Raw genomic sequence first — 42,164 nt, forward strand, 5'->3', positions numbered from 1 at the left:
GCAAGGCTTGCAAAGCCTGGGCAGCAACCTGTATCTGCAGACGGCAGCCTCCGGCGATCCGCAGGACGGCAATCCGCAGACCGACAGCCGCGGCTCCATCCAGTCGGGCTTTCTGGAGTCGTCCAACGTCAATGTGACGGAGGAGCTGGTCAATATGATCACCGCTCAGCGCTCGTTTGAGATGAACTCGCGCGCGGTGACTACTGCCGACCAGATGCTGCAGAAACTGAGCAATATGTAATCAGCGTTGGCGGCAGCCTGCCGCCATGGCGATGGGAGCGACGGCAATGAAAACCAATCTGGCGATTCTGGCCATCCTGACGGCGCTGACCGGCTGCGCGGTGCAGGAGCCGCCGCTGGTGACGCTGCCAACCACGGCGCGGCCGCAGCCGCGGCCGGTGGGTATCCCCAGCAATGGCGCGATCTTCCAGGCGGCCAGCTACCGGCCGCTGTTTCAGGACGGCATGCCGGTGCAGGTGGGCGACACCTTGCAGGTGATGATCCAGGAGAACTCGTCGACATCGGCGTCGGAACAGACCACCGATACCCGGACTTCTGCGCTGACCTCCAACATCACCGCCGGCGTCAAGATTCCTTTCCTGCCCAGCGGCCTGGCGGGCGGCCTGGGCGGCACCAACTTCAACAGTTCCGGTTCGTCCAACAATACCGGCAAGGGCAACAACCAGGTGGCTACCAGCTTTGTCAGTTCCATCACCGTTACGGTGATAAACGTGCTGGCCAACGGCAATCTGGAAGTCAGCGGCGAGAAGCAGGTGCGCATCAACAGCGACACCGAATCCATCCGCCTGTCCGGCGTGGTGAATCCGCGCGATGTCACGCCGGACCGCACGGTGTCTTCTCTGAAGATCGCCGATGCCCGGGTGGAGCAGCAGACCAAGGGCAACAACCGCCTCTACAATGAGCCGGGTTGGTTGTCGAAGATTTTCATGTCGTTTTTGCCGATCTGATCGGCGGGCGGCATAGAGGTGGAATGATGAAAAAGTGGATTTTGCTGCTTGGCCTGCTGCTGGCGTCCTTGCCGGCGCTGTCGGCGCAGCGCTTGAAGGATATCGCCAATATCGGCGGCGTGCGTCCCAACCAGCTGATAGGTTACGGCCTGGTGGTCGGTCTGGATGGCAGCGGCGACAAGGTCACCTCTTCGCCGTTCACCGGCCAGGCGATGATCAATATGCTCAATCAGCTTGGCGTGCAGGTGCCTCCCGGCACCAAGATCGATCCGAAGAATGTCGCCGCGGTGTCGCTGACCGCCACTTTGCCGGCTTTCGCCAAGCGGGGGCAGGCGATAGATGTGACGGCGTCGTCGATAGGCGACGCCAAGAGCCTGCGTGGCGGCACCTTGCTGCTGTCGCCGCTGAAAGGCGCCGACGGCCAGATCTACGCGATGGCGCAGGGCAATGTGGTGGTGGGCGGCGCGGGCGCGTCGGCCGGCGGCAGCTCCACCCAGATCAATCAGTTGAGCGTCGGACGCATTCCGTCGGGGGCTACGGTGGAGCGGGAGGTGCAGACCGCGCTGGGTGACGGCGAGTTCATCCATCTGGAGTTGCAGGAGGCGGACTTCACCACCGCCAATCGCGCGGTGCAGGCGATCAACAAGATCTTCGGCGCCGATACCGCCAGGGCGGTCGACGGACGCTTGATCGAAGTGAGGGCGCCGTTCGATAGCAACCAGCGGGTGCAGTTCCTGTCGCGGATGGAAAATATTGCCGTCGACCCGGCAGATGTTTCCCCCCTGGTCATCATCAACGCCCGCACCGGCTCCATCGTGATGAACCAGGCGGTCACGCTGTCCTCCTGCGCGGTGTCGCATGGCAACCTGTCGGTCACCGTCACCAATACGCCGCAGGTCAGCCAGCCCAATCCGCTGTCCGGCGGCAAGACCACCGTCACCAATCAGGCGGATATCGTGATCAACAGCACTGGCGGCAAGGTGGTGGGGCTGAAGGGCGGCGCCAATCTGTCGCAGGTGGTCAACGCGCTCAACGCGCTGGGCGCGACGCCGCAGGATCTGATTTCCATCCTGCAGGCGATGAAGTCGGCCGGCTCGTTGAAGGCTGACTTGCAGATCATCTGATTCTCTGGGTTCGGAAGTTGGCATGATTATTGCTGTTCAATTGGCAAGGAGTGATACATGACTGCCAAATTCCAACCCACCATGCCGCAGGATGCGCTCAGCCGCCAGCTGGCCATCGACCCGAGCCATATGCGCAGCCTGAAAGCCAAGGCCAATAGCGACCCCAAGGCCGCTGCGCGCGAAACGGCATCGCAGTTCGAGGCTTTGCTGATGAACACCATGCTGAAGACCATGCGTGAAACCAAGTTCGACGACTCGGAAGAGTCGAACGGCATGGATACCTATCGCAGCATGGCGGACCAGCAGCTGGTGCAGGCGATGAGCGCCAACGGCGGCTTGGGTTTGGGCGACATGATCTACCGGCAGATCGCCAAGCAGTCCGGCTTCAGTCCGGATGAGGCGAAAATGCATGCCCTGAGCAGTTCCGGCCCGTCTCTGGCGGCGCAGCCGGTTGGGCAGCGCATGTTGCAGGCCTACCGCAACGCGCAAGTCGCGCCGGGAGCCGCCGCCGCGGCAACCGAGCCTCAGGCGGCCACCCTGCCGATGGGAACCGGGCGGGCCTTTGCCAGCAGCTTGTTGCCGCATGCCCGCGCCGCCGCGCAGCAGCTGGGCGTGGCGCCGGAGTGCGTGGTGGCGCATGCGGCGTTGGAGAGCGGCTGGGGCAAGCGGGCGATTCGCAATTCCGACGGCTCGGACAGCCACAACCTGTTCGGCATCAAGGCCGGATCGGACTGGCAGGGCAAGACCGCCACGGTGATGACCACCGAGTACAGCGGCGGCGTGGCGCAGAAAAGAATGGAAACCTTCCGCTCCTACGATTCCTATGCCGATGCGTTTTCGGATTACGCCAAGGTGCTCAAGGGGTCGTCGCGCTACAAGAACGTGCTGAACCAGGGGCAGAACATGTATGGCTTCGCCCAGGGTCTGCAGGCTGGTGGCTACGCCACCGATCCGCGCTATGCGCGCAAATTGGTTGATGTCGCCGCCAGCCTGGCGCAGCAAGTGGCCAAGGCTTGATCAAGTTCCGGCTGAGTCTGCCGATAGAGATAGAGAATGTAGAGGGAAATCATGGCAATCGTCGGAGCTGATATTTTCGGTATAGGCCTGAGCGGCTTGAATGCTGCGCAGAACGCGTTGTCGGTGACCAGCAATAATATCTCCAACGCGTCCACTCCCGGCTATAACGCCGAATACATCACGCAGGCAGGCCGCCAGCCGCAAAATGCCGGCTTCGGCTTCCTGGGGCAGGGCGTCGACGTGACCAATGTGTTGCGCACCTACAGCCAGTTTTTGTCGAACCAGGTGCAAAGCGCCCAGAACAACAGCAGCTACTACAGCACCCAACTGCAGCAGTTGAACCAGATCAACAACACCATCGCCAACTCCACGCAGAGTCCGAGCCCGTCGATCCAGTCGTTCTTCGGCGCGATGCAGACCTTGTCGCAGCAGCCGTCATCGCTGCCCAGCCGCCAGAACGTGTTGAGCATGGCGCAGGCTATGTCTAGCTCGATCACTTCGCTTAATACGCAACTGGTGCAGCTCCAGCAAGGCGTGAATGGCCAGATTGGCACCACGGTGCAAGGCATCAATGCCTTGGCCCAGCAAATCGCCAAACTAAACCAGCAAATCGGCGCCGCCACCGGCGGCAATCCCCAGGCGCCGCAACCGAACACCTTGCTGGATCAGCGCGATCAGGCCATGCTGCAGCTCAATCAGATGGTAGGCGCGACCGCCTCGGTCCAGAGCGACGGCAGCTATACCGTGTCCATTGGCAGCGGCCAGACGCTGGTGACCGGCGGCACGGTGAATCAACTGGCGACGCAGGCCAATCCGGCCGACCCCACCAATCTGCAGGTGGGTTTCACTAATGCGAACAATACCCTGACCATTCTGCCGGACTCTATTCTCAATAGCGGCCAGTTGGGCGGTTTGCTGAATTTCCGCGACGGCGCGCTGCTGCAGACCCAGACGCAGTTGGGGACGATGGCGATCAACTTCGCCGCGGCGATGAACTATCAGAATTCGCTGGGAATGGACTACAACGGCCAGCCTGGCGGGCCCATCTTCAAAGATCTGTCCCCTATGCCAGCCAACCGCAGTATGCCGCCGGGCAGTTCCAGACGATAATGGGTGATCCCAAACTGCTGGCCACGGCCTCCAATCTGGTGCCCGCCGGCACGTCCGGCGGCACCAGCGGCGTGACGATGAGCGCGGTGTGGTCCAGCTTGCCGGGCACCTACGCCGGAAGCATCAATAGTTCGCCGCCGGTTTTTCCGGCCATCACCAGCCACCCGTCCAGTGGGCTCACCAATATGACCATCACCGCATCGGCCGCGCCGGTGTCGATGACGGCCACCATTGCCGGGACCAACGGCGGCGGGCCGTATAATGTGGTGCCCGTCACTGGCCAGCCCAATGCCTACAAGTTGCAGACCACGGCCACTCCGCCGGTGGACGTGGGGATCGGCTTCCAACTGTCAGGCTCGCCAGATCCGGGGCAGACATTCTCGGTCGGGCCCGCAGTGGCGGGATCCGCAAGTCTGAAAGCATCGGGTGACAACAGCAATCTGTTGCAATTGACCGCACAACAGAACATCGCGCTGGTCAACGGGCAGTCGTACCAGACTTATTACGCCTCCACGGTGGCCTCGGTGGGCAACCAGACTTACTCCGTGGGTTTGCAAAACACTGCGGCGCAGAACACGCTGCAGCAGGCGACCACGACCAATTCGAATCTGACTGGCGTGAACCTGGATCAGGAGGCGGCCAACCTGATCAAATACCAGCAGTCCTATCAGGCTTGCAGCAAGGTGATACAGATTGCCCAGAGCACGTTCACCAGCATCATCAACATAATGTCCTGAATATCATCTCGAGGAGAGCGGAGATGCGCATCAGTTCATCTACCCTGTATCAGTCCGGTGTGAACAATATGTCGAATCTGCAGGCTCAGCTGGTGCAGCTGAATATGCAGATCGACAATCAGAAGCGGGTGGTGACGCCGGCGGACGACCCCGTGGCGGCGGCGCGCATTCAGTTGCTCAACACTTCCAGCGGTCAGAACGACCAGTACAAGACCAACACCCAGTCGGTGCAGTCCTGGTTGTCCTTGTCCGATACCACGCTGAACAGCGCCGTGAATCTGATGAACGCGATGAAGAGCCAGGCGATTCATGCCGGCGACGGCTCGTTGTCGACCACTCAGTTGCAGGCGATTCAGCAGACGGTGAAGGAGGGCATTTCCGAACTGACCGGCTATGCCAACGCCACCGATGGCAATGGCAGCTATCTGTTCAGCGGTAATCAGGTGAGCACTGCGCCGTTTTCTGTCAATCTAGGCTCGGCGACGCCGGTGACCTACAACGGCGACAATGGCCAGCGCAGCGTGCAGATCAGCGCGTCGCGGGTCATGACCATCTCGGACCCGGGCAATGCGGTTTTCGGCACCCCGGGCGGCAGCGGCACCGGCGCGTTTGATTCGTTGATCAATCTGTACAACCTGCTGGGGCAAAATCCCAAGCCCGCCAACTATACGGCCCAACTGAGCAGCATCACCAACCAGATTACGGATGCCTCCCAGCAGATGACCACCAGCCTGGCGTCGATCGGCGCGCGCGAACAGGAAAACGCCAATCTGCAGAGCATGAGCACCAGTCTCAATCTGCAGTACAACACCAGTATCGGCGATTTGCAGAATCTGGATATGGCGCAGGCGATTTCCAACTTCACCATGACCCAGACTTCGCTGCAGTACACCCAGAAGACTTACGCCCAGGTGTCGCAGCTATCCCTGTTCAATTACATATCGGGCTGACTGGGAGACGGGGGTCGCCAAAAGGGCCGCGGACGCGGCCCTTTTGTTTTTCCCGCTCAGTCCAGGCGGGCGGGTTCCACCACGATGCCGGCGCGCAGCCCGGGCTTGACCGAGGGATTGGGGAACAGGATGCGTTCTTCGCCGCCGGCGGCAAGGTAGCGGGTGTCGCCGTCCTCGGCGATCAGCATGCCGTCCGGCAGCAGTGTGAAGTTTTCGACGCTGTCCGCCAGATGCAGCACGAAGGCCTCGCTGTGCTTGACCAGATCGTACTTGGCGCGGAACAGCGGCATGGCATCCGGCTGATAGCCGAGGGCCGGCGCTTCCGGCGCGGACAACAGTCGGCGCAGCGCCTGGTCTATGCCGGCAAAGCGCGTCAGGTCGTTCTGGCCGAACGGCCGCGCTTTGCCCAGCTCCAGCGTGAAGGCGTCGGCCTGGCAGCGCTGGCTGGTGAAGTAGCTGAAAGTGTTGGCTGGCTGGCTGTGCAGCAGCGTCGCCTCTATGCCGCACTGCTGCAGCCAGGCTAGCTGCTGCCGGTTGTGGGGACGCTGGTGAAGATAGGGGTAGATGGCGAACTTCTCAAACACCGAACCCCGGATGGCGGTGTGCAGGTCGTAGTGCAAGCGACGCGCGCGCGCCTGGGAGAAGAAGCCGCTGGCCAGGGCTTCCAGTTCTGCGGCGCGGCGGGCTTCGGCCAGTTCGGCGTATTTGCCGTGGGCGCCGTTGAACAGCCGGTTCATATCGTAGTCGCGGTAGCGTACACCATCACGCATGGCTGCAAGATTGGCGAACATCACCAGCAGGCGGCAGTTCAGGGGCAGTTTGCCATCGGCGATGTCGGCCAGGATGGCGTCAACCACTTCAATGGGGGCCGTTTCGTTGCCGTGAACGCCGCAAGACAGCAACACGGAGTCGGCCTCCGGCCTGGCGGTGCCGATTTCCACGCAGCCGGCGGCAAGCCAGCGCGAGGCAAGGCCGGAGGGCGGGCTCCAGCTGTCGTTTGCATCATTGACGGAGTGGAGGGCGTGTTGCAGGAAACGGCTGGCTTGGGTCATGGCGGCGCTGGCGGCAGTGGCGGATGGCTGATTGTAATCTTTTGCTCAGCGGGGCGTCATGTCCGGGCCGCGCGCGGCTCCCTTTCCGATGTTGCGTATATGATGAAGCGCGGCGGTTTTTGTTGAAAATCTTGCACAGCGGGAAGGGCGTAGGCAGGTGCCGGATGTCATGCGCGGCGGGATGTCAGGCATGCAATTCATTGTTTTGTTTGCCTGGAATTTTCATCATGCAAATCATGGCTGCGGCAGGGCTTCGTGAATTAAATTGGACGTGTTGGAACGGGTGCATTTTTTTACTTGTCAATCAGCGAGATGTTGTTACAATCCGCGCTCGTTTGCGCTTTGCAACATCTACAATTCACTCTGTTTCGCTCCGACATCCCAGGCCCACATAAAAGCTGTAGAGCCCGAAAGCCGTGCACTAAGGAGCGGGGTTATCCATCATAAGTTCTGAGAGGAAAACTCATGGCTTGGTCTGTGGCTGATAGCCGGAGCCTGTACGGCATCCGGCATTGGGGGGCTGGTTATTTCGACGTCGGGGACAATGGCAATATCGTCGTGCGCCCCAATGTCCGCCAGCAAAAGGAAATCGATCTGCACCGCCTGGTGCACGAGCTGGGCGCCAAGGGGCTGGATCTGCCGCTCTTGGTACGCTTCCCCGACATTCTGCAAGACCGCGTCAGCCGACTGTGCGGCGCATTCAACAAGGCCATCGCCGAGCAAGGCTATGGCAACCGCTATACCGCCATCTACCCGATCAAGGTCAACCAGCAAGAAGCGGTGGTCAAGAGCATCATCGCCACGCCGGAAGTCTCCATCGGTCTGGAGGCTGGTTCCAAGCCGGAACTGATGGCGGTGCTGGCGCTGGCGCCCAAGGGCTGCACCATCGTTTGCAACGGCTACAAGGACCGCGAATTCATCCGCCTCGCGCTGATAGGCGAGCGCCTGGGCCACCAGGTGTTCATCGTCATCGAGAAGGAGTCCGAAGTCGAGCTGGTGATCGAAGAGTCGAAGAAGCTCGGTGTGCGTCCCAATCTGGGCCTGCGCGTGCGCCTGTCGTCCCTGGCTTCCAGCAAGTGGTCGGACACCGGCGGAGAGAAAGGCAAGTTCGGCCTGTCCGCCGGCCAACTGATCTCGGCGGTGGACAAGCTGACCGCCGCCGGCATGGCCGACTGCGTGCGCCTGATGCATTTCCACATGGGTTCGCAGATTGCCAATATCGCCGACTACCGTTTGGGCTTCCGCGAGGCGATCCGTTATTTCGCGGAGCTGCGCGCGCTGGGCCTGCCGGTTGACCACGTAGACGTGGGCGGCGGCCTGGGTGTGGACTATGACGGCACCCACTCGCGCAATGACAGTTCGATCAACTACGACATGGACGAGTACGCCCATGTGATCGTCTCCATGTTGTCCGAGTTCTGCGCCGAGAATGGCATTCCGCATCCGCGCATCCTGTCCGAATCCGGCCGCGCGATGACCGCGCACCACGCGGTGCTGCTGATGAACGTCACCGATGTCGAGCGCCTGCCGGACAGCGTCGGCAAGATCGACGATGTCGATTCGTTGTCGCTGCCGCTGCGCAAGCTGCTGGAGCTGGCCAGCCTCAACGACGAGGAGCTGGTCACCGAAATCTACTACCGCGCCAGCCATTGCGTGTCGGAAGTGAGCGATATGTACGCCGAAGGCCGGCTGTCGCTGAAGGAAAAGGCGCTGGCCGAAGAAGTGCACGCCACCTTGTGCCGCCGCCTGCACACCCAGCTGCAAGCCAGTCAGCGTTCGCAGCGCCAGGTGTACGACGAGCTGACCGACCGTCTGGCCGACAAGTACTTCTGCAACTTCTCGGTGTTCCAGAGCCTGCCGGACACCTGGGCCATCGACCAGGTGCTGCCCATCATGCCGGTGCACCGTCTGGCCGAACAGCCGACGCGCCGCGCGGTGCTGCAGGATCTGACCTGCGACTCGGACGGCAAGCTCAAGCACTACGTCGACCAGCAGAGCATCGAGAACAGCATGTCGGTGCACGAGGTGAGGCAGGGCGACGAGTACCTGATCGCGGTGTTCCTGGTCGGCGCCTACCAGGAAATCCTGGGCGACATGCACAATCTGTTCGGCGACACCGACTCGGTCAACGTCTATGTCCGCCAGGGGGGCGAGCTGGAGTTCTCAGGGGTGGAGGAGCACGACACCATCGAAGACATGCTGCGCTACGTGCACCTGTCGCCGGAAGATCTGCTCAACCGCTATGAGGCCAAGACCCGCGAATGCGATCTGAGTCCAGAGGAGCGCAGCCAGTTCTTCGCCGAATTCTGCCGCGGGCTGAAGCAGTCGTCGTATCTGTCGGTATAGGTTTTACATCCGTTTGCAGATCAAAACCGGGCCTTGCGCCCGGTTTTTTGCATTTAATTCATTAAAAATCAAATGGATAGTGTCGGTTCTACCCGGTCGGTTGCGAGACTGCGTTGCGCGCGGCGTTCAGGCAAGATTCTATCGGTTAGCTTCCCCCGTTTGGAGCGGGCTCAACGTTTGCGGTGTGTGGCCAGCGCTGGACGGGGCGTGCTAATCAGGGAGTCGTCATGAAAAAAACAGCATTCAAGCAACAGATCGTGCCGCTGGCGGTATCGCTGGCCATGGCGTTGGGCCTGGCTGCTTGCGGCGGCGTGTCTTCCGGTTCGTCATCATCGTTATTACGCCGCCGGCGCTTAGCGCTGAGGTGCCGCCGTTATCAACCTGCCTGTTCACCGCCTATGACAGCAGCGCTTCGGTGTTGGGCAGCTGCTCCGTGGTAAATCCTACGCCGGTGGTGCTGGCCGGCGCAGGAACCCGTACGCAATGGAATATGCTGGCCACCAGTGTGGTCGGCAGTTTCCTGGCACCGGGAGGCAGTCTTGCGGCTTCGCAAAACAGCGTGCCGATCAGCTGGAGTGTCAATCCTCTGGCTTTTCCCATCGATGTTGTCGAGGTGTACACGTCTGCGATGAGCGTAAATATCTTTAGCTTAGTGGGGGGCGTCCGCGCCGCGCCCAGCTGCAGTCCACTCCCGGTGCTGGGCGCATCCGGCAATGCCCGTGAAGTGCACTTGCGCGGCACTCAGCCCGATGGTTTGACCCTGTTTGATGTGATGCCTGCCGAAACTGAACGACCTGACGGCGATAAGCGCTGCCTTTGGGAGCGCTTATTCTTTCTCCGCACTGGTTTTGGCGGGGATGTAGTACAGGCTGGGGCCGTTGATGCCGGGCAGCTCCAGCGTGCGGTCGTACTGCAGGCCCAGTTTTTCCAGCACGCGGATCGAGCCAAGATTGTGCGGCGAGGTGATGCCCACCACGTAGTCTATGCTCAAGCGGGCGCTGGCATGTTCCAGACAGGCCGCGCCGGCCTCGCAGGCGTAGCCCTGTCCCCAGTGACGCTGCAGAAAGGCATAGCCTATGTCCGGATGCGGCAGGCTGTCGCGCTTGACCAGGCCGCAGATGCCGACCGGGGAGGAGTCCTCCTGCAGTTCCACCAGCAGCAGGCCGTGGCCATGCTGGCGGTAGCTGGCCTGCGGGCCTTTCTCGATGTAGTTGCGGGCGCCAGCCAGGTCGTGGACGTCTTTGTCGCCGATATTGGCGATAAAGGCGGGCTCGTTCAGCAACTCGAGAATGAAGGCGTCGTCGTGTTCTTGCAGCGGCCGCAGACGCAGACGGGCAGTTTCGATTTCAAGTAACGGCACGGATAGGGCTCTGATGGCTTGGGATACTGCTACCAGTGTGCCAGTTGGACGGCAAGCATGCCAGCAAGAAAACAGGCGGTCGTGACAATTCACGGCCGCCTGTTTCTAATGGCGCGGGATCAGCATTCGACGATGTTGACCGGCACCTCGATCACGTTGATCGCCAGGCCGCCGCGCGCGGTTTCCTTGTACTTGGTGCTCATGTCCATGCCGGTGTCGCGCATGGTCTTGATCACGCGGTCCAGCGACACGAAATGCTGGCCGTCGCCGCGCAGCGCCATGCGCGAGGCGTTGATCGCCTTGACCGACGCCATCGCGTTGCGCTCGATGCACGGCACTTGCACCAGGCCTCCCACCGGGTCGCAGGTCAGGCCCAGATTGTGCTCCATGCCTATCTCCGCTGCGTTTTCCACCTGTTCCGGCGTGCCGCCGGTCACTTCGCACAACGCGCCCGCAGCCATCGAGCAGGCAGAGCCCACCTCGCCCTGGCAGCCGACCTCCGCGCCGGAGATGGAGGCGTTGAGCTTGAACAGGATGCCGATGGCGCCGGCGGTCAGCAGGAAGCGCACGATGCCGTCGTCGTTGGCGCCGGGGATGAAGCGGGCGTAGTAGTGCATCACCGCCGGGATGATGCCGGCCGCGCCGTTGGTGGGCGCAGTCACTACGCGTCCTCCGGCGGCGTTTTCTTCATTTACCGCCAGCGCGTACAGATTGACCCAGTCCATCACGGTCAGCGGATCGCGCATCGCGGCTTCCGGCGAAGCCAGCAGCTTCTTGTGCATGTCGGCGGCGCGGCGCTTCACTTTCATGCCGCCGGGCAGAATGCCTTCGCGCTCGCAGCCGCGCTTGACGCAGGCCTGCATCACGTTCCAGATATTGAGCAGGCCGGCGCGCACTTCCTCTTCGGTGCGCCAGGACAGCTCGTTCTCCAGCATGATCTGGCTGATGCTCTTGCCGTGGCGCTGGCACAGCGCCAGGAGCTCGGCGCCGCTCTTGAACGGGTGCTTGAGTTCGGTGACGCCCGGCGGCGCGAAGCCGGCGTCGATCGCCGCCTCGTCCACCACGAAGCCGCCGCCCACCGAGTAGTAGGCGCGCTTGGACAGGCTTTGGCCCGCCGCGTCGAAGGCTTCGAAGATCATGCCGTTGGGGTGGTAGGGCAGGGTTTTCTTCTTGTGCAGCACCAGGTGCTCGGCCTCGACGAAGTCGATTTCGCGTTTGCCCAGCAGTTTCAGTTTGCGCTGTGCGCGGATGGCGGCCAGCATGCCGTCCACGGCATCGGTATCGACCAGATCCGGCAGCTCGCCCTGCAGGCCCAAGAGCACCGCCACATCGGTGCCGTGGCCTTTGCCGGTGGCGCCCAGCGAGCCGAACATCTCGGACTGGACACGGGAGGTGGCCTCAAGCAGGCCGTCCTTTTCCAGGCGGGCGATGAATTGACGGGCGGCGCGCATCGGTCCCACGGTATGGGAGCTGGAGGGGCCGATGCCGATCTTGAACAGGTCGAAAACACTGATTGCCATGGTAATGCTTCTCTAAGGGAAAGTCCCGGATCGGGTCCGGGTTGTTGTCGGGCACCGCGAGGTGTCGCTTATCTCTGATCTTTATTGTAACGGCCGCCGGGCGAGGGTGTGCAAGGCGCTTGAGCGCCAGCGGCATCGCCGTCAATGGCGACCTCAGTTTGGATCGGCTGCCGGATGCTAGGGTAACGCAGAGCCGGCGGCTATGCCACCCTGTGATGCATGGGGTTTTATTTGGAATATCAATGGCCTGCATGCTGTTTGAATGGTTGGCGCGGTCCCGTTTGCGCATATGGCGGGAGCCTAGCCGGTTGCCGCTTCCATCCGCGTCGTCCGCAACTCAGGCAGAAGTCCCGCGACGATCTCGCAAGAGCGCATGCGCTCCGTGAAGTCGTGGCAGTCGGTGGACAGCATGATTTCGTTGACGCCGGTCTCATCCAGCAGTTTCTGCAGCCCGGCTTTCACCGTTTCCGCTCCGCCGAAGACGGCGGCGCCCAGCCAGTCGTGGCGCACCGAGAACTCCTCGCGCGGGTTCCACAGGCCGTCCATGCTGTCCACCGGCGGCGGCAGCGGTTGGCGGTCGCCGCGGATCAGGTTGAGGAATTTCTGATAGAGGGTGGTGGCCAGGCGCAGGGCCTTTTCGTCGCTGTCCGCCGCCAGCACCGGGATGCAGGCCATCGCGTAGGGTTCGCTCAGGCAGGCGGAGGGCTGGAACAGGCGGCGGTACATTGCCAGCGCCTCGTGCAGTTGGGCCGGGGCGAAGTGGGCGGCAAACGCGAAGGGCAGGCCCTGCTGCGCCGCCAACTGCGCGCCGAACAAGCTGGAGCCCAGGATCCACACCGGCACATTGGTGCCGCCGCCGGGGATGGCGCGCACTTGTTGGCCGGCGTGCTCCGGCCCCAGATAGCCGCGCAGTTCCGCCACCTGCTGCGGGAAGTCGTCGCCGCCGCCCAGGCGGTCGCGGCGCAGCGCGCGCGCGGTGAGCGGGTCGGTGCCGGGGGCGCGGCCCAGGCCCAGGTCTATGCGGCCTGGGAACATCGTGGCCAGGGTGCCGAACTGTTCCGCCACTACCAGCGGGGCGTGGTTGGGCAGCATGATGCCGCCGGAGCCCACCCGTATGCTGCGGGTGTGGGCAGCGATCTGGCCCAGCAGCACTGCGGTGGCGGAGCTGGCCACGCCGGCCATATTGTGGTGCTCGGCCACCCAGAAGCGGGTGTAGCCCAGTTGTTCGACATATTGCGCCAGTTGCACGCTGTTTTGCAGCGCTTGGGCCGCGCTGCCGCCGGCGACGATGGGAGCCAGCTCCAGCATGGAGAGGCGGGGGGCTGAGGAGGAGGTCATGGGTTTTCGAGCCTGTCTGGAGACCGCGCGCGTCAAGGCGCGCGCAATGCGGCTAGTATACGGCTGATGCGGCGCGCCGGCAGAGATGGCATTGAATATGGATATGCCGATTCAGGCGCCCGCCGCGGGAGAGGGCATGCCGGGGCGGGCAGGGCTTGAATTGGCCGGTCTTTGGCTATATTTGACAACAATTCTTGTTTTCCCGAAGGAAGCCTCATGACCCCACGCAGCAATCTGGACATCGTCCGCGCCACTTACGAAGGCGATTCCGAGGACAACGGCCGCAATCTGCTGGCGGCGCTGGCGCCGGACGCGGAGTGGACCGAGGCGGCCGGTTTCCCCTATGCCGGCACCTATGTCGGGGCACAGAGCATAGTCGAGAACGTGTTCAAGCGTTTGGGCGGCGAATGGGATGGCTACCGCGCCGCGGTGGACAGCTATTACGACGCCGGCGACAACATCATCGCCCAGGGCTTCTACCACGGCACCTACCGCGCCACCGGCAAGAGTTTCAGCGCGTCATTCGCCCATGTCTACACCTTGAAGGACGGCAAGATCGTCAAGTTCGTGCAGATCGTCGACAGCGCCAAGGTGCTGGAGGCGATGCGACCGTAAGCCACCCGCTCCCCGGCATGGAAAACGGCCAGTCCTGCAGGGCTGGCCGTTTTCGCATCCGCATCGGGCAATCAGGCGGGCTGCGCTTGCTCGGCCGCGCCGTTTCGCAGCAGGCGCTTGAGTATCATCTTCAGCGCCACGCCGTATATCGGCAGGAAGAAGGCCAGGCAGATCAGGATCTTGAAGCTGTAGTCCACCAGCGCGATTTCCACCCAGTTGGCGGCCATGAAGGGGTCGCTGCTCTTGTAGAAGGCGATGAAGAAGAACGACAGGGTGTCGCTGACATTGCCCAGCAGCATGGCCGACGCCGGGGCCACCCACCAGGCCTTGAGCTGGCGCAGGCGGTTGAACACCTGCACGTCCAGGATCTGGCCCAGCGCGTAGGCGGCGAAGCTGGCCACCGCGATGCGGGCGACGAACAGGTTGAAGTGCTGCAGCGCCTGCGCGCCTTGCCAGCTGCCCTGATAGAACAGCGTGGATACCAGATAGGAGATGGCCAGCGCCGGCACCATCGCCGCCAAGATGATGCGGCGGGCCAGCGGCGCGCCGAAGATGCGCACGGTCAGGTCGGTGGCCAGGAAGATGAACGGAAAGGTGAACGCGCCCCAGGTGGTGCGGAAGCCGAAGACAGTGATGGGCAATTGCACCAGGTAATTGCTGGACGCGATGATGGCGATATGGAACAGCGACAGCCAAAGCAGCGCGGCCAGGCGCTGGTGGCGGGTAAAGGAAAACATCGATTTCTAGCCTTTTTGCTGAATGGGGTGAGGGAACCCAGATCATGTCCGCCCGCGGCCTGATTTTGGCCGGCGGGCCCGAAAGCGCCGAATTCTACTGTCTTTGCGGCGGCGGGAAAAGGTTTGCATTGGAAAATCAGCGGGGTATGGGAGCGGGCGAATCCTGGCCTGGCAAAATACTTTTGCATTTTATGCAAGCGAGTTTGTTGTTTGTCGGGAGATGGGGTCTATAAATATCCTAAGTAAATTCTCGTACCCCGCATCGGGGATATGGGCTGGAAGAGTGAGGGCTGACATGACGATTACCAAGAGATTGCTGTTGACTACCGTATTGGCTCTAATCGCCATGCTGCTGCTCGGTTTTCAGGGCGTCTGGCAACTAAAGCAAGCGAATGAGCGTTTTGACTATATGAAGGTCAATACCTTTCCTAGTATTCATACTCTGGATGATGCCAAGGAGGCGCTGGCCGAGGTGAGGCTGACGCTGGCTCGCAGCGTGGCCTTGTCCGATCCGGCCGCGAAGTCCGCTCAGATGGCATCGCTGGTGGATATCGACAAGCGCTTCGACGCGGCCTTGAACAAGTATGAAAAAGACCTGATTTCCAACGACGATGACCGCAAGCTTTTGCAGGTGGACCGCGACGACATGAAGCTGTACCGGCAGCAGCGCGAAAAATATTTGCAGCTGGCGCAGGCCAACGATGTGGCCGGCGCGGACAAGCTGATGACCGGCGACATGGCGGCGGAAGCCAAGGCCTTGAATCAGGCTCTGATCGACCATATCGAGTTCAACTACACATTGGCGGAAGGCTTGAGCAAGGATAACGACACGGCCTACCAGGGCGCAATCTGGCAGTCCACCGCGCTCATCGCGGCGGCTATCCTAGTTTGCGGCCTGTTGAGCGCCCAGCTCTATTTCAATATCCGCAGCAGCCTGGCGCAGATATTGGGCACCATGCAGTCGGTGCGCACCTCGCTGGACTTCCGGCTGCGGGCGCCGGTGCAGAGGATGGACGAGATCGGCAAGATGGCCACCGCCTTCAACGAGTTGATGAGCCGCTTGCAGCAGAGCTTCCAGGAAATACGCCATAGCGTCAGCACCATGGAAAGCGCCATTGTCCATATGGCGGATTCGTCGGGCCATATCGCCCATAGCTCGGTGCAGCAGAGCGAGTCGGCGTCGGCGATGGCGGCGGCGGTGGAGCAGGTGACGGTGAGCATCAACCATGTGGCCGACCGCGCGCGCGAGGCCAATCTGCAGGCGCGCGAGGCCGGCGAGATAGCCGACCGCGGCAGCCGGGTGGTGATGGGCACGGTGGACGGCATCAGCGCGGTGGCGGAGTCTATCCACGGCGCCGCCGAGCGCATAGGCCGGCTGCGGGAAGACAGCGACACCATCGCCACGGTGCTGGGGGTGATCAAGGACATTGCCGACCAGACTAATTTACTGGCGCTGAACGCGGCGATCGAGGCGGCGCGGGCCGGCGAGATGGGCCGCGGCTTCGCGGTGGTGGCGGACGAGGTGCGCAAGCTGGCCGAGCGCACCGCCAGCTCCACCACCGAGATATCCGGCGTGATAGACAAGATGCAGCAGGGCACGCAGGCGGCGGTGAACGGCATGCAGCAGGTGGTGGAGCGGGTGAACATGGAGGCGGAGAAGGCGCGCGGCGCCAGCGAGGCCATCCAGCAGATCAAGACCAACTCCGCGCAGGGCGTGCAGCTGGTGGCGGAGATATCTGACAGCATCGTCGAGCAGGGCAGCGCCAGCAACACCATCGCGCAGAAAGTGGAGCAGATCGCCCAGATGGCCGAGGCCAACTCCAAGGCCTCGTCCGACTCGGCCAGTTCCGCGCAGCAGTTGAAGGAGCAGGCCGGCCACATCCAGAAGACGGTGGCGCAATACCAGGTGTGAGACACAAGAGGGTCGGGGAAGACCGGACAGGGCCGCATGGCCCTGTTTTCATTTTGGCGTCCGGTTTTTCTGCAAGAACCTGATAAGCAAACCAGGATTAATTGCTTAGCTTCATCGATGGTGCTTGTTAGATTGGTTTGGCGTTTGCAACCTTACCAGTGGATACCATCATGGCAAAACCGCGCTTGCTTTCCCGTCTGTTTCTTTCCGCCGCCCTGCTGCTGGCCGGCGCGGCGTCGGCCGCTGATATCGTCACCATCGGCTACCAGACCGGCATCGACCCAACCAAGATTCCGCAGGCCGACGGCGCCTATGAAAAAGCCACCGGTAGCCGGATTCATTGGCGCAAGTTTGAAAGCGGGGCGGAACTGATCGCCGCGCTGGCCTCAGGCGACGTGGCCATCGGCAATATCGGTTCCAGCCCGCTGGCCGCCGCCGCCAGCCGCGGCTTGGCTATCCAGACCTTTCTGGTGGCGGACGAGATCGGCAGCGCCGAGGCGCTGGTGGCGCGCTCAGGCAGCGGGATCGCCAAGCCGCAGGATCTGGTGGGCAAGAAGGTGGCGGTGCCCTTCGTCTCCACCACCCATTACAGTCTGCTGGCCGCGCTCAAGCACTGGAATATCGACGCCGCCAAGGTGAACGTGCTCAATCTGCGTCCAGGCGAGATCACCGCCGCCTGGCAACGCGGCGACATCGACGCCGCCTATGTTTGGGACCCGGCGCTGGGCAAGCTGAAGGCCGGCGGCAAGGTGTTGGCCACTTCGCGCCAGGTGGCTGAGTGGGGCGCGCCGACTTACGATATCTGGGTGGTGCGCCAGGACTTCGCCGCCAAGCATCCGGAATTCGTCTCTCGCTTCGCCAAGGTGTCGCTGGACGCCATCGGCCAGTACCTGGCCAATCCCCAGGCCTTCATCGCCAATGCCGACAATATCGCCAAGATTGGCCGGCTGACCGGCGCGGCGGTGCCGGACGTGGTGGCCGGCCTGCGCGGCAACCGCTTCCTGAGCCGCGACGAGCAGGCCGCGCTGCTGCAGTCGCCGTTTGTGCAGGCGGTGGGCAAGACCGCGGCCTTCCTCAAGGCGCAGGGCAAGGTGGATGCGCTGCAGGCCGATTATGGTCCGTACGTGACCAACCGTTTCGTCAAGACCGCGAGGTAAGCGATGAGCCTGTCGGTCCACAGGGTGTCGGTGCGTTATCCGGGCCAGGCGCAGCCGGCGCTGTCCGAGGTGACGCTGGATATCGGCCCGGACGATCTGACGGTGGCGCTGGGGCCGTCCGGCTGCGGTAAGACCACCTTACTCAATCTGTTCGCCGGCTTCGTCCAGCCCAGCGGCGGCGCGGTCAGCTTCGACGGCAAGCCCGTCCGCCGGCCCGGCGCCGACCGCGCGGTGGTGTTCCAGCATGATGCGCTGCTGCCCTGGTTGAACGTGCGCGACAACGTGGCTTTCGGCCTGCGTCTGCAGGGCGCGGCCAAGCCGGACAGGCGGGCGCGCGCCGACGAGGTGCTGCGGCAGGTGGACCTGGCCGAAGCGGGTGATCGCCAGGTTTGGCAATTGTCCGGCGGCCAGAAGCAGCGGGTGGGCATTGCCCGGGCGCTGGCCAGCCCATCGCGGGCGCTGCTGCTGGACGAGCCTTTCGGCGCGCTGGACGCCTTCACCCGCGAGCAGATGCAGGAGCTGCTGCTCAAGGTATGGCGGCAGTCCGGCCGCCGCATCTTCCTGATTACCCACGATATCGAAGAGGCATTGTTCCTTGCTACCGAGTTGGTGCTGATGTCGCCGGGCCCCGGCCGCATCGTCGAGCGGCTGCGGCTGCCGTTCAGCCGGCGTTACCGCGACGGCGAGCCGGCCAGGTCCATCAAGTCCGATCCGGTTTTCATCGAATTGCGCGAGCAGTTGCTGGCGGCTTTGTTCGCGCAGCGCCTGCCAGAGGGGAGCGCGGCATGAATGGCATTGAAACCGCGGCCGAGCGGGAACTGTTGACCATGGCGTCCCGGCCCGATGCCAGGCCGGCCGCACGCGGCGGATTGCCGGCACGGGCCTGGCTCAGCGCGGGCAGCTTCCTGCTGCTGCTGGGCGGCTGGTGGCTGCTGGCGCACAGTGGCTGGATCGCGCCCTTGTTCCTGCCCGCGCCGGAGGCGGTGCTGCTCAAGCTGCGGCTGGTGGCTGGACAGGGCTTCATGGATGCCACCTTGTGGCAGCATCTGGCGGCCAGCCTGCAGCGAATCGTGCTGGCCTTGCTGGCGGCGGCGGCGCTGGGAATACCGTTGGGCGCGCTGATGGGCATCAGCCCTCTGGCACGCGGCTTGCTTGATCCTGTCATAGAAGCCTACCGGCCGGTGCCGCCGCTGGCCTACTTGCCGCTGATCGTGATCTGGTTCGGCATCGGTGAACTGTCCAAGGTGCTGCTGATCTTCCTGGCCATCCTGGCCCCGGTGGTGATCGCCACCTGCCACGGCGTGGCCCAGGTCAGCCGCAACCGGCTGCGCGCCGCCCAAAGCCTGGGAGCCGGGCGCGGCCAGTTGCTGCGGCTGGTGGTGCTGCCGGAAGCCTTGCCGGAGATCCTCACCGGCATCCGCATCGGCCTGGGCGCCGGCTGGTCCACCCTGGTGGCGGCGGAGCTGGTGGCGGCTACCCGCGGGCTGGGCTTCATGGTGCAGTCGGCCGCGCAGTTCCTGGTTACCGACGTGGTGGTGCTGGGCATCCTGGTGATCGCCGTCGTCGCCTTCGTGTTGGAATTGGGTCTGCGCGCCATCCAGCGCCGTCTGGCGCCTTGGCATGGCCATAACAATTAAAAGGAGTGAGAAATGAGTTTGCAGTTGACCCGCCTCAGCCCGGCGCTGGGCGCCATCGTGGAGGGCGTGGACCTGGCCCGGCCTCTGAGCGACAGTCTGCACCGCGAGATCCGCGACGCCTTGCTGCGGCACCAGGTATTGTTTTTCCGCGGCCAGGACATCACGCCGTTGCAGCAGCGCAATTTCGCCGTCCGTTTCGGCGATCTGCACACCCATCCTATATATCCGCAGCATCCGGACGCGCGCCAGATCATGGTGCTGGACACCGAGGCGGTGGATTTGCAAGACAACGCCATCTGGCATACCGACGTCACTTTCATCGAAACCCCGCCGCTGGGCGCGGTGCTGGCGGCGCGGCAGTTGCCGGAGTTCGGCGGCGACACCCTTTGGGCCAGCGGCACCGCCGCCTGGGAGGCCTTGTCGGAGCGGATGCGGGCGTTGCTTGACGGGCTGACCGCCACGCATGACTTCACCCGCTCCTTCCCGCTCAAGCGCTACGGCCAAAGCCCGGCCGACCGCCAGCGCTGGGAGGAGGCGCGGCGGCAGCACCCGCCGCTCAGCCACCCGGTGGCGCGCATCCACCCGGAAAGCGGCCGCAAGGCGCTGTTCGTCAACGAGGGCTTCACCAGCGAGATCAACGAGTTGCCGGAGGCCGAGAGCCGGGCGCTGCTGCAATTCCTGTTCGCTCACCAGGCGCGGCCTGAGTTCAGCGTGCGCTGGCGCTGGCAGGAGGGCGACGTGGCCTTCTGGGACAACCGCTGCACCACCCACTACGCGATGGACGACTATCGCCCGGCGAGGCGGGTGATGCATCGGGCGACGATACTGGGGGATAAGCCGTTCTGAGATGCGGCGACGCAAAAAAGGCCATCCGGGAGCGGGTGGCCTTTTTGACGCCGGGGAGGGCTGGGATCAGCCGATCAAACGCATCTTGAACTGCTTGCCCTTGATCTTGCCTTGCGACAGCTTGGCCATCGCCGCCTCGGCGATGCTGCGCTCCAGCGCGACGAAGCTGGCGAATTCGAAGATATTGATCTTGCCGATCTGGCTGCCGGTGAAACCGGCTTCGCCGGTGAGGGCGCCCAAGAGATCGCCCGGGCGCAGTTTCTCGCGCTTGCCGCCGGCGATTTCCAGCGTCACCATCGGCGGCAGCAGCGGGCCGCCCGGGGCCGGGGTCAGCTCTTCCACGTCGGCCCAGGTCAGGTCGGCCTGCTGGTAGTTTTCGATCTGCACCAGGCGCTTGGCCTCGCTGTCGGTGGCCAGCGTCAGCGCCAGGCCGTGCTGATCGCCGCGGCCGGTGCGGCCGATGCGGTGGATGTGGATTTCCGGATCGTGGGTGACGTCGACGTTGATCACCACGTCCAGTTCCTTGATGTCCAGGCCGCGCGCCGCCACGTCGGTGGCCACCAGCACGGTGGCGCTCTTGTTGGCGAAGCGCAGCAGGATCTGGTCGCGCTCGCGCTGCTCCAGATCGCCGTGCAGGGTCAGCGCGTTGAAGCCCTGTTCCTGCAGTTCCCGCACCAGTTCCTTGCAACGCTCGCGGGTGTTGCAGAAGGCTAGCGCCGAAGTGGGGCGCAGGTGCTTGAGGATGCGGCTGACCGTCTCCAGCCGGGTTTCCGGCTTCACCTTGTAGAACCACTGCTCAATGTGGTCGGCCTTGTGCAGCGACTCCACCTTCACTTCCACTGGGTTTTTCAGGAATTGCGCGCTGGCCTTGCGGATGTCTTCCGGATAGGTGGCGGAGAACAGCATGGTCTGGCGGGTTTTCGGGCAGGCGCGGACGATGCCGACGATTTCCTCGATGAAACCCATGTCTATCATGCGGTCGGCCTCGTCCAGCACCAGCGTCTTCACGCCGGCGAGGTTCAGCGTTTCGCGGAACAGGTGGTCCTGCAGCCGGCCCGGCGTGCCCACCACGATGTGGGCACCGTGTTCCAGCGAGCCTATCTGCGGGCCCATCGGCGAGCCGCCGGTCAGCGTCACTACCTTGATGTTGTCGATGGCGCGCGCCAGGCGGCGGATTTCCTGCGCCACCTGGTCGGCCAGTTCGCGCGTCGGGCACATCACCAGCGCCTGCACGCCGAACCAGCGCGGATTGAGGCTGGCCAGCAGGCCAAGTCCAAACGCAGCCGTCTTGCCGCTGCCGGTCTTGGCCTGAGCAATCAGGTCGCGGCCTTCCAGAATGGCGGGCAGGCTGGCGGCCTGGATGGCGGTCATCTGGTGGTAGCCCAGGCTGTCCAGGTTGGACAACAGGGGGGCGGGCAGGGGCAGGGTGGAAAAAGCAGCTGGTTTCACAATGACTTGGCGCGGTTGGCTAAAGGCTGGGCAGTGTAACAGCAGTGAGGCTTGCGGCCAAATGCCCGGCGCATTTTGTGTGAAAAAAGCCCGGCGGAGCCGGGCGCTGGGGACTTTCTATCTAGTTTTATCAGATGCCGCCGTTTTTGCCGGCCTATCCTCTCACACCCTGAAGCGGGAGACCGAATCGGTCAGCCGCTTGGCCAGCGTTTCCAGCTCTTCGGCCGCACCCACCGTCTGCTGGATGTCGGCGTCGTTGGTGCGCGCCATGCCGGCGATGGCGTCGATGTTCTCGTTCACCATCTGGCTGGTGCGGCGCTGCTGTTCGGTGACCTCGACGATCTGTTTCAGCCCGCCGCGCACGGCGGCGACAGACTGGTTGGCGGCGGCCAGCACGCTGGCCACGCTGTCGGCGGACTGGCGGCTGGCGTCCAGCGATTGCAGGCTGGCGGCCACCGCCTGGCGCACCGCGTGGGTCTTGCCGTTCAGCGAGCTGGTGACGGTGTCGATTTCGCTGGCGGATTTGGCCGATTTCTCCGCCAGCTTGCGCACCTCGTCCGCCACCACGGCGAAGCCGCGGCCCTGCTCGCCGGCGCGCGCCGCCTCGATGGCGGCGTTGAGTGCCAGCAGATTGGTCTGCTCGGCAATTTCGCGCACCTCGCGGGTCATGCTGGTGATGATGGCGGTGGAGTTGGCGAGGTCGCTTTCGGCCTGCGCCATCAATTGCACCGCGTCCTGCACTTGTCCCACTTCCTGCTGCAGTTGCTGCAGGCTCAGCCGGCCCTGTTCCGATCTCTGCAGGCTTTCCTCGGCGCCATCGCTGACATGCTCCGCCTTGCCGGCGATCTCGCCGATGTGCGAGGCCAGTTGCTCCACCGCCTCCGCGGCGGCTTGTGACTGGCTGTTCTGCCGGTGCGAGCTGGCCGCCAACTGGTTGGCGCCGCTAGACAGCCGGCGCGATGACTGCGCCACCGCGTTGGCGGAGTCGCTCACTTGGCGCACCAGGTCGGCCACGGTGCCGAGCATGCGGTTGAAGTGGCTGGCGGTGATGCCGATTTCGTCCTTATGCGCGGCTGGCAGGCGGCGGGTGAGGTCGCCTTCTCCCTTGGCCAGTTCCGACAGCCCGGCCGACATTTCCTGCAACGGCCGGGTGACGAAGCGGCGGATGAACAGATACACCACCGCCAGCATGGGCAAGGAGGCGAACAGCGCGAACAGGATGCTTTGGGTGCGGAAGCTGTCCACCGCGGCATAGGGTTTTTCCAATGATATGCGCATGCTGACCACGCCCAGCGGGGTCTTGTCCGCCACCTGGTGACAGGACAGGCAGTTCTTGCCCAGGTAGTTGCCGGAGGCGATGGCGGGGTAGACCACGCGCAGGTGCTCGCCCAACTGCGGCGTGGATTCGATCTGAATGTGCGGCTTGCCGTCCCGCAGCGCGGCGCGCTCCACGTCATCGCCGGGCTTGGCCTTGTCGCCGGCGTTGCCGGGACCGAACTGCTTGCTGACGGCGTCGCCGCGTATCACCCGCAGGTCGCGCACGGCGGACAGTTCGCGGATCTGGTCGAGAAACACGTCGCGCTGGCCGACGGTGCCGGTGATCATCATGCCGGTCAGGCCGGCCAGCGTCATTTCGTTCATGCTGTGGGCCAGATCCTTGGCCTGCTCCACGGCTATCTGGCGGCTGGCCTGGGTTTCCCAGGCGATCAGTCCGCCCCATGCCACGATCAGGCAGCTCCAGATGGCGCCTGTCAGCCGCAGCCAGATCGGCCAGTCGGAAAATTTTCTCATGGTCTTGCTCGGGGCGGCGCGCCGCCCCTCTCCTTTGTCTATTGTTGCCGCCGCCGCAATGCGGACGGGGCTATGCCGTAGGAATTCTAGTGGGGCGGCCGAATCGGGCATCTGGCTTGGATCAAACAATGCGCGGATAAGTCTTGCCAACATCCGGGAATATCGCGCCGGCGGGACGGAACGCTTGGGTTTGGCGGGAATTTCTGCAACAATCGCGCCCTCGCGGCCGGTTGCGGCGGCGAGGTCTATTGTGAAAACGAAACAGATTCAGCGGCTTGGGGAATGGACATGAGCGAAAAGGCAGGGCGCGGCGTCGCCATTATCGGCGGCGGGCCGGCGGGACTGATGGCGGCCGAGGCCTTGGCCGGGCGCGGCATCCAGGTGGATGTGTACGACGCCATGCCTTCCCTGGGCCGCAAGTTCCTGTTGGCCGGCATCGGCGGCCTCAACCTCACCCATTCCGAACCCTATCCGGCATTTGTCGGCCGTTATGGCGGGCGCCAGGCCGAGATGGAGCGCTTGCTGGCCGGATTCGACGCCGACGCCTTGCGCGGCTGGGCGCACGGCCTGGGGGTGGAAACCTTCGTCGGCAGCTCCGGCCGGGTGTTTCCGCGCGAGATGAAGGCCGCGCCGCTATTGCGCGCCTGGTTGTCGCGGCTGCGCGAGGCCGGCGTGCGTTTCCATGTCCGCCACCGTTGGCAAGGCTGGCTGGCGGACGGCAGTTTGAGCTTCGCGACGCCGGACGGCGAACTGGCGGTCAAGGCCGACGCGCTGCTATTGGCGCTGGGCGGCGGCAGCTGGAAGAAGCTGGGCTCGGACGGCCGCTGGCTGCCGTGGCTGGCGGAAAAGGGCGTGGCCACCGCGCCGTTGCTGCCGTCCAATTGCGGTTTCGATGTGGACTGGAGTGCGCATTTCGCGGAGAAGTTCGCCGGCGAGCCGGTGAAGGCGGTAGGCCTGTCCTTCAGCGACGATGAAGGCCGGGTGTTCCAGCGCGTGGGCGAGTGCGTGGTGACCGAGAGCGGCATCGAAGGCAGTCTGATCTACGCCTGCTCGGCGCTGCTGCGCGACGAAATCGGCCGCAATGGCCGCGCCACCTGTCATCTGGACCTGATCCCGGCTTGGGACGAGGCCAGGGTCTTGGCGGAGGTGACCCATCCGCGCGGTTCGCGCTCCTTGTCCAGCCATCTGCAAAGCCGGCTGAATCTCAAGGGCGTGCGCGCAGGCCTGTTGCGCGAATGCCTGGACAAGGACGGCTTCCAGCACCTGCCGACGCTGGCGGCGGCGATCAAGCGCCTGCCGTTGACGCTGACGGCGGCGCGGCCAATGGACGAGGCGATCAGCACCGCCGGCGGGGTGAGCTTTGCCGCGCTGGACGGCAATCAGATGCTGACCGCGCTGCCAGGCGTGTTCTGCGCCGGCGAAATGCTGGACTGGGAAGCGCCCACCGGCGGTTATCTGCTGACGGCCTGTTTCGCCAGCGGCCGGGCGGCCGGACTGGGCGCCGCGCAGTGGCTGGAGAGCCTGGGCCAGACCGTGTCCGGGGCATCAAAATAGTTTTACTTGAGGCGTGTTCGCCGCTCTGACAGAATACCCGGATCGCATTTTTGCCCTTGGCGATGGGGCGTGATCCAACTGTTTTTCTTGCTTGCCATGAGTGAAAAAAGCAATTCCTGTCAGTCTTGCGGCGCCTGCTGCGCCCATTTCCGCGTCTCCTTCTATTGGGCCGAAGCCGATGACGGCGGCGGCCTGGTTCCCAGCCATCTCACCGAAAAAGTCAACGACTGGACCCGCTGCATGCGCGGTACCTGGTCGCATGCGCCGCGCTGCGCCGCCTTGCGGGGCGAGCTGGGGCGGGAGGTGTCGTGCGGCATTTACCCGCTGCGCCCCGGCGCCTGCCGGCAGGTGGAGGAGGGGTCGGAGCAATGCCGGAAGGCGCGGGCCGCCCATGGCCTGCCGGAGCCGGCGTAGCCAGGCTGCGCCGGTTGCCAAGCGCTTGGCAAGAGCCGATGCTAGGGCTGGTTCAGCTCATCTCGCAGGATATACAGCTCGTGGTCGGCCTTCAGCCCCAGCTTTCTCATCGCAGTCTGTTTTTGCCCGCTGATGGTCTTGATGCTGCGGGCGAACTTCTCGGCAATCTGGCTGACCGTCATGCCCTCCATGAAGCAGCGGATCACCTCCTGCTCCTTCGGCGACAGCTCCGACAGGCGGATCATGGCCCCGATCGCGGCGGACGCGTGCCGGCTGCCTGGGGCCGGCACGCTCTCGGCCTGCATGGCGCTGGCCAGCTCCGTCGCCATGGCCGGATTGAGGTAGACCTGCCCCTGGGCCAGCGTCCGGATGGCCGTCACCAACTCGTCCAGATCCTGCTGCTTGCCGACAAAGCCGCGTGCCCCGCCGCGCAGAGCCAGCGCCACGGTGGCGGTGTTGTAGTGCGCTGACATGATGAGAACGGCGGTTTGCGGAAAACGGGTGGTCAGCGCGCGGATCAGGTTGAGCCCATCGATATCTTCCGGCTGCAAGGAGTAGTCCAGCACAATGACATCCGTTGTTTGTTTCCGTAGCGCCGACAGCAGCGATTTGCTGCTGGCATGCGCGCCGACAATGGCGAAGTCGGGCTCTTGCGACAGCCGATAACTCAAGCCTTGCAGCACAACCGCATGATCGTCCAGCAGCATCAGGCGCAGGGGGGGCTTCAGGAGGGTCATTGGAGATCACGACGCTGCATGGAGGGGCTGTTTCTTTATATGTCTGTTGCCGGGCCACGGCAATGCGGCTCCCGCGGCTGCATCCATCGATGGCCATTGCCGGCCTACAGCGCGCTTTCAAACAGTAGATTGATCACGCCGTGATAGACGCCTGGCTGATAGCCGCCGGCGGGATGGCTGGGAATGATTTCCAGACTGACCCGCCGGTTTGAAGCCGCCTCGGCGGCGTTCAGCACCAGGCAGTCGGCCGAGGCGCCGCCATCATGGCGAAACACTTCGCAGCGTCGCTGACCGCTGTCCAGCTTAATGTGCAGCGGGATCTTTTGTTCGCCGTCGGCCAAGACCGTCTCGCCGTCAACCTTGACGGTAATCGAACCCATGGTGCTTCTCATTTCCAGCCATTGCTGCAATGGCTGCAAGCGGCGACCGGCCCTATCCCACTGCAGCAGCTGGGCCGCGCCGGTCCAGCCGCCGACAGCCGTGACATAGAACACTTCATTTGGCACTTGCACTTCCACGCTGACCCTGTGTTCAACCGGTTCGGCGTGAGCGCTTCCCGCCAGCGCGGCCAATAGCGCGCAGAACGGCAGCATCGTCCGCTTCATCATCATCCGGCGCTCCTACAGGCTGGCGTCGAAAACGACGGTGACATCGCCGCGATAGCGCGCGCCGGGTTGCCGGACAATGGCGGCCATGTCCGAGCGTTGCATTTCGAAATGCAATTGCGCCGCGCTGGTCGAGACCTGGCCCGAGGGTTGGAATTCTCTGCGAGACATGCCGAGCGGATACCGGCTTGCCGGCGCTCCTCCCTGGCTCGAATGCACGCCAGGCATGCTGACCGCAACCTGTATCGGCACCTCGCCGCCACCATTGTCCCGGCGCAATGCGCAGCCACCGCCGCTGTAGTATTGGCAAAACAAATGCATGCTGAACCGGGCCGAGCTGGACAGGCTGAATCCCAGATCCCGGCTGAGTTTGGCGGGCACGCTGCCTTGTTGTAACCAACTTTGCCAGCCGCCTGCCGGCTCCAGCGCTGCGCGCTCCGAACCGGCAGGAAATCTGACCTGAAACTCGTTCTTTACCGTGGCCGCTATCTTGATGGTCAAGGAGCGGTTGCCGCCATAATCAGCATGGCCGAGATCCACTTGCTGTCCATCGCCAACGGTATAAGTCACTTCGCCATAATAAGTGCCATTGTCGAGTCCGGTTGGGTTCAGCGCAATCAGTTCATATTTGAAGTGTGACGAAGAAATATTGATATAATGGTTGTTTGTGGCAACTCTTTTGTAACAAACACTTTTTTGTCCCTGCGGATGGCTCCATTCAAATTGATAGTTTGCCGTGGTGTTGTACCCTTGCACTTGTTGACAGCTGCCAATCATATTGCCAAAATTTAATTCTTCATACAAAGAACCGCCATAGTGATTCTTCTGGTAGTTTTCTGAAAACGCAGTGATTCTGAATTTGACGACTGCCTCGTTTGGACCGGAATAAAGTTTTATCTCTTTATACGTTGTATCGATTGCCTGATAGATATGGTGTTTAGGGTCTGAGCTGCTCCGGTTGATCTGCTTTTTTATGGTTCCCAGATTGGCCTCTACGCCATAATAAGAGGTGCTGCAGCCGCTGCCCGGCCGTGAACAGCCTCCCGGAGGCAATGGAACTTTGTTGCCGAATTGGTTCTGGCCCGGCTTGAACAAGGATGCATTCAGTTCTGCATATACCGTGGCTTCCGCCGCCGCCGCCGGCTGGCTAAGCGGGAGACAGAGCAGGATGGCTAGCCATAAGCGGCGCAAATAAGCCGCAGCGCGAGGCGGGTCGGGTCTCAGCTTCATTATCATCTCGGTTTATCCTTTCAGATTGCCGTCTGGCCGTGTTGGGCCAAAGGCATATTGTTGCGCGGGCAAATGCCCGCGCTCCATCAGACCATTCTCAAACTTGCTCACCTTCGAAGGGGCCGCTGGGGCGAGGCTCAGCGGCAACGCAACTCGCCAGCCAGCAATGTGTCGCTCTCCCGGCGCGGCTGTCCGGGATCAAGCCGGAACTGGCAAGCCGTGGCCGCCTGGTGGCGGATTTCCAGCGTCGGCGCGCTCTCGCTCATCTCGATGCTGAAGAAGCCGTCGGCCTCGCTGAGAGTGCGGCCGGCGTGATTGATCACCTGGGCGCCGCGCAGCGGCTGGCCTGCAGCGTTGAGCAAGCGACCCAGTACGGTGACTGTCTTCAGCACCCGAACCTGCAGGTAGGCCACGCCGCCCTTGTTCAGGTGATAGTTGTGGCTGGCGGGCTGGATCGCCACCGCTGGCGCGCTGCTTCCGGCAAAGTCGAACTGCACGCTGCCGGCCTTGTACGCGGTGACCGGAATGAAGTTGCGTCCAGGATGCAGCCGCACGCTCCCTCCCTGGCTGTCGTCGGCCCGCAGCGCCACCGCGGGCAGGTCGGATTCGACATCGACGATCAGCCCGGTATCGGAGCCAAAGGCGGCCGCATCGCCGCTGGCCGCGACGCCGCCGCCGCCGATGGCCACGGTGTTTTCTAGATTGAGGCCGCCGCTGAGCCGGCCGTTCAGCGAGGAACGCTGCAGATAGGCGTCGCCGCGCAGCAAGGGGTGTTGGAACTGGGCGTTGCCGCTCAGGCCCAGGCCATAGCCGTCGGCGCTGGCCGTGGCGGCGACTCCGCTCAACCAGCTGTTGTCCAGGCTTTGCTGCACCGAAACGCTGGCGTAATGGTCGCGCCCGCCCTGGCTGCCGCTGCGGCTGCCCACGCTGGCGTTGTAGCTGCGGTTTTCCCGGCCCAGGCTCATGTTCAGCGACAATTCCACGCCCCGATTGCGTGGGCTGCCGGCGGTAGCGCGGTCGAAGGCGGATACGCGCCAGGTGGCTTCGTTGCCAAACAGCTTGTGCCGGCGATCCAGGCCAAGGTCCAGGCTTAGGCCGCCATTGGCGCTGTGCGACAGCCGGGCGGTCAGGCTGCTGTTGTCGCTCAGGCGGTGGCTGATGGCGAGCGCGCTGCGACTGGCCATCAGCCAGAACGCGCCGCTGCCGTCACTGCCGCCTGTGCTCAGTTGGCTGCGGCTGTGGCTGAGCACGACGCTGCCCTGGCTATAGCTCCACATCGACTGGACATCGAAGCCGCTGCCATAGCCGGTGGTGTGGAACAGGTTGGCGTACAGCTTGACGCTGTCGCCGAGGTCCCAATCCAGCGCGGCGCCGAACTGGCGCTGTCCGCCGATTTGCTGCGCCGACAGGCCCAGCACCGCCCGCGGGTGCAGCAGGTAGTTGAGGCTGCCGCCGATGGCCAGGCTGCCGTCGGCGGATTGAGCATCGTCGCCAAACAGGCCGCGCTGCTGGCCGGCAAACGCGCTGTAGCGCCAGCGTTGCTCCGGATTGCTCCATTGGCTGGGCTTGTAGATCAGTTCTTCGCTGCGCGACACCTGGACGCCGTCCTCCAGCAAACGCACCTCTACCGGATAAATGCCGGCAGGCAGGTTGAGGGTGTTCAGCAACTGCAGCCCCGGGGATACCAGCTGGCTATTGATCAACACGCCGTTGCGGTAGATTTCCACCGTGGCTTCGCGGTTGGCGGTGACGTACACCGGATACAGGCTGGGGTGCATGCTGTCCGCCAGCAAAGCGTCCGAGCTGCCCGCCATTACCCCGATCGTGGCATCGGCGCGCTTGCCCTGGGTGCCGAGTTGGCGCAGCAGCCCCTGACCGTCGGGGTTGAACAGGCCCACGCGGATGAAATGGCCGTCCAGTTCGCACTGGGCATACAGTTGCGACAGGCTTTGGCGCAGTTGGCCATCGCCGCCGCGTTCCAGTTGCAGACTGCCCAATGCGCTCCAGTAGCCCAAGCTGCCTTGCAGATCCATCGCGTAGCGGCCGGACAGATTTTGCCCGCCGCCGCCGGCGAGATTGAGGTGGTTGCCGAGAATCAGCCCCTGGCTGCCGCCAGGCGGCAGCGCGTGATAACGCGCGGCAGCCTGTTGCCGACTGGCGGCGTTGGTTAGCAGCGACAGTTGCGAGTTTTCCAGGCTGTAATGGATGGCCAGCAGTCCGAGCGGACAGTTGCTCTGGCAGTCGCCCAGCGCAAGGGGGCGGCTGAGCGCCTCGGCCCACTTTTGCCGCTCGGCGGCGGGCTGCTGGCTGTCGCCGGCATCGGTGAAGCTCAGCAGTTGCACGGTGCCCTCGCGTGTGAGCAGCACCATCGCGTCGCCCAGCGCTTGCCCGTCTTTTTCCACGCGGGCGGCCAGCGGTACCTCGAAGAAATGGTCGCGGAATTCGGCCGGCAGGCTGGCCGCCTGCGCCAGCAACGGCAATTGGCCGTTGATGGCCGGCGCCGGGGCGCCGGCCAGGCAATAGGCGCAACGGAATAAGGCGGCCAAGGCCGCGACACGACGGGCAAGGGAGAACATGGGACTGACCAGAAAAAGAAAGAGGGGCGTATCCACGCCCCTGTTGAGTGGCAGAGCGAGCTACATGGCGATCAGTTGCCCTGGGTGGGCGCAACGCTCTCGAACATCAGGTTGACGCTGCCGGAGTAGCGGCCAGGCTTGAAGCCCGCTTCCGGTTTGGGCGCGGAGATGTTCAGGTTGACGCGGCTGATGTCTTTGGCCTGGGTGGCCGTCAGGATCTGCGCTTTCTTGGCGACGCCGACTTTCATCGGCTGGTCATTGATTTCGACGACCATGGGAATCTTGTCGCTGCCGCTGCCATACAGTTCGGCCGGGGCTTCCAGATAGCCCTGGATCGCGCCTATCGTGCTTTTCATGTCCAGCATGTTGTTGACTGGTTTCAGGACTTCGCGGCGGGGGTCCCAGGACAGGGTTTGGTCCTTCAAATGCCAGTCCGCCAGCGGCTGCACGTAAAAACTGTCGGTCGGGATGTTGGCCGTGACGCTGATCTGCAGCGGCTGCTGCTCCGCCATGGCGGCGTAGGACAGCATGGCTGCCGAGAGCGCGGCGCCGATCAGAAGTTTCTGGGTGGACATGATGGGTCTCCTTATCGTCAGAGTGAAAAATTGCAGCGGGGTTGAGTCATTGGCCGAAGGCGACTGCCTGCCGGCTGCTGCCCTCGATCAGTTCGAACTTGTAGCCATGACCGTCGACCTTGATGAAGCTCTTGCTGCTGTGGGGCAGCACGTGGTGCTTGGTCGGGGTATCGCAGGTTTTGCCGGCTGCGGCGCAGTCGTAGAACGCATCCAGGATGACGGTGCTGTTGCCGTTGTTGCGCACGGTGTAGCTGTTGGCGCCGTCCTGCAATTGCGTGTCGTAATGCGGCGTTTTCGGCCTGACGATGACGATGGCGCCATAACCGGTCAGCACGTTGACGCCGGCGCTGAGCGAGTCCTGGTATTGCCTGGCGGCGGCGTCGCCGATGTCGAACGCGTTTTGCTTGTCTGGCAGCACCGGGGAGAAACGCACCCGGAAATAGCGCTCCTGATCGCGCGGTCCCAGATACAGCAGGCGGCTGGCCTGCATGCCGCCTGCAGGCACGATCAGCCGCGCCGGACTCGCGATCAGGCCGTTGATCTGGCCCAGGCTCAATTGTTCTGTGCCGACCGGCAATTCATTGGGCTGGCCATCCTGGCCATACACGATCTCCGCTACCGCCACTTTCACGAAAGCGGTGCTGTCGCCGCTATTGCGCACCCGCTTGAGCAGGGTGCCGGCGTCCGCGTCCAGGTACTCGTACATGGCGCCGATATTGATGGCCGGCGCTGCGTGGACCGGCGCGGCCAGGCTGATCAGCAAACAGGCTGACAAGATAGGTTTCATCGCAACTCTCCAGGATTGGGAGCTCCGCCGCGGCAATGAAAAAACAATGCGCTCCCGGACAGGGCTCGTTCCGAAGGTTGGCATTATTGAGGAAGGTGTTGCCGGCCTCCATGAGACTATTCTCAAAAGAAACAGGGTGTTACCAGGCATGCCCATCTCTGGCATGCTCGCGGCTTGCCGACGTCAGCCGCTGTCTTTTCCGGCAGCGATGGCATAAAACAGTGGATGCTTGCAAGGTGGATGATTGAGATGTGGAGAACAGTATTGATGGTGGCGGCGGTATGGGGACCGCTGGCATCCGCGGCGCCCGCTGGAGTGGCGTTCAGTCCGGAAGAGCGGCAATGGATGCGCCAGCATCCGGTGGTGCCGTACACCGTCGATCCCTATTGGCCGATCGAATATGTTGAGGATGGCAAGCACCAGGGCCTGACCCGAGACTATCTGGAAGCCATTTCGAGGATCAGCGGCTTGAAGTTCAAGATGGTGGCCGCCCGCAACTGGAGGGATGCGTTGCCGCAGATGAAGGAGGACCGGGTCTTTCTGGCCACCATGGTCTCGTCGCGTCTCATCTCGGAAGGGCGCCGGCAAGCGATACTGCTGACCGTGCCTTATCTGGCCAGAACCACCGTCATCGTCACGACGCCGGACAAGCCCATGGTGTTTGATCCCGCGGTATTGGCCGGCAAGACCGTGGCGGTAAAAGGCGGCGGCGGTTATGAAAACTACCTGCGCGAGCACTTCCCCGGCATACGCCTGATATTGACCAGCGATCCCGAAGACGAGCTTGAGGCGGTGGCGAGCGGCAAAGCCTATGCGGCGGTGGGCAGCGATGTGGTGCTGGAGCCCATCATGGAGCGCAAATACATGGAGACCTTGAGCCTGGCCGGCACCATCCCTGAAATGTATGCGGTCATCAGCATGGGCGTGTCCAAGCGCCATCCGGAACTGCGCGCCATCATCGATAAGTCGCTGGCGCAACTCACTGCCGAAGACACCGGCAAAATGTACGACTACTGGGTCGAGAACTTGAGGTTGGGCGCGCCGTCCTGGCGGGCGATTGTCCGCTATTACTCGAATACCCTGATCGGTTTGAGCACGCTGTTGTTGTTGTTGGGGTATTGGGTGCTCCGGGCGCGCAGATCGCAGCGGGCTGCCGAGGCCAGCGAGGCGGCGAAGTCGATGTTCCTGGCGGTGATGAGCCATGAGATCCGCACGCCGATGAATGCGGTGCTGGCGGCCATCGAGCTGTTGCAGCGCACGCCGCAGACGCCGCGCCAGCGGGAGCTTTCCAGCCTGGCCAACTCCTCGGCCACCAATCTGCTGGAGCTGCTGGACGATGTGCTGGACGTGTCCAGAATGGGGGCCCGCGGCGTGCAGCTGGAGCTGGCGCCGGTCGACCTGGCCTTGCTGGCGCAGGGAGTGGCGGACAGCAACCGGCTGAAGGCGGAAAGCAAGGGGCTTGGCTGGTCTTTGACCCTTGCGGGGCTGGACCAGGCGGCGGTGATGCTGGATCCGCTACGGATGCGGCAAATCTTGTCCAATCTGTTGTCCAATGCCGTCAAGTTCACCGAGCGGGGCGAGGTGGCTTTGCTGTTGCATCTGGATCAAGTAGAAGGAGGGCGCGGCAAGCTGCTGATTACCGTCAGGGACAGCGGCATCGGCATCGACAAGCCGCAGCAAGCGCGGCTGTTCACCGCCTTTACCCAGGTGGACAGCTCAACCACCCGCCGCTACGGCGGAAGCGGGCTGGGCTTGAGCATCTGCAAGCAGTTGGTCGAGCTGATGGGCGGCAGCATCCTGCTTGACAGCGAATTGGGCGTGGGCACCACCATCAGCGTGACGCTGCCGGTGCAGTTGGCCGACAAGGAGACGCCGCCGCTTGCGCCCGAGGCCGCGCCGGCTGGCGCTCCGGCGGCCACTTCCGGCAAAGGACGGGTGCTGTTGGTCGAAGACCAGCCGATGAACCAGGCGGTGATCGGGCAGCAGCTGCAGGAGCTGGGTTATCTGGCAACCGTGGTCGACAACGGCCCGGCAGCCTTGCTGCTGCTGGACGAGGGCATGCATTTCGACGTGATCCTGCTGGATTGCTACATGCCGGGCATGGACGGCTACGAGACGGCGCAAAGGATTCGCCAATGGGAAGCCGCGGGCGGCTTAAGCCACATCCCCGTCATCGCCATTTCCGCGGCAACGGATCCGGCTCATCAGAATCAGTGTTTGGCAAGCGGGATGGACGGCATCCTGACCAAGCCCTTGCGCATTCGCGAACTGGCCGACGTGCTGGACATGTGGACGGACTCCGATGCTGACGAGGAGGCGTTGGAGATGCCGCCGCCGGCCGCCGCCGCACAATGGGGACAGCTGTTTTATGAGTCGAGCCACGCGGACCTGGCGAACTTGAAGCAGGCGCTTGAGCAAGAAAACTGGATCCAGGCGCGACACCGCGCGCACCGCTTGCGCGGCGCCGCGCTGACTGCCGGAGTCGCGGGGCTGGCCGAGCTGGCCGAGCGGCTGGAGCAGTCTTTGCAGGCAAACGGCACGCTGCCGGCTGTCGATGGAGCGCGCTGGCTGGACGACTATGCGCGCGGGCTTGACGAGTGGCGGGCCGCACAATGGCCAGACTCCGTGTGAGCGCCCGGCGGTACAGGGTTGCCGTTTGCCATGCGTTGCCCGGCCACTGCGTGCCCTTGAGCAGCAACAGCGCAAACGGCGGCGCGCGGCCGAACCAGGACTGGATGACCGGCCAGTTGGACGCGCTGAGCCTGGCCTTGGCGCGCGCCAAGCCGTGAGCGCGCTGTCACTGCAGCGGGCGACCGTCTCCCTCCACGGCAGGACGGTCTTGTCGGACGTCAGCCTGGAGATAAGCCAGGGCCTGTTCGTCGGCGTGCTGGGTCCCAACGGCATCGGCAAGACCACGCTGATGCGCGCCGTTCTGGGCCTGATTCCGCCTGCCGGCGGCGGTATCCGGGTGCAGGGCCAGCCCGCTGGCCGCGGCAATCCGGCCATAGGCTACATCCCGCAGCTGCGCAGCAACGTCGGTAGTATGCGGTTGCGCGGCTGGGATTTTGTCGCCAGCGCCTGCAACGGCCACCGCTGTGGCCAGCCTACCCTGGACAAGGCCGCCCGGCGCGAGGTGGCGTGGGCGCTGGAAACCGTGGATGCCTTCGAACTGGCGCGGCGGCCGCTGCCGGAAACCTCCGGCGGCGAGCGCCAGCGGTTGCTGCTGGACGCGCCCCTGATCAGCCTGGACCCGCGCCATCAGCATGGCGTGGTGGAGTTGGTGCGGCGCATCCAGCAGGATTTCGGCATCACCGTGCTGTTCAGCGCCCACGAGCTCAACTCCCTGCTGGGCGCCATAGACCAGGTGTTGTACCTGGGCCGCGGGCAGGCGCGCTGGGCACCGTGGACGAGGTGATCACCCGGCCGGTGCTGTCGCGGCTGTACGGTTCCGCCATAAACGTGGTACGGATGAAGAACCGTATCTTCGTGATGGCTGGGGAGATCGAAGTGGACCAGAAAGAGCACTGTCACGATGTTTGAATACGATTTCATGCTGAACGCCTTCATCGCCGGCGGCATCGTGGCGCTGCTGGCCTGCGTGGCGGGCTTCTTTCTGGTGATGCGCGGCCAGACCTTCGCCGGGCACGCGCTGATTGGGCTGTCGCCGATCTGGGGGCTGCCCCTGGTCACCGTGCTGGGCAGCGTCACCATGGCGCGATGGGGGAAAAGCTGCAAGGCAGCGACATCGCCATCGGCACCGTTCTGTCGCTGGCGCTGGGCCTGGGCATGCTGTTCCTGCACTTCTTCACCGCCTACGCCACCCAGGCCACAGCCCTGCTGTTCGGCAATGTGCTGGGGGTGGATACCGCCACGCTGTGGGCGCTGGCCGGCCTAGGCGCGGCCTGCCTGCTGCTCACCCCGGCCGCTGGTGTTCGTCTGCATCCGGAGCTGGCCGAGGCCAAGGGCGTGTCGCTGCGCACGGTTTCGATGCTGTTTCTCGCCATCGTGGCGCTGGCCATCGCGGAATGCATCCAGATCGTCGGCGTGCTGCTGGTCTTCACCCTGATGGTGGGCCGGCCGCCGCCGCGCAGAAACTGACGCCGCGGCTGGGATGCGGCGTGGCGCTCGCCGCCGTTCTGGCTCTTGGTGAAACCTGGTCCGGCATCGCGCTGGCCTATTGCGCCGGCTGGCCCACCAGCTTCTGGATCACCGCGCTGAGCGCGGCGCCTATCTGGCGGCAACCATGGCGAGCCGACTATCCCGGCAATTGGACAGGGCCGAAGTCAAGGGCCGGGTTCGGTGATCACGGCGCGAGGGTTCCCTTGCTGAAAAACAAAAACCGGCAATCGCCGGTTTTTTTCATGCGGATCGCTGCGCGCTTATTGCGGCAGGATGTTCGAGGCTTGCTTGCCTTTGGGGCCGGAGATCACATCGAAGCTCACTCGCTGGCCTTCCTTCAACGACTTGAAGCCGCCGGAGTTGATCGCGGAAAAGTGTGCGAACAGATCGTCGCCGCCTTCGTCCGGAGTGATGAAGCCAAAACCTTTTGCATCGTTGAACCACTTAACGGTACCAGTTGCCATTGCTTATCTATTCCTATCCATGTAGTGGGCGGATGCCCTATATGACATCATATTCAGCGTTGGCGCGAAGTTCAAATCCTATAGCGCCGGCATCGACTGATCGTTAGGTCAGTAACTACGTTTTAGCAGCCAAATTTTCCCTCCCCGTCTGGCCTGCCTCCTTGGTGCAGGGGAGGTCTGCCTGCTCCGTCGGACCGATAAGTCCGCCGATGCGTTAGCGCCGACTGGCTGGACATCGGCGGCATGGCCAGCCGCGCGTAGAGCCTTTGGCCATGCCGCGTCCGGGGCGAAACGTTGTGACGCGGCCGAGCAATTTGCGTCAGCGCGCCAAAGCGAAGCCGGCGGCGGACAAGGCGGTTTCGCAGACCTGCTGATCTTGCAGGGCATTTCCGCCCGAAACGCCGATCCCGCCGACCACCGCGCCGTCAAGCAGGATGGGATAGCCGCCGCCTACCGCCACCAGTCGCGGCCGATGCGCCAGTTGGGCCACTTGGCTGTTGTCGAGTATCTGGTTCCAGACATGGGTGCCCACGCCGAACGAGGCGGCGGTCCAGGCCTTGTCGATGGCCACTTCTGCGGTGAGGAAAGGCGCGCGGTCCGCGCGCTCGAATGCTTTCAGGTGGCCGGCCGCGTCGCTGACGGCAATGGCCACCTCTATGCCCAGGTTGGCGGCGGCCTCCCGCGCGGCTTCGCTCAGCAACAGGGCCGCCTCGCGAGTGATGGATGCGGCGGCGTGGGTCTTGAGGGTCATATTCATGTAAATCTTTCCGTGTCTGAGGAGGGATGAGGCGATGGCAGCGGCTGCATGCCGGATCGCATTGGCGTGGATTGGCGACAGAACGGAGTCTAGGACGGCAGGCCAGGCTTGGTAAGCCAGGCTGGGGCGTAATAGTTTCAAACGGAAATTGAAAATGACCGCCGCCAGAAATGGGTTGGGAATGTTTGCCTGGAAACCGGGATGGGATGGATGGGCATTGGGTTCCAGGCGCCCGGCTCTGCTCGAGCGTGGCCAGAGTCGGCTGGATCCTGCGGCGGCCTCTTGATTGCGGTGGCTGCCAAGGAGACGACGCAGTCGGTGGTGGGGTTGCCAGTCGCAGCCGGAGGGGCCATGGCGCAGTCAGGTTTCCAGGCGGCCGCTGGATGCGGGTTGCCCGGATGACGGAGTTGGCTGAGCGCGGCCGCCCTGGCTAGCCCTGGCTGTCGTCCGCCTGCTGCCTGGCGGCGGCTTCGCGCAGCTTGTCTTTCTTGCTCTTGCGTTTGCCTTTGACGCCGCCGTTGCCGACCTGCTCCACGGCTGCGGGGGCGGTGATGGCCGGTTCGAAACCGGCAATCCGTTCGCGCGGCAAGCGCAGCCGCTGGCGCTTTTCTATCAATCGGAAATGGGCGGCGCAGTCGGCGCTGACGAAGCTGATCGCCTCGCCGCTGGCGCCGGCCCGGCCGGTGCGGCCGATGCGGTGGGTGTAGTCCACCGGCGAGCGCGGCAGGTCGTAGTTCACCACCACCGGCAGGCGGGCGATGTCTATGCCGCGGGCGGCCACGTCGGTAGCCACCAGGACTTGCAACTGTCCGGTCTTGAGATCGGCCAGCACCTGGCCGCGCTGTCCCTGGCCGCAATCGCCATGCAGCGCCGCGGCGCGGATGCCGGCGCGCTGCAGCTTGCCTGCCACCCGGTCGGCCGCCTGCCGGCTGGCGACGAACACCAGCACCCGGTCCCAATCATGGGTCTGCAGCAGATGGCGCAGCAGCATGGTGCGCTGGGAGGCGTCCACCTCGATGGCGCGCTGGCGGATATCCGGCGCGGTGGCTGCGGTCTGCTCAATGTCTATGCGCAGCGGCTGGCGCAATAACTGCTCCGCCAGCGCGCGCACGGCGGGCGGAAAGGTGGCGGAGAACATCAGGTTTTGCCGATAAGGTGGCAGCAAGGACAGCAGGCTGCCCAGTTCTTCGGCGAAGCCCAGATCAAGCAGCCGGTCAGCCTCGTCCAGCACCAGCGCGTTGACGGAGGAGAGCTTCAGCGCATTGTGCGCGACCAGATCCAGCAAGCGGCCGGGCGTGGCCACCACAATGTCGGCGCCGCCGCGCAGAGCCATCATCTGCGGCTTGATGGAGACGCCGCCGAAGACCACGGCCACCTTCGCGCGCCGCGGCAGGCCCTGGGCCAGATCGCGCAGGATGGCGCCGACCTGCGCCGCCAGCTCGCGGGTGGGCAGCAGGATCAGCGCCTGGGGCTGGCGCGGCGATGTCTGGCGGTTTACCAGCCATTGCTGCAGCAGCGGCAGGCAAAAGGCTGCGGTTTTTCCGGATCCTGTCTGCGCGGTGGCCAGCACATCGCTGCCTCGCAGGATGGCGGGAATGGCCGCGCTCTGGATGGCGGTGGGGGCAATGTAGCCCTGGCTTGAGGCGGCCTGGGCCAGGTCGGGCTGCAGGCCCAGAGAGGTGAATGGCATGAATGGGGATAGAGTAAAGAGTGAGGGCTTTGAGGCCGGAGGCGGCAGGAGTATCGGCCGCGCCAGCCGCGCGGTCAAGGAGTACATGGCGGTTCAGCCGTTCAACTTGCCAGCGGGAAGCGCCATTTGCGAGTAATATCCTGGTTCGTCACTAAAATAAAGCAAATCTGCACATGCAAACAGAAGTCAAAGAGAAGCCCCGCTACGCCCTTGTCGCCTCGGTCCAGCTGCCGGATGTCAGCGATGTCGAGTTCGAGGCCTCGCTCACCGAGTTGAGCGAACTGGCCAAGACTTTGGGTTTCCAGGTGGTGCAGACCTTTGTCCAGAAGCGCAACAGCTTCGACCGCACCGCCTATCTGGGCGTGGGCAAGCTGGAAGAAATCAACATGTTCGTCAACCGCGGCATCCGCAATGACGAACTGGAAGACATTCCGCAGGCGCTGGACTCCGGCGCGGTAGAAATCGACGTGTTGCTGGTGGACCATGAAATCTCGCCGTCGCAGGCGCGCAATCTGGAACTGGCCGTCGGTTGCGAAGTGATGGACCGCACCATGGTCATCCTGGAGATTTTCCATCGCAACGCCCGCTCGCGCGCGGCGCGGGCCCAGGTGGAAATCGCCCGTCTCGGCTATATGGCGCCGCGCCTGCGCGAAGCCGCCAAGCTGGCCGGTCCGCAGGGCCGTCAGCGCAGCGGCATGGGCGGTCGAGGCGCGGGCGAATCGCATACCGAACTGGACCGCCGCAAGGTGCGCGACCGCATCGCCGAGCTGCAACGCGAAATCGTCGCGATGGAACTGGAGCGCAAGACCCAGCGCGCGCGCCGCCTGGAGCGCCAAGGCCAGGGCCTGGCCGGGGTGTCGCTGGTGGGCTACACCAATGCCGGCAAGTCGACGCTGATGCGGGCGCTGACCGGCAGCGAAGTCCTGGTGGCCAACAAGCTGTTCGCCACGTTGGACACCACGGTGCGCGCCATCTACCCGGAAAGCGTGCCGCGCGTGCTGGTCAGCGATACCGTGGGCTTCATCAAGAATCTGCCTCACGGCCTGGTGGCTTCGTTCAAGTCCACGCTGGAAGAAGCGCTGGATGCGTCGCTGCTGCTGCATGTGATCGACGCCAGCGACCCCGGCTTCGAGCGCCAGCTGGAAGTGACCGACGAGGTGCTGCGCGAAATCGGCGCCGATGAGGTGCCGCGCATCCGCGTGTTCAACAAGATTGACCATGTCGGCGACGAGGCCGCGCAGCTTGACTGGACCGCCGAACTGCAGCAACGCTACCCGGGCTGCGTGGTGATGAGCGCGCGCCGTCCCGAGGAAGTGTCCAGCCTGCGCGCCGCCATCGTATCCTTCTTCCAGCAGGACCTGGTGGAAGACGAACTGCTGCTGCCGTGGTCGGCGCAGCAGCTGCGTGGTGAAATCTACAGCCACTGCCAGGTGCTGGAAGAGCGCGCCGAGGAAGAGGGCAGCTGGTTCCGCGTGCGCGGCGAGGCGGAAAAACTGCGCCGCCTGCGCGAGCAGCTCAACCCCGGTTCGCAGGGGCGGGAAAAGGAATACTGGGAAGTCTGAAGCCCGGCCGCACGCCGCGCAACGTAATGGTAAAAAGCCTGAGCCGGATCGCTCGGGTTTTTTATGGCCGGGCGGGAGCCCGGATCTGGATTGCGCCGCGCGCCGGTCTGGGAGTCGCCGATTATCCTGGCCGGGAGCGGCGCCAGTCAGCGCATCCGTTCGCGGCGCGCGGGCTCCGTTTCGTGAAGGTAGCCGGTGAAGGTGTCGCGCGGCGACGAGCGGGTGAGTTGCGTCATGATTCGGCCGATTTCGCCGCGATGGTATCCGCCGTGGGCGATGATATGGCCAAGCATCTCCTCGCGAGACATCCGCCCCGGCATTCCGTCGCTAAAGGGAAACTCGATCATCGCCGCGAGCTCCGCCTCGTCTAGGCGCGCAATATAGCCGATATACCATTGATCGGTTTTCTTGACGGCCTTGAACAGGCTGTCCGGTTTCGGCGCTTCGTCGGGATCGGTCGCGGCATAGGCGTGCGGCGTCAGTTGCAGATTCGCGGCGAAAATTCGGTCGACGATATGGGCGTGATTGAGGATGCGGATCGCCGTGCGGAACTCGGCGTGTGCGGACCGTTCGCCAACCGCGGTCAAGCCGGCAGTCAGCCCTTCATCGGCCCAGGCTTTGTAGCGGAATAGGGAGAGCAAAAGCGTTTGCGCACTCATTGTGGTTTCTCCGGATCGTGTTTTGAATATCGCGTAGAGCCTTGCGGCGATGCGGATCCACCGCGCCATGCTTTATCGGTTGTGCGGTCCCAGCTCCAATCCACCCAAGCTAACAAAATTACCACATCGACTCGCCGGCACACCCTTTCGGCTAAGAATCAGCAGTCGGAGGGGTGCGAATAATGGACTTAGGAAAGCCCTTCCGCAGATAAGAGAAGCTGCTCGCCGTACCAAATCATTTCATCGATTGACATAGACGAATTTGCTTGCCGCTGCTTGCGGCCTTCATCATCGATATGAGCCAATAGCTCGGCCAATGATTTCGCAATCCGTTCGGCGTGTGCCTGGTTCCAGTACGGAACTAACGCGTCAATCAACACCCCCTCTGAGAACTCGTCCGCCGCGAGAGTGAATAAGAGCTCAGCTAGCCTACGAAGCCCCGCATCGAAACTGGCGAAGAGCAGGCGAATCGAACTGTTGTTAGCTTTATTCACCCTTCTGATCGTCTCGCTCAGGTGCGTCAAGTCCCAGGCAGCGTTTTGTACGCCTTCGATGGCGCGCACTCTATTGGGAGAGCGAAGGTGTTTGAAAAGACCTTTGCGAGGTGGCGAATTAGGTGCGAAGTAGATACAGGCAAGTAAAGCCGCAGGTCCTGCAATCATGAAATCGTCGCGCATCCAAGACAACAACTCCAACATCCGATCCAAGTTGGGACGTCCAGAGAGCTCTAGCTCGGCGATCTTTAACGCAGCTATGTAGTTGCGCCGCC

General features: G+C 63.5%; 40 protein-coding genes and 1 pseudogene. 22 read left to right on the forward strand and 19 right to left on the reverse strand.

Translation table 11 applies throughout. The features are described 5' to 3' along the window. From BI344_RS07615 to flgL, 7 genes are all read left to right on the forward strand, one after another. Positions 1-241: flagellar hook-basal body complex protein (locus BI344_RS07615; RefSeq protein ID WP_139166922.1), on the forward strand; the 241-nt coding region annotated here is incomplete at its 5' end. Positions 242-287: 46 nt separating this feature from the next. After that, positions 288-968, forward strand: coding sequence for a flagellar basal body L-ring protein FlgH (locus tag BI344_RS07620; protein ID WP_071112375.1), 681 nt, complete (start codon positions 288-290; stop codon positions 966-968). Between the two features lie 26 nt (positions 969-994). Continuing rightward, a complete protein-coding gene (locus BI344_RS07625; RefSeq protein ID WP_071112376.1) occupies positions 995-2,092 on the forward strand; it encodes a flagellar basal body P-ring protein FlgI in 1,098 nt (365 codons plus the stop codon). Positions 2,093-2,149: 57 nt separating this feature from the next. Then, positions 2,150-3,109, forward strand: a complete 960-nt coding sequence (gene flgJ / locus BI344_RS07630) for a flagellar assembly peptidoglycan hydrolase FlgJ (RefSeq protein WP_071112377.1) — start codon at positions 2,150-2,152, stop codon at positions 3,107-3,109. A 51-nt stretch (positions 3,110-3,160) separates the two neighbouring features. Next, complete coding sequence (flgK, locus tag BI344_RS25155) at positions 3,161-4,219, forward strand: flagellar hook-associated protein FlgK (RefSeq protein WP_241499279.1); 1,059 nt, start codon at positions 3,161-3,163, stop codon at positions 4,217-4,219. Continuing rightward, positions 4,219-4,956 (forward strand): flagellar basal body rod C-terminal domain-containing protein, encoded by a 738-nt coding sequence (locus tag BI344_RS25160; protein WP_241499280.1) that lies wholly within the window; start codon positions 4,219-4,221, stop codon positions 4,954-4,956. The genes flgK and BI344_RS25160 overlap by 1 nt, the downstream gene beginning before the upstream one ends. A 23-nt stretch (positions 4,957-4,979) precedes the next feature. After that, positions 4,980-5,906, forward strand: coding sequence for a flagellar hook-associated protein FlgL (gene flgL, locus BI344_RS07640; RefSeq protein ID WP_071112378.1), 927 nt, complete (start codon positions 4,980-4,982; stop codon positions 5,904-5,906). Between the two features lie 56 nt (positions 5,907-5,962). Here flgL and astE read toward each other — a convergent pair whose 3' ends face one another. Then, positions 5,963-6,958: a succinylglutamate desuccinylase gene (gene astE / locus BI344_RS07645; RefSeq protein WP_071112379.1), complete on the reverse strand. Its 996-nt coding sequence runs from the start codon at positions 6,956-6,958 to the stop codon at positions 5,963-5,965. A 465-nt stretch (positions 6,959-7,423) separates the two neighbouring features. Between astE and speA the strand changes: the two genes are divergently transcribed. Then, positions 7,424-9,304: an arginine decarboxylase gene (gene speA / locus BI344_RS07650; protein ID WP_071112380.1), complete on the forward strand. Its 1,881-nt coding sequence runs from the start codon at positions 7,424-7,426 to the stop codon at positions 9,302-9,304. Positions 9,305-9,700: 396 nt separating this feature from the next. Here speA and BI344_RS24755 read toward each other — a convergent pair whose 3' ends face one another. From BI344_RS24755 to BI344_RS07665, 4 genes are all read right to left on the reverse strand, one after another. After that, positions 9,701-9,904: a hypothetical protein gene (locus BI344_RS24755; protein ID WP_206600345.1), complete on the reverse strand. Its 204-nt coding sequence runs from the start codon at positions 9,902-9,904 to the stop codon at positions 9,701-9,703. Positions 9,905-10,130: 226 nt separating this feature from the next. Then, entirely contained in the window at positions 10,131-10,664 is a 534-nt protein-coding gene (locus BI344_RS07655) for a GNAT family N-acetyltransferase (RefSeq protein WP_241499281.1), read from the reverse strand. A gap of 119 nt (positions 10,665-10,783) precedes the next feature. Further along, positions 10,784-12,184: an L-serine ammonia-lyase gene (locus tag BI344_RS07660; protein ID WP_071112381.1), complete on the reverse strand. Its 1,401-nt coding sequence runs from the start codon at positions 12,182-12,184 to the stop codon at positions 10,784-10,786. A 300-nt stretch (positions 12,185-12,484) separates the two neighbouring features. Continuing rightward, on the reverse strand, positions 12,485-13,522 hold the full coding sequence (locus BI344_RS07665; protein WP_071112382.1) for an LLM class flavin-dependent oxidoreductase: 1,038 nt from the start codon (positions 13,520-13,522) through the stop codon (positions 12,485-12,487). A gap of 216 nt (positions 13,523-13,738) precedes the next feature. On the opposite strand from BI344_RS07665, the gene BI344_RS07670 reads away from it, so the two are divergent. Next, entirely contained in the window at positions 13,739-14,137 is a 399-nt protein-coding gene (locus tag BI344_RS07670) for a nuclear transport factor 2 family protein (protein ID WP_071112383.1), read from the forward strand. Positions 14,138-14,208: 71 nt separating this feature from the next. Here BI344_RS07670 and BI344_RS07675 read toward each other — a convergent pair whose 3' ends face one another. Continuing rightward, positions 14,209-14,874, reverse strand: a complete 666-nt coding sequence (locus BI344_RS07675; RefSeq protein ID WP_071112384.1) for a 7-cyano-7-deazaguanine/7-aminomethyl-7-deazaguanine transporter — start codon at positions 14,872-14,874, stop codon at positions 14,209-14,211. A gap of 295 nt (positions 14,875-15,169) precedes the next feature. Between BI344_RS07675 and BI344_RS07680 the strand changes: the two genes are divergently transcribed. The 5 genes from BI344_RS07680 to tauD all read left to right on the forward strand — a co-directional run bounded on the left by BI344_RS07680 (position 15,170) and on the right by tauD (position 20,426). Then, positions 15,170-16,786 (forward strand): methyl-accepting chemotaxis protein, encoded by a 1,617-nt coding sequence (locus BI344_RS07680; RefSeq protein WP_071112385.1) that lies wholly within the window; start codon positions 15,170-15,172, stop codon positions 16,784-16,786. A 170-nt stretch (positions 16,787-16,956) separates the two neighbouring features. Then, positions 16,957-17,943 (forward strand): taurine ABC transporter substrate-binding protein, encoded by a 987-nt coding sequence (gene tauA / locus BI344_RS07685; protein WP_071112386.1) that lies wholly within the window; start codon positions 16,957-16,959, stop codon positions 17,941-17,943. A 3-nt stretch (positions 17,944-17,946) separates the two neighbouring features. Next, a complete protein-coding gene (tauB, locus tag BI344_RS07690; RefSeq protein ID WP_071112387.1) occupies positions 17,947-18,732 on the forward strand; it encodes a taurine ABC transporter ATP-binding subunit in 786 nt (261 codons plus the stop codon). Continuing rightward, positions 18,729-19,580 (forward strand): taurine ABC transporter permease TauC, encoded by an 852-nt coding sequence (tauC, locus tag BI344_RS07695; RefSeq protein WP_083370123.1) that lies wholly within the window; start codon positions 18,729-18,731, stop codon positions 19,578-19,580. The genes tauB and tauC overlap by 4 nt, the downstream gene beginning before the upstream one ends. Before the next feature lie 12 nt (positions 19,581-19,592). Further along, positions 19,593-20,426: a taurine dioxygenase gene (gene tauD / locus BI344_RS07700; RefSeq protein ID WP_071112388.1), complete on the forward strand. Its 834-nt coding sequence runs from the start codon at positions 19,593-19,595 to the stop codon at positions 20,424-20,426. Positions 20,427-20,492: 66 nt separating this feature from the next. Here tauD and dbpA read toward each other — a convergent pair whose 3' ends face one another. Together dbpA and BI344_RS07710 are read right to left on the reverse strand one after the other, a co-directional pair. Then, complete coding sequence (dbpA, locus tag BI344_RS07705) at positions 20,493-21,875, reverse strand: ATP-dependent RNA helicase DbpA (protein ID WP_071112389.1); 1,383 nt, start codon at positions 21,873-21,875, stop codon at positions 20,493-20,495. Between the two features lie 162 nt (positions 21,876-22,037). After that, the gene (locus BI344_RS07710) at positions 22,038-23,666 is read right to left on the reverse strand and encodes a methyl-accepting chemotaxis protein (RefSeq protein WP_071112390.1); all 1,629 of its coding nucleotides are present in this window, start codon (positions 23,664-23,666) and stop codon (positions 22,038-22,040) included. 288 nt (positions 23,667-23,954) lie between these two features. Between BI344_RS07710 and BI344_RS07715 the strand changes: the two genes are divergently transcribed. After that, positions 23,955-25,220 (forward strand): TIGR03862 family flavoprotein, encoded by a 1,266-nt coding sequence (locus tag BI344_RS07715; protein ID WP_071112407.1) that lies wholly within the window; start codon positions 23,955-23,957, stop codon positions 25,218-25,220. A gap of 96 nt (positions 25,221-25,316) precedes the next feature. Beyond that, positions 25,317-25,634: a YkgJ family cysteine cluster protein gene (locus BI344_RS07720; RefSeq protein WP_071112408.1), complete on the forward strand. Its 318-nt coding sequence runs from the start codon at positions 25,317-25,319 to the stop codon at positions 25,632-25,634. A gap of 41 nt (positions 25,635-25,675) precedes the next feature. On the opposite strand, the gene BI344_RS07725 is transcribed toward BI344_RS07720, so the two are convergent. The 6 genes from BI344_RS07725 to BI344_RS07750 all read right to left on the reverse strand — a co-directional run bounded on the left by BI344_RS07725 (position 25,676) and on the right by BI344_RS07750 (position 32,144). Then, positions 25,676-26,371, reverse strand: a complete 696-nt coding sequence (locus BI344_RS07725; RefSeq protein ID WP_071112391.1) for a response regulator — start codon at positions 26,369-26,371, stop codon at positions 25,676-25,678. A gap of 104 nt (positions 26,372-26,475) precedes the next feature. Beyond that, the gene (locus BI344_RS07730) at positions 26,476-26,982 is read right to left on the reverse strand and encodes a CS1 type fimbrial major subunit (RefSeq protein WP_071116655.1); all 507 of its coding nucleotides are present in this window, start codon (positions 26,980-26,982) and stop codon (positions 26,476-26,478) included. A gap of 9 nt (positions 26,983-26,991) precedes the next feature. Next, the gene (locus BI344_RS23760) at positions 26,992-28,212 is read right to left on the reverse strand and encodes a hypothetical protein (protein WP_139166923.1); all 1,221 of its coding nucleotides are present in this window, start codon (positions 28,210-28,212) and stop codon (positions 26,992-26,994) included. Positions 28,213-28,343: 131 nt separating this feature from the next. Continuing rightward, positions 28,344-30,782: a CS1-pili formation C-terminal domain-containing protein gene (locus BI344_RS07740; RefSeq protein ID WP_071112394.1), complete on the reverse strand. Its 2,439-nt coding sequence runs from the start codon at positions 30,780-30,782 to the stop codon at positions 28,344-28,346. Between the two features lie 71 nt (positions 30,783-30,853). Continuing rightward, positions 30,854-31,357 (reverse strand): CS1 type fimbrial major subunit, encoded by a 504-nt coding sequence (locus BI344_RS07745; RefSeq protein WP_071112395.1) that lies wholly within the window; start codon positions 31,355-31,357, stop codon positions 30,854-30,856. Positions 31,358-31,403: 46 nt separating this feature from the next. After that, entirely contained in the window at positions 31,404-32,144 is a 741-nt protein-coding gene (locus tag BI344_RS07750) for a pilus assembly protein (RefSeq protein ID WP_071112396.1), read from the reverse strand. 249 nt (positions 32,145-32,393) lie between these two features. On the opposite strand from BI344_RS07750, the gene BI344_RS07755 reads away from it, so the two are divergent. The 5 genes and pseudogenes from BI344_RS07755 (at position 32,394) to BI344_RS24765 (ending at position 36,242) form a co-directional block, all read left to right on the forward strand. Beyond that, complete coding sequence (locus tag BI344_RS07755; protein WP_158021046.1) at positions 32,394-34,775, forward strand: ATP-binding protein; 2,382 nt, start codon at positions 32,394-32,396, stop codon at positions 34,773-34,775. A gap of 154 nt (positions 34,776-34,929) precedes the next feature. Next, the gene (locus tag BI344_RS22775; protein WP_204378101.1) at positions 34,930-35,559 is read left to right on the forward strand and encodes an ATP-binding cassette domain-containing protein; all 630 of its coding nucleotides are present in this window, start codon (positions 34,930-34,932) and stop codon (positions 35,557-35,559) included. Continuing rightward, entirely contained in the window at positions 35,547-35,684 is a 138-nt protein-coding gene (locus BI344_RS24760) for a hypothetical protein (protein ID WP_204378102.1), read from the forward strand. The genes BI344_RS22775 and BI344_RS24760 overlap by 13 nt, the downstream gene beginning before the upstream one ends. Positions 35,685-35,694: 10 nt before the next feature. After that, positions 35,695-35,784 (forward strand): annotated as a pseudogene (locus BI344_RS26085) (hypothetical protein); the annotation flags it as partial. Positions 35,785-35,861: 77 nt separating this feature from the next. After that, positions 35,862-36,242, forward strand: a complete 381-nt coding sequence (locus BI344_RS24765; protein ID WP_071112399.1) for a metal ABC transporter permease — start codon at positions 35,862-35,864, stop codon at positions 36,240-36,242. 281 nt (positions 36,243-36,523) lie between these two features. On the opposite strand, the gene BI344_RS07770 is transcribed toward BI344_RS24765, so the two are convergent. The 3 genes from BI344_RS07770 to BI344_RS07785 all read right to left on the reverse strand — a co-directional run bounded on the left by BI344_RS07770 (position 36,524) and on the right by BI344_RS07785 (position 39,174). After that, positions 36,524-36,727, reverse strand: a complete 204-nt coding sequence (locus BI344_RS07770) for a cold-shock protein (RefSeq protein ID WP_071112400.1) — start codon at positions 36,725-36,727, stop codon at positions 36,524-36,526. Positions 36,728-37,046: 319 nt separating this feature from the next. After that, entirely contained in the window at positions 37,047-37,484 is a 438-nt protein-coding gene (locus BI344_RS07775; RefSeq protein WP_241499282.1) for a GlcG/HbpS family heme-binding protein, read from the reverse strand. Between the two features lie 430 nt (positions 37,485-37,914). Further along, positions 37,915-39,174 (reverse strand): DEAD/DEAH box helicase, encoded by a 1,260-nt coding sequence (locus tag BI344_RS07785; RefSeq protein WP_193430966.1) that lies wholly within the window; start codon positions 39,172-39,174, stop codon positions 37,915-37,917. A 173-nt stretch (positions 39,175-39,347) separates the two neighbouring features. On the opposite strand from BI344_RS07785, the gene hflX reads away from it, so the two are divergent. Then, positions 39,348-40,736: a GTPase HflX gene (gene hflX, locus BI344_RS07790; protein WP_071112402.1), complete on the forward strand. Its 1,389-nt coding sequence runs from the start codon at positions 39,348-39,350 to the stop codon at positions 40,734-40,736. Between the two features lie 146 nt (positions 40,737-40,882). Here the strand turns inward: hflX and BI344_RS07795 are convergent, their stop codons facing one another. After that, positions 40,883-41,395: a DinB family protein gene (locus BI344_RS07795; RefSeq protein WP_071112403.1), complete on the reverse strand. Its 513-nt coding sequence runs from the start codon at positions 41,393-41,395 to the stop codon at positions 40,883-40,885. Positions 41,396-41,583: 188 nt separating this feature from the next. Then, a partial coding sequence (locus BI344_RS07800) for a hypothetical protein (protein WP_206600346.1) occupies positions 41,584-42,164 on the reverse strand: 581 nt, incomplete at its 5' end.

Source organism: Chromobacterium sphagni, assembly GCF_001855555.1.
Classification (GTDB): Bacteria; Pseudomonadota; Gammaproteobacteria; order Burkholderiales; family Chromobacteriaceae; genus Chromobacterium; species Chromobacterium sphagni.

Bases quoted from the DNA above. Each gene is read 5' to 3' on its own strand.
- BI344_RS07620 (WP_071112375.1), top strand. From the start codon at position 288: ATGAAAACCAATCTGGCGATTCTGGCCATCCTGACGGCGCTGACCGGC.
- BI344_RS07625 (WP_071112376.1), top strand. From the start codon at position 995: ATGAAAAAGTGGATTTTGCTGCTTGGCCTGCTGCTGGCGTCCTTGCCG.
- flgJ (WP_071112377.1), top strand. From the start codon at position 2,150: ATGACTGCCAAATTCCAACCCACCATGCCGCAGGATGCGCTCAGCCGC.
- flgK (WP_241499279.1), top strand. From the start codon at position 3,161: ATGGCAATCGTCGGAGCTGATATTTTCGGTATAGGCCTGAGCGGCTTG.
- BI344_RS25160 (WP_241499280.1), top strand. From the start codon at position 4,219: ATGGGTGATCCCAAACTGCTGGCCACGGCCTCCAATCTGGTGCCCGCC.
- flgL (WP_071112378.1), top strand. From the start codon at position 4,980: ATGCGCATCAGTTCATCTACCCTGTATCAGTCCGGTGTGAACAATATG.
- astE (WP_071112379.1), bottom strand. From the start codon at position 6,958: ATGACCCAAGCCAGCCGTTTCCTGCAACACGCCCTCCACTCCGTCAAT.
- speA (WP_071112380.1), top strand. From the start codon at position 7,424: ATGGCTTGGTCTGTGGCTGATAGCCGGAGCCTGTACGGCATCCGGCAT.
- BI344_RS24755 (WP_206600345.1), bottom strand. From the start codon at position 9,904: ATGGGAAAAGCCAGAGGATTGACACTCCAGCTGATCGGCACGCTGTTT.
- BI344_RS07660 (WP_071112381.1), bottom strand. From the start codon at position 12,184: ATGGCAATCAGTGTTTTCGACCTGTTCAAGATCGGCATCGGCCCCTCC.
- BI344_RS07665 (WP_071112382.1), bottom strand. From the start codon at position 13,522: ATGACCTCCTCCTCAGCCCCCCGCCTCTCCATGCTGGAGCTGGCTCCC.
- BI344_RS07670 (WP_071112383.1), top strand. From the start codon at position 13,739: ATGACCCCACGCAGCAATCTGGACATCGTCCGCGCCACTTACGAAGGC.
- BI344_RS07675 (WP_071112384.1), bottom strand. From the start codon at position 14,874: ATGTTTTCCTTTACCCGCCACCAGCGCCTGGCCGCGCTGCTTTGGCTG.
- BI344_RS07680 (WP_071112385.1), top strand. From the start codon at position 15,170: ATGACGATTACCAAGAGATTGCTGTTGACTACCGTATTGGCTCTAATC.
- tauA (WP_071112386.1), top strand. From the start codon at position 16,957: ATGGCAAAACCGCGCTTGCTTTCCCGTCTGTTTCTTTCCGCCGCCCTG.
- tauB (WP_071112387.1), top strand. From the start codon at position 17,947: ATGAGCCTGTCGGTCCACAGGGTGTCGGTGCGTTATCCGGGCCAGGCG.
- tauC (WP_083370123.1), top strand. From the start codon at position 18,729: ATGAATGGCATTGAAACCGCGGCCGAGCGGGAACTGTTGACCATGGCG.
- tauD (WP_071112388.1), top strand. From the start codon at position 19,593: ATGAGTTTGCAGTTGACCCGCCTCAGCCCGGCGCTGGGCGCCATCGTG.
- BI344_RS07710 (WP_071112390.1), bottom strand. From the start codon at position 23,666: ATGAGAAAATTTTCCGACTGGCCGATCTGGCTGCGGCTGACAGGCGCC.
- BI344_RS07715 (WP_071112407.1), top strand. From the start codon at position 23,955: ATGAGCGAAAAGGCAGGGCGCGGCGTCGCCATTATCGGCGGCGGGCCG.
- BI344_RS07720 (WP_071112408.1), top strand. From the start codon at position 25,317: ATGAGTGAAAAAAGCAATTCCTGTCAGTCTTGCGGCGCCTGCTGCGCC.
- BI344_RS07725 (WP_071112391.1), bottom strand. From the start codon at position 26,371: ATGACCCTCCTGAAGCCCCCCCTGCGCCTGATGCTGCTGGACGATCAT.
- BI344_RS07730 (WP_071116655.1), bottom strand. From the start codon at position 26,982: ATGATGATGAAGCGGACGATGCTGCCGTTCTGCGCGCTATTGGCCGCG.
- BI344_RS23760 (WP_139166923.1), bottom strand. From the start codon at position 28,212: ATGATAATGAAGCTGAGACCCGACCCGCCTCGCGCTGCGGCTTATTTG.
- BI344_RS07740 (WP_071112394.1), bottom strand. From the start codon at position 30,782: ATGTTCTCCCTTGCCCGTCGTGTCGCGGCCTTGGCCGCCTTATTCCGT.
- BI344_RS07745 (WP_071112395.1), bottom strand. From the start codon at position 31,357: ATGTCCACCCAGAAACTTCTGATCGGCGCCGCGCTCTCGGCAGCCATG.
- BI344_RS07750 (WP_071112396.1), bottom strand. From the start codon at position 32,144: ATGAAACCTATCTTGTCAGCCTGTTTGCTGATCAGCCTGGCCGCGCCG.
- BI344_RS07755 (WP_158021046.1), top strand. From the start codon at position 32,394: ATGTGGAGAACAGTATTGATGGTGGCGGCGGTATGGGGACCGCTGGCA.
- BI344_RS24765 (WP_071112399.1), top strand. From the start codon at position 35,862: ATGGGGGAAAAGCTGCAAGGCAGCGACATCGCCATCGGCACCGTTCTG.
- BI344_RS07770 (WP_071112400.1), bottom strand. From the start codon at position 36,727: ATGGCAACTGGTACCGTTAAGTGGTTCAACGATGCAAAAGGTTTTGGC.
- BI344_RS07775 (WP_241499282.1), bottom strand. From the start codon at position 37,484: ATGAATATGACCCTCAAGACCCACGCCGCCGCATCCATCACTCGCGAG.
- BI344_RS07785 (WP_193430966.1), bottom strand. From the start codon at position 39,174: ATGCCATTCACCTCTCTGGGCCTGCAGCCCGACCTGGCCCAGGCCGCC.
- hflX (WP_071112402.1), top strand. From the start codon at position 39,348: ATGCAAACAGAAGTCAAAGAGAAGCCCCGCTACGCCCTTGTCGCCTCG.
- BI344_RS07795 (WP_071112403.1), bottom strand. From the start codon at position 41,395: ATGAGTGCGCAAACGCTTTTGCTCTCCCTATTCCGCTACAAAGCCTGG.